The sequence below is a fragment of the Bifidobacterium sp. ESL0784 genome (assembly GCF_029433295.1).
GTDB lineage: Bacteria > Actinomycetota > Actinomycetes > Actinomycetales > Bifidobacteriaceae > Bifidobacterium.
On sequence record NZ_JAQTHV010000004.1, the window covers coordinates 115,343 to 173,013 of the forward strand.

The 57,671-nt window shown below is 55.6% G+C and carries 50 protein-coding genes and 1 tRNA gene (1 of these 51 cut by a window edge); 40 read left to right on the forward strand and 11 right to left on the reverse strand.

Annotation, left to right across the window (positions count from 1 at the left end):
* Positions 1–149 precede the first annotated feature (149 nt).
* A complete protein-coding gene (locus tag PT279_RS07085; RefSeq protein WP_277166715.1) occupies positions 150–1,445 on the forward strand; it encodes a citrate synthase in 1,296 nt (431 codons plus the stop codon).
* A gap of 102 nt (positions 1,446–1,547) precedes the next feature.
* On the opposite strand, the gene dapD is transcribed toward PT279_RS07085, so the two are convergent.
* On the reverse strand, positions 1,548–2,552 hold the full coding sequence (gene dapD, locus PT279_RS07090; RefSeq protein WP_277166716.1) for a 2,3,4,5-tetrahydropyridine-2,6-dicarboxylate N-succinyltransferase: 1,005 nt from the start codon (positions 2,550–2,552) through the stop codon (positions 1,548–1,550).
* 133 nt (positions 2,553–2,685) lie between these two features.
* On the opposite strand from dapD, the gene PT279_RS07095 reads away from it, so the two are divergent.
* The 11 genes from PT279_RS07095 to PT279_RS07145 all read left to right on the forward strand — a co-directional run bounded on the left by PT279_RS07095 (position 2,686) and on the right by PT279_RS07145 (position 14,723).
* A complete protein-coding gene (locus PT279_RS07095) occupies positions 2,686–2,817 on the forward strand; it encodes a hypothetical protein (protein WP_277166717.1) in 132 nt (43 codons plus the stop codon).
* 201 nt (positions 2,818–3,018) lie between these two features.
* Positions 3,019–4,161: a peptide chain release factor 2 gene (prfB, locus tag PT279_RS07100; protein WP_277166718.1), complete on the forward strand. Its 1,143-nt coding sequence runs from the start codon at positions 3,019–3,021 to the stop codon at positions 4,159–4,161.
* A gap of 93 nt (positions 4,162–4,254) precedes the next feature.
* Positions 4,255–5,757, forward strand: a complete 1,503-nt coding sequence (gene ftsE, locus PT279_RS07105; RefSeq protein WP_277166719.1) for a cell division ATP-binding protein FtsE — start codon at positions 4,255–4,257, stop codon at positions 5,755–5,757.
* Complete coding sequence (gene ftsX, locus PT279_RS07110; RefSeq protein ID WP_277166720.1) at positions 5,754–6,677, forward strand: permease-like cell division protein FtsX; 924 nt, start codon at positions 5,754–5,756, stop codon at positions 6,675–6,677. The genes ftsE and ftsX overlap by 4 nt, the downstream gene beginning before the upstream one ends.
* Positions 6,678–6,779: 102 nt before the next feature.
* Positions 6,780–8,153: a CHAP domain-containing protein gene (locus PT279_RS07115; protein ID WP_277166721.1), complete on the forward strand. Its 1,374-nt coding sequence runs from the start codon at positions 6,780–6,782 to the stop codon at positions 8,151–8,153.
* Positions 8,154–8,289: 136 nt separating this feature from the next.
* Entirely contained in the window at positions 8,290–8,769 is a 480-nt protein-coding gene (smpB, locus tag PT279_RS07120; protein ID WP_277144161.1) for an SsrA-binding protein SmpB, read from the forward strand.
* A gap of 153 nt (positions 8,770–8,922) precedes the next feature.
* Positions 8,923–9,852, forward strand: a complete 930-nt coding sequence (locus tag PT279_RS07125; RefSeq protein ID WP_277167046.1) for an ABC transporter substrate-binding protein — start codon at positions 8,923–8,925, stop codon at positions 9,850–9,852.
* Between the two features lie 284 nt (positions 9,853–10,136).
* On the forward strand, positions 10,137–11,126 hold the full coding sequence (locus PT279_RS07130) for an amino acid ABC transporter permease (RefSeq protein ID WP_277166722.1): 990 nt from the start codon (positions 10,137–10,139) through the stop codon (positions 11,124–11,126).
* A gap of 17 nt (positions 11,127–11,143) precedes the next feature.
* Positions 11,144–12,025 carry an amino acid ABC transporter ATP-binding protein gene (locus PT279_RS07135; protein ID WP_277166723.1) on the forward strand — a complete coding sequence of 294 codons (882 nt, stop codon included), beginning with the start codon at positions 11,144–11,146 and terminating at the stop codon, positions 12,023–12,025.
* Positions 12,026–12,095: 70 nt separating this feature from the next.
* Positions 12,096–13,985, forward strand: a complete 1,890-nt coding sequence (glmS, locus tag PT279_RS07140) for a glutamine--fructose-6-phosphate transaminase (isomerizing) (RefSeq protein WP_277166725.1) — start codon at positions 12,096–12,098, stop codon at positions 13,983–13,985.
* A gap of 6 nt (positions 13,986–13,991) precedes the next feature.
* Complete coding sequence (locus tag PT279_RS07145; RefSeq protein WP_277166726.1) at positions 13,992–14,723, forward strand: pseudouridine synthase; 732 nt, start codon at positions 13,992–13,994, stop codon at positions 14,721–14,723.
* 94 nt (positions 14,724–14,817) lie between these two features.
* Here PT279_RS07145 and PT279_RS07150 read toward each other — a convergent pair whose 3' ends face one another.
* Positions 14,818–16,032: an MFS transporter gene (locus tag PT279_RS07150; RefSeq protein WP_277166728.1), complete on the reverse strand. Its 1,215-nt coding sequence runs from the start codon at positions 16,030–16,032 to the stop codon at positions 14,818–14,820.
* Positions 16,033–16,034: 2 nt separating this feature from the next.
* Positions 16,035–16,388: a Rid family detoxifying hydrolase gene (locus PT279_RS07155; RefSeq protein WP_277166729.1), complete on the reverse strand. Its 354-nt coding sequence runs from the start codon at positions 16,386–16,388 to the stop codon at positions 16,035–16,037.
* A gap of 241 nt (positions 16,389–16,629) precedes the next feature.
* On the opposite strand from PT279_RS07155, the gene PT279_RS07160 reads away from it, so the two are divergent.
* Entirely contained in the window at positions 16,630–17,802 is a 1,173-nt protein-coding gene (locus tag PT279_RS07160; RefSeq protein ID WP_277166730.1) for a PatB family C-S lyase, read from the forward strand.
* A gap of 179 nt (positions 17,803–17,981) precedes the next feature.
* Here PT279_RS07160 and PT279_RS07165 read toward each other — a convergent pair whose 3' ends face one another.
* Entirely contained in the window at positions 17,982–18,632 is a 651-nt protein-coding gene (locus PT279_RS07165) for a PAS domain-containing protein (RefSeq protein ID WP_277166731.1), read from the reverse strand.
* A gap of 155 nt (positions 18,633–18,787) precedes the next feature.
* Between PT279_RS07165 and PT279_RS07170 the strand changes: the two genes are divergently transcribed.
* Entirely contained in the window at positions 18,788–20,188 is a 1,401-nt protein-coding gene (locus PT279_RS07170; protein ID WP_277166732.1) for a sugar ABC transporter substrate-binding protein, read from the forward strand.
* A 171-nt stretch (positions 20,189–20,359) separates the two neighbouring features.
* Here PT279_RS07170 and PT279_RS07175 read toward each other — a convergent pair whose 3' ends face one another.
* Entirely contained in the window at positions 20,360–21,136 is a 777-nt protein-coding gene (locus PT279_RS07175; protein WP_277167047.1) for a type III pantothenate kinase, read from the reverse strand.
* Positions 21,137–21,324: 188 nt separating this feature from the next.
* Between PT279_RS07175 and PT279_RS07180 the strand changes: the two genes are divergently transcribed.
* The 5 genes from PT279_RS07180 to PT279_RS07200 all read left to right on the forward strand — a co-directional run bounded on the left by PT279_RS07180 (position 21,325) and on the right by PT279_RS07200 (position 26,848).
* Positions 21,325–23,121: an ABC transporter substrate-binding protein gene (locus tag PT279_RS07180; RefSeq protein ID WP_277166733.1), complete on the forward strand. Its 1,797-nt coding sequence runs from the start codon at positions 21,325–21,327 to the stop codon at positions 23,119–23,121.
* Positions 23,122–23,306: 185 nt separating this feature from the next.
* Positions 23,307–24,278: an ABC transporter permease gene (locus tag PT279_RS07185; protein WP_277166735.1), complete on the forward strand. Its 972-nt coding sequence runs from the start codon at positions 23,307–23,309 to the stop codon at positions 24,276–24,278.
* Positions 24,275–25,276, forward strand: a complete 1,002-nt coding sequence (locus PT279_RS07190; protein ID WP_277166737.1) for an ABC transporter permease — start codon at positions 24,275–24,277, stop codon at positions 25,274–25,276. The genes PT279_RS07185 and PT279_RS07190 overlap by 4 nt, the downstream gene beginning before the upstream one ends.
* 2 nt (positions 25,277–25,278) lie before the next feature.
* A complete protein-coding gene (locus PT279_RS07195; RefSeq protein WP_277166738.1) occupies positions 25,279–26,067 on the forward strand; it encodes an ABC transporter ATP-binding protein in 789 nt (262 codons plus the stop codon).
* A complete protein-coding gene (locus PT279_RS07200) occupies positions 26,060–26,848 on the forward strand; it encodes a dipeptide/oligopeptide/nickel ABC transporter ATP-binding protein (protein ID WP_277166739.1) in 789 nt (262 codons plus the stop codon). The genes PT279_RS07195 and PT279_RS07200 overlap by 8 nt, the downstream gene beginning before the upstream one ends.
* Before the next feature lie 193 nt (positions 26,849–27,041).
* On the opposite strand, the gene PT279_RS07205 is transcribed toward PT279_RS07200, so the two are convergent.
* On the reverse strand, positions 27,042–28,034 hold the full coding sequence (locus PT279_RS07205) for an NAD(P)-dependent oxidoreductase (RefSeq protein WP_277166740.1): 993 nt from the start codon (positions 28,032–28,034) through the stop codon (positions 27,042–27,044).
* Positions 28,035–28,327: 293 nt separating this feature from the next.
* On the opposite strand from PT279_RS07205, the gene PT279_RS07210 reads away from it, so the two are divergent.
* The 19 genes from PT279_RS07210 (at position 28,328) to PT279_RS07300 (ending at position 49,146) form a co-directional block, all read left to right on the forward strand.
* A complete protein-coding gene (locus tag PT279_RS07210) occupies positions 28,328–28,693 on the forward strand; it encodes a damage-inducible protein J (protein WP_277166741.1) in 366 nt (121 codons plus the stop codon).
* Positions 28,690–29,193, forward strand: coding sequence for a PIN domain-containing protein (locus tag PT279_RS07215; protein ID WP_277166742.1), 504 nt, complete (start codon positions 28,690–28,692; stop codon positions 29,191–29,193). Before PT279_RS07210 ends, PT279_RS07215 begins: the two co-directional genes overlap by 4 nt.
* Before the next feature lie 128 nt (positions 29,194–29,321).
* Entirely contained in the window at positions 29,322–31,322 is a 2,001-nt protein-coding gene (gene recQ, locus PT279_RS07220; RefSeq protein WP_277166743.1) for a DNA helicase RecQ, read from the forward strand.
* Between the two features lie 88 nt (positions 31,323–31,410).
* Positions 31,411–31,881, forward strand: a complete 471-nt coding sequence (locus tag PT279_RS07225; protein ID WP_277166744.1) for an ASCH domain-containing protein — start codon at positions 31,411–31,413, stop codon at positions 31,879–31,881.
* A 183-nt stretch (positions 31,882–32,064) separates the two neighbouring features.
* On the forward strand, positions 32,065–33,348 hold the full coding sequence (locus PT279_RS07230; protein WP_277166745.1) for an HRDC domain-containing protein: 1,284 nt from the start codon (positions 32,065–32,067) through the stop codon (positions 33,346–33,348).
* Between the two features lie 49 nt (positions 33,349–33,397).
* Complete coding sequence (gene tig / locus PT279_RS07235) at positions 33,398–34,777, forward strand: trigger factor (RefSeq protein ID WP_277166746.1); 1,380 nt, start codon at positions 33,398–33,400, stop codon at positions 34,775–34,777.
* Between the two features lie 229 nt (positions 34,778–35,006).
* A complete protein-coding gene (locus PT279_RS07240; protein ID WP_277167048.1) occupies positions 35,007–36,269 on the forward strand; it encodes a chloride channel protein in 1,263 nt (420 codons plus the stop codon).
* A gap of 51 nt (positions 36,270–36,320) precedes the next feature.
* Positions 36,321–36,947: an ATP-dependent Clp protease proteolytic subunit gene (locus PT279_RS07245; protein ID WP_277167049.1), complete on the forward strand. Its 627-nt coding sequence runs from the start codon at positions 36,321–36,323 to the stop codon at positions 36,945–36,947.
* Positions 36,948–36,949: 2 nt separating this feature from the next.
* Complete coding sequence (locus PT279_RS07250) at positions 36,950–37,621, forward strand: ATP-dependent Clp protease proteolytic subunit (protein WP_277166747.1); 672 nt, start codon at positions 36,950–36,952, stop codon at positions 37,619–37,621.
* A gap of 193 nt (positions 37,622–37,814) precedes the next feature.
* On the forward strand, positions 37,815–39,236 hold the full coding sequence (gene clpX, locus PT279_RS07255) for an ATP-dependent Clp protease ATP-binding subunit ClpX (RefSeq protein WP_277166748.1): 1,422 nt from the start codon (positions 37,815–37,817) through the stop codon (positions 39,234–39,236).
* A 228-nt stretch (positions 39,237–39,464) separates the two neighbouring features.
* Positions 39,465–39,538: transfer RNA gene (locus PT279_RS07260), tRNA-Arg, on the forward strand.
* Between the two features lie 209 nt (positions 39,539–39,747).
* A complete protein-coding gene (locus tag PT279_RS07265) occupies positions 39,748–40,887 on the forward strand; it encodes an ABC transporter ATP-binding protein (RefSeq protein ID WP_277166750.1) in 1,140 nt (379 codons plus the stop codon).
* Positions 40,884–41,762: an ABC transporter permease gene (locus PT279_RS07270; RefSeq protein WP_277166751.1), complete on the forward strand. Its 879-nt coding sequence runs from the start codon at positions 40,884–40,886 to the stop codon at positions 41,760–41,762. Before PT279_RS07265 ends, PT279_RS07270 begins: the two co-directional genes overlap by 4 nt.
* Positions 41,763–41,824: 62 nt before the next feature.
* On the forward strand, positions 41,825–42,688 hold the full coding sequence (locus PT279_RS07275) for an ABC transporter permease (RefSeq protein ID WP_277166753.1): 864 nt from the start codon (positions 41,825–41,827) through the stop codon (positions 42,686–42,688).
* Positions 42,689–42,755: 67 nt separating this feature from the next.
* A complete protein-coding gene (locus tag PT279_RS07280; RefSeq protein ID WP_277166755.1) occupies positions 42,756–44,180 on the forward strand; it encodes a histidine kinase in 1,425 nt (474 codons plus the stop codon).
* Positions 44,177–44,854 (forward strand): response regulator transcription factor, encoded by a 678-nt coding sequence (locus PT279_RS07285; RefSeq protein ID WP_277166756.1) that lies wholly within the window; start codon positions 44,177–44,179, stop codon positions 44,852–44,854. The genes PT279_RS07280 and PT279_RS07285 overlap by 4 nt, the downstream gene beginning before the upstream one ends.
* Before the next feature lie 354 nt (positions 44,855–45,208).
* On the forward strand, positions 45,209–46,345 hold the full coding sequence (locus PT279_RS07290) for a macrolide family glycosyltransferase (RefSeq protein WP_277167050.1): 1,137 nt from the start codon (positions 45,209–45,211) through the stop codon (positions 46,343–46,345).
* Positions 46,346–46,622: 277 nt separating this feature from the next.
* Positions 46,623–47,468 (forward strand): ABC transporter ATP-binding protein, encoded by an 846-nt coding sequence (locus PT279_RS07295; RefSeq protein WP_277167051.1) that lies wholly within the window; start codon positions 46,623–46,625, stop codon positions 47,466–47,468.
* Between the two features lies 1 nt (position 47,469).
* Positions 47,470–49,146 carry an ABC transporter permease gene (locus tag PT279_RS07300; protein ID WP_277166757.1) on the forward strand — a complete coding sequence of 559 codons (1,677 nt, stop codon included), beginning with the start codon at positions 47,470–47,472 and terminating at the stop codon, positions 49,144–49,146.
* 214 nt (positions 49,147–49,360) lie between these two features.
* Here PT279_RS07300 and PT279_RS07305 read toward each other — a convergent pair whose 3' ends face one another.
* On the reverse strand, positions 49,361–50,836 hold the full coding sequence (locus tag PT279_RS07305) for a DUF6287 domain-containing protein (RefSeq protein ID WP_277166758.1): 1,476 nt from the start codon (positions 50,834–50,836) through the stop codon (positions 49,361–49,363).
* A 364-nt stretch (positions 50,837–51,200) separates the two neighbouring features.
* Between PT279_RS07305 and PT279_RS07310 the strand changes: the two genes are divergently transcribed.
* Positions 51,201–52,013, forward strand: coding sequence for a TIGR00730 family Rossman fold protein (locus tag PT279_RS07310; RefSeq protein ID WP_277167052.1), 813 nt, complete (start codon positions 51,201–51,203; stop codon positions 52,011–52,013).
* A gap of 175 nt (positions 52,014–52,188) precedes the next feature.
* Here the strand turns inward: PT279_RS07310 and PT279_RS07315 are convergent, their stop codons facing one another.
* The 3 genes from PT279_RS07315 to PT279_RS07325 all read right to left on the reverse strand — a co-directional run bounded on the left by PT279_RS07315 (position 52,189) and on the right by PT279_RS07325 (position 56,227).
* A complete protein-coding gene (locus PT279_RS07315; protein WP_277166759.1) occupies positions 52,189–52,833 on the reverse strand; it encodes a methyltransferase in 645 nt (214 codons plus the stop codon).
* A gap of 201 nt (positions 52,834–53,034) precedes the next feature.
* Positions 53,035–54,063, reverse strand: a complete 1,029-nt coding sequence (locus tag PT279_RS07320) for a 2Fe-2S iron-sulfur cluster-binding protein (RefSeq protein ID WP_277166760.1) — start codon at positions 54,061–54,063, stop codon at positions 53,035–53,037.
* A gap of 193 nt (positions 54,064–54,256) precedes the next feature.
* Positions 54,257–56,227 carry an FAD-binding protein gene (locus PT279_RS07325; RefSeq protein WP_277166761.1) on the reverse strand — a complete coding sequence of 657 codons (1,971 nt, stop codon included), beginning with the start codon at positions 56,225–56,227 and terminating at the stop codon, positions 54,257–54,259.
* Between the two features lie 94 nt (positions 56,228–56,321).
* Between PT279_RS07325 and PT279_RS07330 the strand changes: the two genes are divergently transcribed.
* Entirely contained in the window at positions 56,322–56,663 is a 342-nt protein-coding gene (locus PT279_RS07330; RefSeq protein WP_277166763.1) for an MGMT family protein, read from the forward strand.
* A 42-nt stretch (positions 56,664–56,705) separates the two neighbouring features.
* Here PT279_RS07330 and PT279_RS07335 read toward each other — a convergent pair whose 3' ends face one another.
* Positions 56,706–57,671 carry the 3' portion of a DNA-processing protein DprA gene (locus tag PT279_RS07335; RefSeq protein WP_277166764.1) on the reverse strand. The gene runs 825 nt beyond the window's last position, so the window shows 966 of its 1,791 coding nt (coding positions 826–1,791); its start codon lies off the right edge, out of view; its stop codon occupies positions 56,706–56,708.

Consider the following 57,671-nt stretch of genomic DNA (forward strand, 5'->3'; position numbering starts at 1 on the left):
GCAACGTGGACATCGGTTGCGTCAGTTTACATTTATGCAATAAGGTGTGTTCAATCCCTGATTGGTTGCGGCAATGCTTTCGGTTTTGTCCGTTTGCACAGGTAAGTAAAACGAGCAAATAATCTGGGCCGTAAAGGAAGGCGAAGGCGATGGTAGAGGCAAAACTCAATGTGGACGCGAACAGGTTCGATCTGCCCGTAGTCAAAGCCACGGAAGGGGCTGATGGCATTGCCGTGTCCAGCCTCAAAAACGACGGGTTCGTCACCCTCGATCCCGGTTTTCTGACCACTGCCCAGTGCGAATCGAAAATCACCTTCATCGACGGTCAGAAGTCGATTCTGCGCTACCGTGGATATCCGATCGAGCAGCTTTGCGAGCAATCCGATTTCCTTGAAGTGGCATGGCTTCTGCAGCATGGCGAGTTGCCGACGAAGGCCGAATATGACCAGTTCTGCGCCGATCTGAACCACCGCACGATGGTAGGCGAGGATTTCCGCAGCTTCATGGCCTCGTTCCCGCGTGCCGCACAGCCGATGAGCGTGCTTGCCTCGGCGATCAACGCCCTCGCGGCTTTTTATCCCGACACTACTGATATCAGCGATCCCGATCAGCTGGACGAATCGGCGCGCATCATCATGGCCAAGACCCGCACCATCGTCAGTTATATCTATCGCCGCCGCCGCGACGAACCGATGCTTTACCCGGATATCGCCCGTGGTTACGTCGACGATTTCCTGCGTATGTGCTTTGCGGTGCCCTATGAGCCGTATGAGTCGGATGAGCTTTCCATTCACGCGCTTGGCCGTCTGCTCATCATCCACGCCGACCACGAGCAGAATTGCTCGACCTCCGTGGTGCGTATCGCCGGCAGCGCCCATGCCAACCTGTATTCCGCGGTGGCGGCCGGAGTCAATGCGCTTTCCGGCCCTCTGCACGGTGGTGCCAACGAAGCGGTGCTGAAACAGCTTGAGGTCATCCGTGATTCCGGGGAAAACGTGCGCCAATTCGTCGAAAATGCCAAGAAGAACGGCACCCGCATTTCCGGTTTCGGCCATCGCGTCTATAAGTGCTACGACCCGCGCGCTGTGGTCGCCAAACATTATCTCGAGCAGCTCATGGCACGAGGAGACGTTGACAATCATCTCCCTGCCGATGAGCGCGTGCTGTTCGATATCGCCACGGAACTTGAGGACATCGCCACGCACGACGATTATTTCGTCTCACGTCATCTTTACCCGAATGTCGATTTCTACACCGGCTTGCTGTATCGGATCATCGGCTTTGATGCCCCGATGTTCACCCCGCTGTTCGCACTTGGCCGCATTCCCGGCTGGATCGCACAGTATCGCGAGATGCTGGCGGACCCTGGAACCAAGATCGGCCGTCCACGTCAGGTCTACATTGGCGAGACCGAACGGGATTACGTGCCGATGGACCAGCGCTGAATAGAGCAACAAAAAGGTCGGTCGATAGCTTCGTGACATCGTTGGAATACCAACGTTTCTAAATGTTATCGACCGACCTTTATGCTACCGATCCGCAAAGCCTTAGTTCTTGTGGAGCTTTTCGTTCAGAGCGATGCCGACCTTGCGGTAGCGTGCCTCGATGGCCCCGGTCACCGAATTGCGGATGAAGAGGATGTTGTCTTTGCCTGAAAGCTCGGAACCCTTGACGACTTCCAGCGGCTCGCCTGCGGCGATTTTGGCCTTGTCGTGGATGGTGATTTTCGTGCCGGCGGTGACGTAAAGTCCCGCTTCCACCACGCAGTTGTCACCCAAAGAAATGCCGATGCCGGCGTTCGCGCCGAGCAGACTGTGCTCACCGATGGAGTTGCGCAGCTTGCCACCGCCGGAAAGCGTGCCCATAATCGACGAGCCGCCCCCGACGTCCGAGCCGTTGCCGACGGTGACGCCTTGCGAGACCCGACCTTCGATCATGCAGGTGCCGAGCGTGCCGGCGTTGAAGTTGACGAATCCGGCATGCATCACTGTTGTGCCGGCTGCGAGGTGGGCGCCGAGACGTACGCGGTCCGCGTCGCCGATACGCACGCCTTCCGGCACTACATAGTCGACCATGCGCGGGAATTTGTCGACACCGAGCACGTTGACATCGACGCGGGGAGCGGGCATGCCGCCAGCAATGGCACCGGTCTTGGCAACGGCGTTCATCACGTCCATCTTGCGCAGCGCGAAGTCATCGACGGCGAACGGTCCGTAATTGGTCCACACCACGTTGGCGAGTTTGGCGAAGATGCCGTCGAGATTGATGGTGTTCGGCTCGACCATGCACATGCTCAGCAGATGCAGGCGCAGGTAGGCGTCGGCAGCATCTGTAATAGGGGAGTCGAGAGCGGAGACGGTGAATACGGGCACACGTCGTACGCCGCGAGCATCGGCCTGATCATAGGCCAAAGCACCGAATCCGTGCTTCGGTCGCGAGGCTTCATCGGGTGCTGCACCTATTTCCAGCTGCGGATACCATACATCCAGTGTGTTGCCCGCCTCATCGATCGAGGCCAGGCCCCAGCCCCAAGCCGTCCGTTCGTCACTCATACCTGCTCCTTCTAGCTACATTGTTGAAATGAATATGTCTCCAATCTAGCGCAAACCTGTATTTTTGTCCGCGTAAAGCTCAGAAGCCGAGGCTCAAGAACTAAATCCCACATGCTCGATACAATGAAACATTGTGAGTGATTACAGGAAAGAACGCGAACGCCGCGAAGGCCGTCGCCGCAATATCGTGCGGGTGATTTGCATCGTCGTGGCCGCAGCCATGCTGCTCGCGCTGGTGATTCCTGCGATTTATGCGGGTCTTTGACGATTTTGCATTGATGATCACGGTGAGGTCTCGACAGTCAAAAGCGACTGATTCCGCGGCGTACTATCGATTGGAAACAATGAATATGCGCCTTGGCAAGCAGACAAGATACAGGGACTGGAAATCGGAATGGAATATACGGCGGCCTTGCGGTGACGAGTGTCAGAGAATTTTCAGTGAGCAAATATAAGGTGGAGTGCAATGGCAGAGTTTGATTTTTCCCAAGCGCTGGGTGAAGCGCGCAGCAAATACGAGACGATTGAAAAGGCGTTGGATGTCGATCGGCTCAAGTCTGAAATCGACGAATTGGAGAAAGAGGCATCGGCGCCGAATCTTTGGGATGATGTCGAAAATGCGCAGAAGATCACCAGCAGGCTTTCCAACAAGCAGGGCTTGATCAAGAAGCTTGATTCGCTTTCGAGCAGGCTTGACGACATCGAGACGCTTTATGAGCTGGGTCAGGAGGAAGATGATCCCGATTCGATGAAAGAAGCACAGAACGGCGTCGACGGTCTGCAGAAGGATCTCGACGAAATGGAGATCCAGACCCTGCTCGATGGCGAATACGACGAGCGCAGCGCGGTGGTCACGATCCGAAGTGGCGCAGGCGGTGTAGATGCCGCCGATTTCGCGCAGATGCTGTTGCGTATGTACCTGCGCTGGGCCGAGCGCAACGGTTACAAGGCCAAGGTCATGGACACTTCCTACGCCGAAGAGGCCGGCATCAAGTCGGCGACGTTCGAGGTCGACGCGCCTTACGCTTACGGCCGTCTTTCCGTTGAAGGTGGCACCCACCGTCTGGTCCGCATATCACCTTTCGATAACCAAGGCCGCCGCCAGACCAGCTTCGCCGCGGTCGAGGTGGTGCCGTTGGTCGAGGAAACCGACCACATCGATATTCCCGATTCCGACATCCGTGTGGACACCTACTGCTCGTCGGGTCCTGGCGGTCAGGGCGTCAACACCACGTATTCCGCAGTGCGCATCACCCATTTGCCCACAGGCATCGTGGTGACCATGCAGGACGAGCGCAGCCAGATACAGAACCGCGCTGCCGCCATGGCTGTGCTTCAGTCTCGCCTTCTCGTCCTCCGTCACGAAGAGGAAGCGAAGAAGAAGAAGGAACTGGCAGGCGACATCAAGGCCAGTTGGGGCGATCAGATGCGCTCGTATGTATTGCACCCCTATCAGATGGTCAAGGATTTGCGCACCGGCTACGAAACCAGCCAGACGCAGGCCGTTTTCGACGGCGATATCAACGGGTTCATCGATGCAGGCATCCGCTGGCGTCACGAGCAGCGTCGTCAGGCGGCGCTTGAGGCCGAAGAAAACGATAAAAAGTAAAGACTTTCAGCTATTTCGGTTGGTTCGGGATAATCTGCGAGGCTTGAGTTCGTAGACTTGAACTTGAGCGACAAACAGTAAGGAAACGGCATTATGGCGTTGATCACACTGGACAAGGTCTCCAAGATCTATCCGAAGGGCACGCGTCCGGCCCTTGATCATATCAACCTCAATATCGAGCGTGGCGATTTCGTCTTTTTGGTGGGTGCTTCGGGCTCTGGCAAAACGACGTTGCTGAGTCTGCTGTTGCGTGAGGAAGAGGCGACGGACGGCGAAATCCGTGTGGCCGGCAACGACCTGCGCCGTTTGAGTGCTCGTCAGATTCCGCAATACCGCCGTTCCATAGGTTTCATTTTCCAGGACTACAAGCTGCTGAACAACAAAACCGTCTGGCAGAACGTTGCGTTTGCGTTGGAGGTCATCGGCACCCGTCGTTCGACCATCAAGTCGTTGGTCCCCAAAGTCCTTGAGACAGTAGGGCTTACGGGCAAGGAAAAGAACTACCCGCACGAGCTTTCCGGCGGTGAGGCCCAGCGTGTGGCCATCGCCCGCGCCTACGTCAACCACCCGCAGATTCTCCTGGCCGACGAACCCACCGGCAACCTCGACCCGACCACGTCGCTCGGCATTATGGAAGTCCTGGACGCCATCAACCGCACCGGCACCACCATCGTGATGGCGACCCACAACGAGGAGATCGTCAATTCCATGCGCAAGCGCGTCGTTGAGCTGCACGCCGGCAAGATCGTGCGTGACGAAGCCAAGGGCAGCTACGATTCGGCCCGATACTTCCCGGACGCCGAGGTGGAATCCAAGGCGAAACAGGTCATCGATCCGGCCGCCGGCAAATTCAAGCGCCCGCAGACTCGTGTCAACGCCATTTCGGCGACGTCAGGGCAAACCGTCGATGCGCAACCCGTCGATGACCGTTCCATGGTCGCCACGCAGGCCATGGATGCCGTCGCCGACGCCGTCGCCAACGGAACCGGAGAGAACGAAGGCATCGCCCGCCTTGCCAATGCCATGCATTCAGGCAGAACGGGACGATATGGTGAGGCGTTCCAATCGGCTGAAACCACAATGACTTGGGGCAAGGGCCTGACGCCTGAGGAAATGACCAACGCGCACCAACCGGTGTCCGATTCGAAGCAGGACGGGCAAGCCGGAAAATCCGGACAGTCGAAACGTTCGGGGCAGAGCAATGGCCTTTCGCCTTCATCGGCTGGGGAAAATACGCAGTCTAAGTCCTCGGCCTCGCGGATTTCGAAAACCTCGGGCATCGCGAAAACCGGCAATGCGGCACGCACTACGGGCAGTGCGTCCACTGCAGAACGGCATGGCAGACAATCGAAAGCCAATGCCACCAATACACAGACGGCTGGAATTGCGAAAGGCTCGCAGAATATCAAAAACTCGGAAAATGCCGTAAAAGACACGAAGGCAAAGGCCAAGGCGCCGTCTCTGCCTGCGCCCCCGGTTCCGCCATCGCAGGCAAAATCGAAAGCGAAACCCACCGCAGGCAAAAGCGGGCAAACAACACAGGTTCAGGACACACAAGGTCGTAACAACAGCAGGATTGCGGGGGAGCGGAAATGAGAGCGCGGTTTATCCTTTCTGAAACATGGACGAGCTTGAGGCAGAACGTCTCGATGATTCTTTCCGTGCTTCTGGTCACGTTCATCTCCTTCCTTTTCATCGGCGCTTCCGGCCTGATGCAGGCGCAGATCACCAAGGCCAAGGGGGATTGGTACAAAGAGGTGGAAGTTGTGGTTTGGCTTTGCCCCGACGGCACCAGCCAGGTCGCCAATTGCTCTGCAGGCAAGGCTCCCACCCAGCAGGAGATCATCCAGCTGCAGGACAAGATCCACGACGAGCTCGGCAACGTGGTCTCGCATATTACCTACGAAAGCCGTGAGGACTTCTACAAGAACACCTTCCTCAAGCAATACCCCAACGGTATCTATCAAGGCCGCACCCTGACAGCCGCAGATATGCAGGATTCGCTGAGGCTCAAGCTCAAAGACCCGACCAAGTATCAGGAGGTCTCTGAAACGCTTTCGGGCAGTCAGGGGGTCGAGGAGGTCCTTGACCAGCGGCAGATCTTCGATCCGGTCTTCGCGGTGCTCAACAAAGGGACGGCCGTTACGCTGGTCCTGGCGGCGGTGATGGTCGTCGTGGCGGTCCTGCTTACGGCGATCACCATACGTATGAGCGCGGCCAGCAGAAAAAACGAGACCGAAATCATGCGTTTGGTCGGAGCCTCGAATTGGACGATACGATTGCCGTTCGTGCTCGAAGGGGTCCTGGCCTCGCTTCTGGGCTCGTTGCTCTCTTGTGCGGCATTGAGCGCCATCGTCAAGCTGTTCATCACTGATTGGCTCGCGAAGACGGTGCAATGGATGCCGTTCGTCAATCAGGCTACCGTCTGGCTGATGGCACCTGCGTTGATTGTCGGTGCGATGCTGCTTTCGGCGATTGTCTCGACGATATCCCTACGGCGATATCTCCAGGTCTAGAATCCGTCGCTTTACTATTATGATGTAATAGACTCACTATATGTTTCAATAACATGGGTTTGTTACAATGGGAACATTGCATTACTTAAGAAAGGTGTTGTCGTGCTGAAAGTCACTCAACGTTTGCGTATGTTTGTGGGGATGGTGCTTGCCGTCGCTACGCTGTTGACTTGCGCCGCTGCGGTGTTTACCGTCAATCCGGAACAGGCTGAGGCCGCCACTTGGGGGGATTATCAGCAGAAGCAGCAGGAGACCAACAGCCTGCGCAGCCAGCTCGCAGGGGTCAATTCCGATTTGGCGAACAAGATCATTGAACTCAACGATCTGACAGACAACCAGATTCCTGCGGCCCAGCAGGCCGCCGATGATGCGCAGGGCAGCGCCACGCAGGCCCAGACCGCGGCGCAGTCCGCAACCGATCGCCTGAATGCCGCCATCAAAGACAAGGAAGACCTCGAAGCCAAGATCAAGCAGACAGGCATCGATTACGATGACGCGAAGGCCGGCGTCGCCCAGGTGGCGCGCGACAGCTTCCATGCCACGCAGGCCACCCAGGTCATGGATGTGGTCACCAAGTCCTCCACTACCCAGGATTTTGTCGACAAGATGCAGTCCCAGGCGGCAGTCAAGCGCAGTGAGGCCAACGCCGCGGATGAAGACGCCAACACCTTGAACTCCTCCATGAACCGCAAGCAGCGTCTTGATGCCATCGAGGAGCAGATTTCCAAGCTCAAGGTTCAGGCCGACAGCGATGCCGCCACGGCCCAGCAGGCGGCCCAGACCGCGCAGGCCAAGCAGAGCAGCCTGCAGGCCCTGCTCAACCAGGGTATGAGCCAGCGCGATTATCTGCAAAGCCAATCGAGCCAGCTGACCACCGACTCCGCAAGAGCAGCGGCGCAGATGGTCTCCTTGAAGGCCCAGATCGATGCGCAGTCCCAGTCTGCGATTAATTCCTACAACAACAACTACAACGCCCATTCCAGCGGTCAGACCTGGAGCAGGCCAACCGGTGGCTCGTCTTCACGTCCTTCCGGTGGCAACAGCGGCGGTTCCCGTCCAACGCCAGCGCCAGCTCCGTCGAGGCCTTCCAACGGTGGCGGCGGCTGGAGCGGTGGCAGCGCCCCGTATCCGCCGCGTCAGTGCACACTCTGGGCATGGATTCGCCGCAACCAGTTTGGCAAGCCGGTCACGGGCTCCATGGGCAACGGTGGCCAGTGGGCCGCAACCGCCCGTAGCATGGGCTGGCCGGTCGACAATTCCCCGCGCGTCGGTGATGCCATGGTCTTCACTCCTGGTTCGATCATCACCGGTTCCATGGGCTATCGCCCGGTCAGCGCGGCTTACGGCCACGTGGCCATTGTGGAGCGTGTGAACGGCGACGGTTCCGTATTCATTTCGGAAGGCGGCACCGGATTCGCGACATTCCCCGCATACGAGACGGTATACGGAGCGAGCAAATACCAGTTCATCCACTGATCGGTGAGCGATGGAAGATTGAACCATTCCATCGTTTATAGAGCATTCAAGCGCGCTGCCCTTGGCGGGTGGCGCGTTTGTGCTATGGTCGGGGCATATCGAGCGTGAGCAAGGAACTGGGATAAAAGGCAGAGGTATGGTAAAGGAACAAGGTACAAAGCTTATTGCGCAGAACCGCAAGGCGCGGCATAACTATACAATCGAAGACCATTATGAGGCCGGCCTGGTGCTTACCGGAACCGAGGTCAAGTCCCTGCGCGAAGGCCGCGCTTCGCTGGCGGAATCGTTCGTCTCCATTGACCGCAACGGGGAGATGTGGCTGGAAGGCGCGAACATCCCCGAATATCTCAACGGCACATGGAACAACCATGCCCCCAAACGCAAGCGCAAGCTGCTCCTGCATGCCTCGCAGATCGCCAAACTCAGCCGCCAGACCGAAGCCAAAGGCTACACGATTGTGCCGTTGAGCCTCTATTTCAAGGACGGTCGGGTGAAGGCCGAAATCGCCTTGGCCCGAGGCAAGAAGGAATACGACAAGCGTCAGTCCCTGCGCGAGGCCGAAGACAAGCGCGAGGCCTTGCGCGCGATGCGCTACAAGAACAAACTTGTGCGCTGAGATTTGGCTGGGATTTAGCCGGCATTTACTTTCATTCTGGATGTCCACTTATTGAGACGAGTTTTTTGCATAAATACGTAGGTGAGTATATTATGCATTTATACGAAGAAGGCGGAACATGTTAATCCGCCCCAGAGAGGATTCAACATGTCGCTGAAAATTTCCAAGTCCATCAAGGTCGTTTTGGCTAGTGTTTGCGCCACCGCGATGCTGGCCAGTGTCGCCGCGTGCGGTACCACGGACGAAAGCGATCAGAGTGCAACGCCGAAGAGCAGTAACTCCAACACCAGCTCGGTGAAGAAGGACGACAAGATCGCCGCGATGCTGCCGGATTCAATCAAGAAGGACGGCAAGTTCACCGTCGGTACGTCGCCCGATTATGCGCCCGCCGAGTTCCTTGACAAGGACGGCAAGACCCCGATCGGCTATGAAATGGACATGGCCAAGGCGATTTCCGCGGTCTTTGGTCTCAAATTCGACCCGACCTCCGCCGAGTTCGACTCGATCATGCCCGGCGTGGGTTCGAAATACGATGTTGGCATCTCCGGCTTCACCATGGACCCCGCCCGTAAGGATGCCGGCGAGTTCGTCTCCTTCATGAACGAAGGCGCCACCTTCGTGGTGCAGAAGGGTAACCCGAAGAAGCTTTCGACCGATGATCTCTGTGGGCACAGCATCGCAGTCCAGACCGGAACCGTGCATGAGGATACGGTCAAGAAACTGAATCAGCAGTGCACGGCGGCAGGCAAGAAGGCCATCGACATCCAATCGATGAAAGAACAGACGGTGGTGGCCACGAACGTCTCAACCGGCAAAGCCGATGCGTTCCTCGCCGATTCGCCGGTTTCCGGCTACGCCGTCAAGAAGAGCGACGGCGGGCTTGAATTCCTTGGCAAGACTTTCAACCAGACTCCCGAGGCCGTGGTGGTCAAGAAGGGCGACATGCAGACCGCAAAGGCCGTTCAGGCCGCGGTTCAGAAGCTGATCGATGACGGCACATATATGAAGATCCTCAAGTCCTGGGGCAGCGAATCCGGGGCTGTCAAAGAGGCCAAGATCAACAACTACGACGACATCAAGTAGTTTTAAGCTGGGCCTATGCAATCCGACCGATGCTTGTATTGGGCATCGGTCGGATTGCTGTATCGGTATTCCGAAGTCGACGGTTACCGGCGGACGGTGGTCGACAACGACAAAATCGCCATTGGTTCGCCGGTCGGAATGGCTTTCGAGTTTTTAGAATATGAGACAACCGTACGTTTATGCGTAGTATCGTATATTATACATATAGGTTTGTTGACGTTCTGTAGTGGTAGTTGATGTCGGTTTGCCGGTGAAAAGGCAGTTACGGGAGAGGTGGAAACGTTATGGCACATAAGAATGAATCGGATGGGCTGGATATTCCCAATCGGATCCATGCAAAGCCGGTGCATCGTCCCGGTTCGTTGATTGCAGGTATCATCGTCGCTTTCTTCGCGGTGATGCTCGTGCACGGCATGGTGACGAACGGCAACTTCGAATGGCCGATTGTCTGGAAATACCTGTTCAACGAGCATGTGCTCAACGGCATCGGCTGGACACTTGTGCTCACGGTGACCTCCATGCTTATCGCCATCGTGCTGGCCGTGCTGCTGGCGGTTATGCGCAAATCGGTCAATCCGGTGCTGCGCGGGGTCAGCTGGTTCTGGATCTGGTTCTTCCGTGGCACGCCTATTTATACGCAGCTGGTGTTCTGGGGGCTCTTATCGGTGCTGATTCCCACGATTACGCTGGGAATTCCCTTCACCCATCTCAACCTCTTGTCGATGAAAACCGAAACGCTCAACAAACTCATTTCCCCGGGGTTCCTGGCCGCGATGCTCGGCCTGGCATTGAACGAATCCGCTTATCTCGCCGAAATCGTACGTGCCGGTCTTGAAGCTGTCGATCCCGGTCAAAGTGAAGCCGCCAAAGCGCTTGGTATGCCGCGTACGATGATCATGCGCCGTGTCGTGCTTCCGCAGGCCATGCGTATCATCGTCCCGCCGACAGGTAACGAGGTCATCAGCATGCTCAAAACCACCTCTTTGGTTTCTGCGGTGCCGTTCAGTCTGGAGATCCAGTTTGCCACCAATGCCATCGCCGCGCGTATCTACAAGCCCATTCCGTTGCTCGTCGTGGCCTGCTTCTGGTATTTGGTGATCACCTCAGTGCTTATGGTGGCACAATCGTGGATCGAACGCTACTTCGGCAAAGGCTTCAACGAAGGTTCCAACGGACCCAGTGAGGGCGACAGCGATGTCAAAGACGAGAAGCCGTCTGCAAAGGTTGCCGAAGGCCGTGAGGGTGACACCACATTCCTCGGACTGAACGCGTGAAGGAAGACGAGACGGAGATGAACGATATGACAAAGAATGATCTGACCGCACAAACCACGGCAAAGGAGCAGGAAGCCGACAGCCTGAACAGTAGCGACAGCGCGACGCAGACCTCTGCCGACGCCGCGACAGTACCTGCCGTCAAAGCGACTCAGGTGCACAAGGCATTCGGCAGCCTGCACGTGCTCAAAGGGATCGACATGACGGTGATGTCTGGCACGGTGACGGTGATTCTGGGACCTTCAGGCTCCGGAAAATCCACGTTCCTGAGGCTTATCAATCAGCTTGAGACCCTGACCGGCGGCAGTATCGAGGTTGATGGCGAGCTCATCGGTTATAAGCATGTCAACCACGGCGGCAAGGCCGAACTGCAGACGCTGAACGACAAGGAGATCGCCAGGCAACGCGAAAAGCTCGGGATGGTCTTCCAGCGTTTCAACCTCTTCCCGCACCGCACCGTGCTCGAAAACGTGATGGAGGCGCCGGTGCATGTCGCCAAGGTGCCCAAGGATAAGGCGAAGGAAGAAGCGATGAAAGAGCTGGAACGTGTCGGTATGGCCGACCGTGCCGACTACTATCCGATGCAGCTTTCCGGTGGTCAGCAGCAGCGCGTCGCCATCGCACGCGCCTTGGCGATGAATCCCAAGATTATGCTTTTCGACGAGCCGACTTCGGCGCTGGATCCGGAGCTTGTAGGGGAGGTGCTCGGCGTGATGCGCTCGCTGGCCGACGCCGGTATGACGATGATCGTGGTGACTCATGAAATCGGATTCGCCCGTGAAGTGGCCGATCAGATCGTCTTCATGGACGGAGGCGTCGTCGTCGAACATGGCGGCCCCGAAATCATCGACAACCCTCAGGAGCCCCGCTTCAAAGACTTCCTCAGTCATGTGCTGTAAGCGTTAAAGATAGTGAAACTTTCGCGGGGGTGGTGTTGCGTTTCAGGGTTGTCACGTAGACTGGATTGCTATGTGTGGAATCGTTGGATTTGCTGGAAACAAGACCGCGTGCGGGAAGCCGCTGGAAGTGTGCATGCAGGGGCTCAAGCGTCTCGAATACCGCGGATATGATTCCGCCGGTGTGGCGCTGGCCGCTGCCGGGATGGATACCGTCGCCGTACGCAAGAAGTCAGGCCGTCTGGCCAATTTGGCCGCTGACATCGAACGCAGCCCCATGCCGGACGCGACCGTAGGTATCGGGCACACCCGTTGGGCCACCAATGGTGAGCCGAGCGATGTCAACGCGCACCCGCATACCAGCCAGGACGGCAAGATTGCCATCATTCACAACGGCATCATCGAGAACGCGGAGACTTTGCGTCTCGATCTGCAGACCGAGGGCTACACCTTCCTTTCGGCTACCGATACCGAAGTGGCCGCGAAACTGCTTGGCAAAATCGCCAACACCATCATCGAGGAAACCGGCAAGCCTGATCTGTTCGAAGCGTTGCGGCGTATGGCACGCATGCTGACCGGCGCGTTCACCATTCTGGCGGTGGACGTTCGTCAGCCCGATATCGTGGTGGGCGCGCGTCATGATTCTCCGCTTGTCGTCGGCCTCGGCGACGGCGAGAACTTTCTGGGCTCCGACGTGGCGGCCTTCGTCGCCTACACCAAGGAGGCGATGGAACTTGACCAGGACCAGGCGGTCTGCATTTCCGGCGATACCGTCACCGTAACGGACTTCGACGGCAACCCCGTCACCGATTCCAAGCGTTTCACCGTTGACTGGGATGCCAGCGCCTCGGAAAAAGGCGGCTGGGACTCGTTTATGGACAAGGAGATCCACGAGGAACCTGCGGCGGTGCACAATACGCTCCTCGGCCGTTTCAATGAAGACGGCGAGATCAAACTCGATGAGCTGCATATCGACCCGGAAGTCTTCAAACAGATCGACAAGATCATCGTCGTGGCCTGCGGAACCGCGAGTTACGCTGGCATGGTGGCCAAATACGCCATCGAGCACTGGGTACGCATCCCCGTCGAAGTCGAGTTGGCGCACGAATTCCGTTATCGTGATCCGATTCTGACGCCACGTACGTTGGTGGTTGCCATCTCGCAGTCCGGCGAGACCATGGACACGCTGATGGCCGTGCGCCATGCCCGTGAGCAGGGATCGCGTGTGCTCGCCATCTGCAACACGCAGGGTTCCACGATTCCTCGTGAATCTGATGCCGTGCTCTATACGCACGCCGGACCCGAGATCGCGGTGGCCTCCACCAAGGCCTTCGTCGCCCAGATCGTCGCAGCCTATCTGCTCGGTCTTTACTTCGCCCAGGTCAAGAACACGCTCTATCGTGATGAAATCCATCAGATTCTGGATCAGCTCAAGGCCATGCCGGAAAAGATTCAGTGGGTGCTCGACAACGACGTGGAACCGATAGAAGAAGCGGCCAAGAAGCTGCTGGACGCCAAATCGTTCCTCTTCCTCGGGCGCCATGTCGGCTATCCCGTTGCGATGGAAGGTGCACTCAAACTCAAGGAAATCGCCTATACCTTCACCGAAGGCTTTGCTGCCGGAGAGCTCAAGCACGGTCCCATCGCGCTGGTCGAGCCTGGCGAGCCGGTGGTGATTATCGTCCCGTCTTCACGCGGCCGCAATGTTCTGCATAACAAGGTCATTTCCGCCATCGAAGAGGTCAAGGCGCGCGGCGCGTTTACCGTCGTCGTGGCCGAGGTGGGAGACCCGGATGCCGAAAAATACGCGGATGTCGTCTTTTGGCGGCCCGAGTGCGCCACACTTCTGAGCCCGTTGGTCGACGTGGTGCCGTTGCATCTCTTTGCTTTCGATTTGGCCAAGCTCAAAGGCTACGACGTCGACAAGCCGCGCAATCTCGCGAAATCCGTGACGGTCGAGTAATACATTGTGGCGGGAAAGCATCGTTTCGTCACCGATGAGCCGGAAGTGCCGTTTGAACTGACGGTTCTTTACGGGGATGAAAATATCATCGTGGTGGATAAACCGCATTTTCTGGCGACCACGCCGCGAGGGATGTGGTATCGGCAGACGGCGCTTGTTCGCCTGCGCAAGCATTTCAAGGAACCGCAGATCACGCCTGCGCACCGACTTGACCGGCTCACCGCCGGTGTGGTGTTGTTCGTGCGCAATCCCGAACGGCGACGGGACTATCAGATGCTGTTTCAGGAGCATCGGGTCGAAAAGACTTACGAATGCCTCGCGCCGGCCTTGCCGATCGTGCGGCCCGAAACAGGGACCACCGAAAGGCTCAATCCGCCCGCACCATTCCCGCTGAAACGGCGCTCGCATATCGTCAAGGAGCGTGGCCGGCTGCAGGCTTACGAGATTCCAGGCGAGGTCAACGCCGAAACGGTTATCGAATTGGGAAAAACGGACGGCAACGTTGTCACCCAGGGGTATCGACATTACGTGCTTCATCCGAAAACCGGCAAAACCCATCAGCTGCGCGTCCATATGAATTCGCTTGGTCTGCCGATCAAGGGCGATGATTTGTACCCACAAATCTTGGAACCGGACTACGCCGACTTCTCAAGCCCGCTTCAACTGGTGGCCCGTTCCATGAGTTTTATCGATCCGGTCAGCCATCGCCCCATGCTGTTTACTTCGCGCCTTCAGTGATTGAGAAGGCAACTGCCACAAGTTTCAGGGCAATAACACACTCGCTCTGAAACTCGTGGCAGCAATATGAACTATCGTTTCCTTATCTTAAAGGTCACTCATAGATGTAATGAGATTCGATTCTCTTCTGGAACTTGAAGACGATAAGTACGACAACCATAACTACGGAAATGGCAAGCATGCACCAGAAGGTTCCGATCAGCGGGTCGAGTCCGAAAGCCTCGGAAACGAGCTTGAAGAACCAGGTGGAAATGGTGAAGCCAAGGCTGGTGATTGCGGAGAACAGACCCATTACGAACGGGTAGTGCTTCTTCTCGGTGATGTTGGAGAGCATGAAGGGCGTCCTGGTCATGATGATGGCGCTTCCGGAACCGATGAGGAAAGCAGCGAGGCAGACCAACGGGAAGAAACGCGTGAAGATGAAGAGGATTGCGCCGATACCCATCAGAGTAAAAGCGAATGGAATGGTGAAGTTCTTGAACAGCTTCTGGATTCGGTTGATCAACAGGCCGATGACCACGGATGAACCTGTATTGAACATGAGTGCCATGCCTGCCGAATCTGAGCCCCCGAGGTGATAGGTGCTCACGTAAATCGAAAGTTTGTTATACATCACCGCTACTAGGAAGATGCTCAGGAAGCCCAGAATTTCGCAAGCGACGATAGCCGGAATGCTTTGCTTGGCTCCTTCTTTAAGATGGGCTTCGTCTTGGTCGTCCTCCACTTCATCACTGACGGAATCGCTTGGGACGAAGACAACAACGAAGACAAGAGCGATGAGCGCTATGCCATAAAGCCAGTAATTGTGAACCCATCCCGACATTGCGAGTAATCCGCCGAGATACATGATGATCATTGAGGAGCCATCCTGCATGGCGACGATTTTGCCCATCAGCCCGGAAAGCTGTTCTCCATGGAAGAAGTGTGAGGATAAGCTGGGCAATATTGTAGTGATAATGCCCGTTCCAAAACCAGCGACGATAGCGCAAATCAGCAGTTGATTGACGCTGCCATGCAGGAATATCGGAGTTAGACCACCGACGGCAACGAACAGGCAGCCCGTTATTCCTACGGTTTTAAAGGAAAGTTTTTCCATCAGTTTGCCGAAAATGATGGCTGAAACCATTGCCGCGGAAGCACCGATGGAAACAACCGATTCGACTTTCGAAGGATCATCGTGGGGGAAACTTCTTTGGATATCCGCCACAGAAGGGGAAATGATCGAATCGAACCTGGAAATGATGGCAAGGAACAGAATACCGATCAAAATACCCGCTGTTTTTTTATTCAGAATTGATTTCTTCGCCATGATTATGACTCCTTTTGTGCGATGGCTTCGATTTCTATGTTCGCGCCTTGGGCCAAGCCTGCCACTTGGAAGGCGCTACGAGCCGGATAGGGAGCGGCGAAGAAATTGGAATAAACCTTGTTGAATCGAGCGAAATCGGCGAAATCCCGCAGGAATACAGTTGTTTTGATAATGTCCGACCGCGTGCAACCGAAATCGGCAAGAGTCGTTTCCAGGTTGTTCAGTGCCTTAGTGGTCTGATCTTCGATGCTTGCCGGGTATTCGCCAGTTGCCGGATCCAGCGGAAGCTGTCCGGAAATATAGTACGTGTCGCCGGCCTTGCGCCAAGATGAATACGGAGTTGTTTGCGATGTCATATATATGCCTTTCGTTGTACGGGCAAGATGCTCTTAGCTGCGGACAAAGCATCTTTGCCACTGCCCTGTTCTAGTGTAAGGACAATAAAATAATAATAACTTATTATTAAAAAAACACAAAATCGGCATTTTTCCTTCAAAAAACAAGAATATTTGCTTTTTTTGAAGAAAAAATTATCATCATGATAATTTTATGTTATGCTTAAACTGCAATGAAGCATCAATTGAAAGGATGTAAGTTATGAACTCTCTCGATACGGTAATCGATCGGAAGAATACCTATAGCATCAAATGGGATGGTATAGGGCTCGACTACAAGAATCTTGACCTCACTCCCATGTCCATCGCGGACATGGATTTCAAGGTCCCTCAGGAGGTCATAGACGCTGTTGTAGCTCAGGCCAAGGTCGGCATTTATGGGTATGCAATGCCTGCCGAAAGCTATACCAGTGTTTTCACCGGTTGGATCAAGGAACGCAATGATTGGCAATTGCAAGAAGATAATATCGGATTTGTCATTCGTGTCGTCGACGCAATTTCTATGGCCATTCGTTCGATGAGCAACGAGGGCGATGCAGTCATCGTCTTCACCCCGCTTTACGGCTTCTTCGAATCGGCCGTTGTTGGTGCGCGTCGCAAGTTGGTTGCCAATCGTATCAATTACACCGACCATGGCTATGAAGTCGATTTTGACGAGTTTGAACGGCAGATCGAGTCCGAGCATGTCCGTATGTTCATTCTCTGCAATCCTCACAACCCGACGGGAAGGGTGTGGACGCGAGAGGAATTGACGCGTATGGTGGAAATCTGCAAAGCGCACGATGTCATTATCATCTCTGATGACATTCATAGCGATTTGATTATGCCGGGATATCACTACACCCCGATTGCGAAGATTGCCAAGGAAATGGATTTCGACAAGGTCATCACCATGAAATCCGCTTCGAAGACGTTCAACGTGGCGGGGTTGCAGCTCGGCTATTATATTTCCGAGAATCCTGACATCATGAAGCATATGCAGGATGAGAAGGATTACACGACCTATCCTGATCTTCCCAATAACTTTGTGATTGCGGCAATAACCGCAGCCTATAAGCATGGTGTTCCGTGGCTTGAGAATGTCCTGCAGTATATCGAGGGAAATTATCAAATGCAGAAGAAGCTGATCGAGGAGAAATTCCCGAAGGCTCATCTCGCTGAATTGCAAGGCACCTATCTGACGTGGCTGGATGTCAGCTATTTGGGAATCGATGAGAAGACTTTGATGGACAGGCTTGACAAGTGTGGTGTCGGTGCTGAAACCACGTCAAGTTTTGGCATCAAAGACGGTTTGTATATTCGTATGAACATCGCCTGCCCGAAGGCTACCATGCAAAAAGGGCTTGACGCGTTGGAAAAGGCGTTGTCGATGTAACTGGCAATTGAGAGGTTTGCCGCAAAATGATATATAACGCGACAAACTTGATTTTACTTTTCCTCTTATTTTCAGTGTTTTAAGGCACTGACTTTCACGATGGTTGATGTCAGATTCGAAAGAAGTTTTCTGAGATCAACCATCGTGAAAGCTTTTTGTGGGACGTTGTTTGGCTGCTTCTAGTTGACATTTTGCAGATATCTATACAGCGTCGATACGGAGCATCCCAATTCCGGTGCCACTACGTTGACCGCGCTTTTCATGAGGAAAACACCGTTGTTTTTCAGGTCACGAACGATATTGATTCGTTCATCGGAAGTCATGCGGGTGGGGGAAACGCCATATTGTGCCACGGTATCTCTGGTTATCCTGCGGATGGTCTCACTCCAGTTGCCCTGCAGGTTCTCGCCATGCCCGATGGCGGGAAGCATGTCGTGCAGATTCGAATCAGGAACCAATTTGGATAGCAGGGAGAGAGTGTCTTTGAATCCTGTGATATCCACGTTGATGCAAAGTAGGCCTATGAGCTCGCCTTTGCTGTTTTTTATGAACAATGTCGATGACCTGAACTCTTGGTTGTACGCCGCACCTTTATAGCCTGACACGTAGTCCCTGACGTTGGATTCACCTGTTTGAATCAGTTTCAATGCTTGGTCGGTAACTCCGTCACCAACTTTTCTGCCAGATAGATTGCCGTTCCTGATAAAGATGATTGATTTTTTGGGATCATTGACATCATGTATCAGAACTTCGGCTATTTCACCAAGGGCGTCTGCGATAAAATTCGCTAGCGGGAATGTGTCTTCCAAATGTTCGAATGATAATGTCATATGTATTTTCCTTGTTTTCCGAGATGATATCTATACTACTCGGTACTTGGCATGTGAGAAAAAAATATCTGTTTTTGAATGGGGATGGCGGATGGCTTCCCAAGGTGAGGATAGACTTGTCTTGAACGAAACGGTGGATTGGCGACAGGGGTAGCATGAGCAAGGTTCGACGGCTGCTTGCAACAGTTTGCGCTTGTTTGCTGCTTGCTTCCACGGTTGCCTGCGGGACGCAGGACAGCCGTACCGTCATCACGGTCTGGTCGTGGGAGCCCAGCATGCAGGCCGAGGCCCGGGATTTCGAAAAAGCCAATCCCGACATCCGCGTCGATATCAAATCGACCAGCGGTTACGACAATCTCAACTCCGCCATCCAGGACGGCTATAATATGCCTGACGTGGTGCAGCTCGAGTATTTCGCGCTCCCGCAATATGCCGTGAGCGGCCAGCTGCGCGACATCACCGATCAGACGCAGGGTTACGGTGAGAACTACACGCCCGGTACATGGTCGAGCGTGCACACCAACGGTCAGGTCTACGGGGTGCCGATGGATTCGGGGCCGATGGCATTCTTTTATAACGATGACGTCTTCCGCCAGGCCGGCGTCGACGCCTCACAGATCCATACATGGAACGACTACTACGAAGCGGCCAAAAAACTCAAGGCGATAGGCGTCTATATCGCCGCCGATGCGGGCGACGCAAGCTTTTACAATGCGATGATCTGGCTTAACGGCGGCCGCCCGTTCCACACCACCGGTGACGGCAAAACCGTTACCGTCGACCTCACCAATGACGCCGGAACGCAGAATTTCAGCGCGTTCTGGCAGAAAATGATTGATGAGGGGCTGATCAACACACAGCTCAACACTTGGTCGGACGGGTGGAAGAATGCACTGGCTGTGGGAAATGTCGCTTCTGTGTTCACCGGAGCGTGGATGCCGTCGTTGCTGCTTTCCGACGTGCCGGGCAGCGCGGGGCTTTGGCGTGTTGCCCCTATGCCAACAGCCGATGGAACACAAACCAATTCGGAGAATGGTGGTTCGGCCCTTACCGTTCTGAACCTGACACGCAAGCCAGAAGCCGCAATGCGTTTCATCCGTTACGTCTGTCTCGACCGCTCGGGAATTGCCAAGCGTGTCGACGGCGGTGCGTTCCCGGCAGACAAGGCGACGTTGAACAGCCGTGATTTTCTGACGAAGACCACGATTCGGGATTCGCGAGGCATCGATGTGCCATATTTTGGTGGCCAGCAATTTAACCGAGTGCTCTCGAGCGCGGCCGAGAACGTGTCGCTTGGCTACCAATACCTGCCCTTTGAAGTCTATGCTCGGGGTGATTTCAAGGCGACGGTCGGGCAGTCCTATAAATGGGCGAACGGTGAGCGTGCCTTGCAGAAGGTCCAGGAACGTATCGATGCCGGGCAAACCAACCCGGACGGCAGCCCGTTGACGTTGCCCCAGGACCCTGGTCCCAAGATCAGCCTGTTGCAGGGAATCGCGCTGTGGCAGAAGGACATCAAGGAGTACGGCACCAATCAGGGCTTTACGCTGCAGTAAGGCCGTTATGCCTATCAATATATGCTAAACGCGACGTTGAGAAAAGCGGAGTGTCGTTATTTAGCGCAAATTGGCACGAGAAAGCAATAAAGCGGACGCTGAGTCGTGATGAGCGTCGTGTTTAGCGCAATTCGATGCTGTGCGATGTGATTCGGCTCCGTCTGAAACGTTTCAGGCGTTGAGACGGTAGATGACGGACATACCCTTGAAAATGAGGTCCGGGTCGTAGACGTCGATGGTATCGGTATCGTCTTTGAAGACCGAACCGAGACCACCGGTGGCGACCACCTTGAAATCTTCCTCTATTTCGCGGTGGAATTGCTCGATCGTGCGTTCGATGCCACCAAGGAAGTTATAATACAGTCCTGCCTGCATGGCCGTTTTCGTGCCTTTGGCCAAGATGGAATCCGGTCGTGTGATCTCCACTTCGGGAAGCTGGGCGGTGCCGGATACCAAAGAACTGATGGAGGTCCGTAGACCCGGGCTGATTAGCCCTGCAGTGATGGCCTTGTTGCCATCGACGTAATTGAAGGTAGTGGCCGTGCCGAAATCCGCCACCAGCACTGGACCGCCGTACGTCGCGTACGCGCCTACGCAATCCGCCAGGCAGTCGGCACCCAGGGATTTCGGATCATCCATACGGATGGATAGTCCAGATTTCACTCCGGGGCCGACGATGATCGGGTCGATATCAAGGAATTTGACGATGCTGGAACGGAAGGAATGCATGATTTGGGGAACGACCGAGGCGACGATGACATCATCGACGTCATCGGGGTTGTATCCGCCGGATTCGAGGAATTGAAGCAGCAGCAGACCGTATTCGTCGCTGGTCCTGAAGGTTTTGGTGGTGATGCGCCAGGTGTCGGTGATGGCGGTGGTGGGGGAGCTGTCGTCCACCACGCCGATTTCGATGTTCGTGTTGCCGATATCAATCGCGAGTAGCATTTTGCCCGCCTTCCCGGTGGTTTCCGACATGTATTCCAGCACTTTCAATCGTGCCGTATTCTCGTTCCTATTGCGTTTCCATCATACGCTGTCGGTGGCGTAAATCTATCGGTATTCGTATGATGGAAACCGCAGACGACCCGTAAGGGCGGATAGCGAAGTCAATAATTTCTATCAAAGAGGAAAGTATGCCTACCAATTCAGGTGCGTACGGAGAAAACGACGCAACCGACAGCAAAGCAACGGGCAACAACGAAAACGAGACTGCGGCGAACGTCGCCGGTTCTTCGGCGAATGTGAGCGATAACGCCACCAACACGGGTAGCACTGGCGCCAACGCGAACCATGATGCTGAGGCGAAAAACACAGGCAGCACCGACGAAACACTGAATGCACACGTCAAAGGCACGTCCGTCGGCAACGTTTCCGGTGGCACTGGCGGACACGGCAAGAAAAAAGGCTGGACCTGGGCGATTGTCGCTGCTGTCGTGGTGGTAGCACTTATCGCCGCTTTCGTGGTGATTCGCAACAACCGGAAGGCCAGTATTGCGCCCGCCCAAGTCCATACGGCCGATTCCGTAACCATCGGGCTCAAGCTCGCCCCCACCAACCTCGACATCCGCAACCAGTCTGGCTCCTCGCTCGACCAGGTGCTCGTCGGCAACGTCTACGAAGGGCTTGTCGCACGCGATTCGCAGAACAAGGTCGTGCCAGGACTGGCCAAAAGCTGGGAGAAAAGCGCCGACGGTATGAGCTACACGTTCCATCTGAATCGTGGCATGAACTTCTCGAATGGCGACAAACTCGACGCCAGCGATGTGGCGTGGTCCATCAATGAGCTGGTGGCCAAGCATTATCACGATTCCGAAGCGCTGATGAACTTCAAATCTGTGACGGCCACGGATGCCGATACCGTCAAACTTGACCTGACCGCGCCTTATGCCAACCTCTTATGGGAGCTTGCCTGCCGTCCGGGGCTGGTGTTCGACAAGAACGCCAACTACGACATGAAGACGCAGGCGGTGGGCTCGGGGCCGTACACCGTCGCCAAATTCGTGCCGAATGATTCCATTACGTTGAAGGCCAATCCGAAGTATTGGGGAACGCACAAGGCTGCAACTTCGACCATCGTGCTGCGCTATTTCGGCGATGACAATGCTGCCGTCAACGCGCTGAAATCCGGGGATGTTCAGGTTCTTGCGCCCGTGACCGAGAATCTTGCGGAGCCCTTTGTGAAAGACAACGCCAATTATCGCGTCGCGGCCGGCGACGACACCGACAAGTTCGTGCTCGCTATGAATTCCAAGGGTGCCAAGACCTCAGACCTGCGCGTGCGACAGGCCATTCGCTACGCGATCGACCACAAGCAGCTCATCGCCTCGCGCGGCGGTGCCGACAAGCCGCTGGGCGGGCCGATTCCTTCGCTCGACCCGGGTTATCAGGACTTAACCGGTCTCTATCCCCACAATGTCGAGAAGGCCAAGGCGCTGATGAAGGAGGCCGGCTACACGCCCGACCACCCGCTCGAGCTGCGGCTGACCTACGCCAACACCTACGGCACCGAGCTCGGCGACCAGTTGCGCAGTCAGTTGAAGCCCATCGGCATCGACCTCAAAGTAAACGTGGTCGAGTTCTCCACATGGCTCCAGGACGTGCTGAAAAACAAGGATTATGACCTCTCCATGGTCGACCACAACGAAAGTCACGACTTCTCGCAGTGGACGCAAGATTCGTATTACTACAACTACAGCAACCAGAAGGTCAAGGATTACTACAATCAGGCGATGGCCGCTTCCAGCGACTCCCAGCGCGACGCGTTGCTGGCCAAGGCCGCACGGGTTGTCAGTGAGGACGCGCCCGCCGACTGGCTCTTCAACTACCGCATCACCACGGCGATGAAGAGCGGCGTATCGGGTTTCCCGCTCAACCTGAACCAGACGCTGCTGCCGCTCTACAACGTGAGGTATATGACGCAGGTCAAGTAGTGGGTTGCGCTAAGGGCGTGTGATTAAGGATTGTGGCGAAGATGCGATGAAAATTAAGAAAAAGCGTGCGGAAGCCTGATTTTGCTCGCATGTTCAATCTAGCATGCGTTGAAAATCAGGGAATCCGAGGCAAAAGGCTGATTTTGCTCGCATCTTCGGTATGGATTTGATAGGTAAGGTGGCTTATGCGATTCGTCATTCGACGTTTCCTGCTATTTGTGGCGGCACTGCTCGCCATTTCGGTGGTGATTTTCGCGGCGCTGCGCATTCTGCCGGGCGACGTGGCCAGCGTGATGGCCGGGCTCAACGCACCTCCGGAGCGCGTGGCCCAGTTGCGTTCACAGATGGGGCTTGACCGTCCGCTGATTGTGCAGTATTTCAGCTGGATGGGCGGATTGCTGCACGGCGATTTTGGCACCTCGCTTCTGACCGGTCGCTCGATCAGCTCGATGGTCGCCATGCGCGCTTCCGTTACCTTCCCGCTTATTGTATTGGGGCTTGTCGTGGCACTCGCCATCGGCCTGACACTTGGGGTTGTAGCTACCTTGGCCACGCGTCCGGCGGTGCGTTCTGCGTTCCATTTCGTCGCCATCGTCGGCGGTGCCATTCCTGCGTTGTGGGGAGGGCTGCTGCTGATTCTGCTCTTCGGACGCGGAACCGGATTGCTAGGAATTCTGCCCTCGCAGGGATTTCCTGAGGCTGGTTGGTCTAGCTTCGGTTCGGCCTTGGCCTCGTTGGTGCTGCCCGCTTTGACGGTCGGCATCATCGACGGTGCAAGCCTCATGCGCTATACACGTTCGGCGTTGGGTGACGTGATGAACAGCGGCTATATAGATCAGGCGATGGCCTGCGGCTATACACGTCGTCAGGCCGCGCTCAAAGTCGGGTTGAGGCTGGCGACACCGCAACTGGTGAGTGTGGTCGGGCTGATGTTCGCCGGCATGATTACCGGCGTCATGGTCATCGAAAGCCTCTTCGCACTGCCCGGCATAGGAGCGGGGTTGATCACCGACCTTGGCAACCGCGACCTCATCGCGGTGCAAAGCGAACTCTTCATGCTGGCCGCCTTCTTCCTTTTCGTCGGCTTCCTCGTTGACTTGTTGCACCGCTTCCTCGACCCGCGTCTGAAGCACGCCGTGCAGGGAGGTGCGCAATGACGAGTAAGGATGAATGCAGTACGACAGATACGAATCAAGCCAGCCGTGAATCGACGAATATGTCACAAGACATTGTCTCTTCTGTTGGGAACAGCGTAATCCAGCCGTCAGGGAAAGTATTCAAAAGTACGAAGGCCAGATCTTCAAATAAGCTCACGGTTGTATTACGTTCAATATGGCAGCGTGGCGAAGGCAAGTTCGCGCTGATTGTGTTGGCACTGTGGGTTGCGGTCTCTTTGGTTTCGCTCGTTTGGACACCGCAATCGCTATGGGCTACCGACGGCTATCACGTCTGGGCTAAACCGTCCGCTGCGCACTGGCTCGGCACCGACGGCACCGGGGCAGATGTGTTCAGCTGGTTGATGGCCGGGGCGCGGACGAACCTTTTCATCGCCATCCTGGCTGTCGTTTTCGCCGGGGCGTTGGGCATATTGCTGATGGGTGCGATGGTCTCGCGCAATTCGGCGCTGTCAAACGTTTCGGTGGTTGCGGTGGACGCGTTGATCTCCATCCCGACCGCGCTGATCGCCTTGATTCTGGCAGTCCCCATGGGTGCCTCGGTTGCGGTCATCATCATCGCCTGCGGTATCGGATACGGGCTCAACCTGGCGCGTATAGCACGGCCTCAGGCGCTGCTTGCGGCCAATTCCGACTATGTCGCTTCCTCGCTTTCCTATGGCGCTTCGGGCTTTTCCGTGATGCTGCACCATATCCTGCCCAACGCGATGCCGACCATCATGGTTCAGCTTTCGCTGTCCGCCGGCACTGCGGTACTTGCCGAATCCGGCCTGACCTATCTCGGTGTCGGAGTCCCGAGCGGCGTGCCGAGCTGGGGCCATTCGCTGGCTACGTCGGTCAAGTTCATCAACGTCTATCCGTTGACCGTGCTCTGGCCTGGCCTCATCGTTACCGTTGTGGTGGTGGCGCTGAACGTCTTCGGCGATGTGCTGCGTGATGCCATCGACCCGGTGACGAATCCGGAATTACGGGAGGTGTGATCATGAGTGTTGAAGTGAAACAACTTGGCGTTTCCATTGCCGATAAGCGGATAGTTCAAAATGTCGATTTGCATATCGGCGACGGCGAGCGGGTCGGTCTTATTGGCTCGTCCGGTTCCGGCAAGTCCATGATTTCCAAGGCGATGTTCGGTCTGCTGCCGACGAATGCGCAAATTTCAGGTTCCGTTATGCTCGGCGATACGCAGATTATCGGGGCGGACGAAACCGTTCTCGCGAGCCTGCGTGGGCGCTATGTCGGCGCGGTGTTCCAGAATCCTGCGTCATCTCTGAACCCGGTTCTTGCTGTCGGCAAACAGATCGAATTGCCGTTGAAACTCCATTATGACTTGGATAAGGCGGATCGGCAGGCGCGGGTCGCCGCGATGCTCGAAAAGGTCGGGCTTGACGAGACCACGGCGCAAAAATACCCCAGCGAGCTTTCCGGCGGCCAGCAGCAGCGTGTCGGCATCGCCACTGCTTTGATTACTTCGCCGCGTCTTATTATCGCCGACGAACCGACGACCGCGCTCGATTCGATTACCCAGCGGCAAATCGTCGATCTGCTGGTCTCGTTGGTCGATAAGGCCGGTGCCTCGATGCTGTTCATCACACACGATTTCTCGGTGCTCGCCCGAGCCACGACGCGATGCTATGTGCTGGATAACGGTCAGATCATCGAATTCGGAGATACTTCTGATTTGCTGAATAATCCGCAAAATGGACAGACGAAGAAGCTGGTCGGGGCGGCAAGAGAGCTGACGTTGCAAAGGAAACGGGATAGCGATGACTGAACGACAGACGCTGCTGACCGGCAGAGGAATCAGCCGAGTTTTTGGAAAAGGCAAGGAACGGCAAACCGCTCTCGATGGCGTAGACGTCGAGGTGTGCGCAGGGGAGTGCCTTGCGCTGATTGGCGGTTCCGGTTCGGGAAAGTCCACGTTGATGCGCATTTTGCTGGGACTTGACCAACCGACTTCGGGAACGGTGACGTTCGAAGGTGAACCTGTCGATGGCAAAAAATCTGCTGGATACCAAGCCTTGCGACGCGAATCAAGCTTGGTGTTCCAGAGCCCGTTTACATCGCTCGATCCTCGTTGGACGGTGGTGAAGTCGGTCTCAGAACCCTTGGAAATCCAGCGGAAGCGACATTCAAAAACCGATGGCTTGGATATCGGCCAGAAAGTGCGTGAGGCCCTGTCTCTTGTCGGACTCAACCCCGACGAGTTTCTGAATCGTTATCCTGCCGACCTTTCGGGTGGACAGGCGCAGCGTGTCGCCATCGCTCGTGCGCTGGTCACCGATCCAAAGCTTATTGTCGCCGATGAGCCGATGAGCGCCATTGACGTGGCAGCACGTCTGCAGATTCTTGAGGCATTCGCCGCCATTCGCAAATCCCGCCCGGAAACGGCCATCATCATGATTTCGCACGATTTGGGCGTGGTGCAGCACATCGCGGATCGTATCGTCGTGCTTCACGATGGCAAGGTGGTGGAAAGCGGTAGCACCGATGACGTGCTGAATCGTCCGAAAGCCGCCTATACCCGCGAACTGGTTGAGGCTGCTTCGTTGTAGCCCGATGGGTTGTTTCGCTATCGAATGCGATGACGCTGGTGTGTGCTTTTCGTCGCGTTGATTCAACTAATGCGACATAAAGCATGAAGAAACGCGCTTTATGTCGCGTCGACTATGGTTATTTGCTTCTAAACGCTGAAATCGAAAGCGAGCGTTTCGCGAAGCCGCACTTTAAGGTGCTGATACGGTCCGCCTATTCCACCACGTTGAAGCGCTCGCCGTTGCAGAAGGCGTGAATGGAGCGTGCAAGTTGGCGCGAAAGATCACGGTAAGCGTCATCGGCACGCCAGGCGACGTGTGGGGTAAGAATGGTACCTGGAACCGAACGCAGCGGGTCGTCGGCGGGCAACGGTTCCTTGTCGTAAACATCGATGGCGGCCTTGATATCGCCTCGCTTGAGCCTCTGGACCAGAGCGCCCGGCTCGATGAGTTCAGCGCGTGCCGTGTTGATGAAACAGCTTCCTGGCTTGAGCTGATCGAGGTCGGCGGCGGTGACAGCCCCTCGCGTCTCTTCGTTCAACGGGAGGTGCAGACTTACGATATCTGAATGGGCCATAATCTCGTCGATATGCTCAACGCGCGTCGCGCCAAGCGAGCGTGCAGTGGCTGCGTTGACGTGTGAATTCCACACTAGCGTATGCATGCCGAATCCGTCGGCGATGCGGGCAACGGTCTGGCCAATGCCCCCAAAACCGATGAGTCCCAGCGTTTTGTCTTTAAGCGATGTGCCTTCGAGTCCGTTCCAATTGCCCTCCCGGATGCTGCGGTCCATCGCGCCGACAGCGCGTGCAAGCTCGAAAATCAGTGCGAATGTATACTCCGCAACGGTTTCATCGCCGTAATGGACCGTGTTGCACACGCGAATGCCCATCTCCTTCGTACGCTTGAGGTCGATGAAATTGGCGACGCCGGTGCCTCCGAAGACAAAGCAGCGGACATGGCTACCGAGTTCCTCAAGCAGCGTTCCGGTGACATGGAAGCCGATGACCACAACGATATCGGCGTCTTTGCAACGTTCGAGGATAGTGTCGGGTTCGATGTTGAAATCCTTGTACATCCGTACGCGCGCGACGTTGCGCAGCATCCGCATGCTCGTGGCGATCGGCTGATACATGGCCTCGAACATTGAGGGGATGACCACCAGCGGCAGTTCAGTGTGTTCGGATTGCGTTTCGATATACTCCATATTTTTAAGGATAATTCCGCCTCTGGCCTATGTATGGGGATGAATGCCTCCGCTGGCTTGCGTTATAGGTTAGGGTGCCCGTCTCCAGTCGGATCGCGCTTTGCTTTCCTTTGTTTCAGTAATATATGATTCTTTCATAAGCTATCTTGTATAGCAGAGATTTTATTCATATTGAGAATTCTCTGAAAACGTTATGCCGCAACGCTTTCTGCAGCATTTGACTTTTGTTTTGCTATACAGTAAGCTATATTGTATAGCAGTTAGAGTTGATGGGTGTGCGGTTAGGAGAAATTATGTCGATGGTGCAGATGAACGTCCGTATCGATGCCGACGTGAAGGACGACGTCGACGAGATACTCAAACGTAAGGGAAAGAACCCGAGTTCCGTGATTCGCGAGCTGTGGGACTTCATCCAAGATTCTGGCGAGATTCCTGATTTGGACACGTCAGTTGAGAAAAAGAATCAGGAGCTCGAAAAGCGCAAAAAACTTGAGAAGATCGACAATATGAGTGGAATAGTCCCGCGGACCTTGAGCGATATGGGGCTTATCGGGCGTGGCGACGATCCGTTCAAATCGATATCTGCCAAAGAGCTTCATGATTATGCGAATGAACAACGATATGAGGATTACATTCAGGAAAGCGGGGCAGCGCGATGAAGGAAACCAAGCGCAATATCGTTTTTGATACCAATATTCTTATCGATATCGTTATGCACCGTTCATTGCGGGAGTCTGCGGCGTTGAAGCTCATGGACGCATGTGCCGATTTGAATTTGAACCCTATGTGCGTGTCATTGTCGCTTAAAGATGTTGATTACATTGTGAAGGTGAACACCAAACGGGATTTCAAAGACGCCATGGCCGGTGTTGAACAGGCTACGGTGCAGCAGCTTGTCACTCAGATTGGTTGGACCAGTGTTGAATCAATCATGGAGGTTTGTCAGGTCGCTGCCGTTGATGGCGAGGTTTGCAAAAAAGCGCTGAAATTGCGTTCTGCGCATCCAGATTTTGAGGACGACCTCATTGTCGCCGCGTCGCGCCAGGCCAACGCCGACATGGTGGTGACCGACGACCAGGATCTGATCAAGCATTTCCCGGATTTGTGCATCAGCGTTGAGGATGCGCTGAAGCAGATTGATGGAACGGACCAAGATTAGGCATAAAGTCGAATGGCATTCCGAAAGTTGTTAATCGGTGTTTCAGACTGCATGATCTGAGCCGTGTTATTCGAGCGATTTTTGATTGGATTTTGTAGAGAGAGTACGTGAAAGCGGTCTTATAGACGATGAACCAAGATGACGATTACCCAATCGATGAAAAGCCCTCTGCTCACACAGACTTTCATGGTGGCGCGCTCGCAGCTCTGAAGCAGTACTTCGGCTACGATTCGTTCCGCGAAGGTCAGGAGGATTTGGTCAATGCCATTCTTGCCGGCCATGACGTGCTGGGAGTGATGCCGACCGGTGCCGGCAAATCCATCTGCTATCAGGTGCCGGCTACCATGTTGCCGGGCCTGACCATCGTCATTTCCCCGCTGATCTCGCTGATGCGCGATCAGGTGGACGCCCTGAACGATGCGGGTATCAAGGCCGCATTCATCAACACCACTCAGGAAAGCGATGAGCAATCCATGGTCTTAGCCCAGGCTCGGTGCGGCGATGTGAAAATGCTTTACGTCGCCCCCGAACGTTTGGAGACTGAGCGGTTCCGCAACTTTGCCTCGCAGGTCAAAATATCGCTGATTACGGTAGACGAAGCGCACTGCGTTTCGCAATGGGGACAGGATTTCCGCTCCTCGTATCTGGGTATCGGCGAGTTCATCGGTGGCCTTCCGGTGAGGCCGACCGTCGCCGCGTTCACGGCGACCGCAACCGAAAAAGTACGCCGTGATATCGTCCGCTTGTTGGGTTTGAAGGCGCCCAAGGTCACGGTTACGGGCTTTGACCGGCCGAACTTGTATTTTGACATCATCAACATGCCGACGAAACGCAAGAACATGTGGATTACGGAGTATGCGGCCAAACATTCCGACGAATCGGGTATCGTCTACTGTGCCACGCGCAAGGAGACCGAGGCGCTCGCCGATGAACTGAACCGACATGGCATCGGTGCCGCGGCCTATCACGGTGGTATGTCGGCCGAAGCGCGAGACAAGGCGCAACGAGATTTCGTCACCGACCGGGTGCCGGTCGTTGTGGCCACCAACGCTTTCGGCATGGGCATCGACAAGTCGAACGTCCGTTACGTTATCCATCACAACATGCCGGAAAGTATCGAAGCCTATTATCAGGAAGCCGGTCGGACTGGGAGGGATGGTGAACCCGGGCGTTGCACTCTGCTTTGGAACGAATCGGATATCGTCACTCGTCGCAGGCTTCTGGACATGGATTCCGACAATGACCGCATGAGTCCTGAGGAGCAGGAAGTCGTGCGCCAAAGTCATCGCCGCCTGTTGAATGCGATGATCGGCTACTGTCGCACCACCGAATGTCTGCATCGCTATATCATGCGCTATTTCGCTGATCCTAATGGCGTTGGTTCGGCAGAAAATGGACAAGAGCAAGACGTTTCCACTGATGGTGAAGTCTATAAATGCGGCAACTGCGCCAATTGCGAGAGTACGTTCGAGACCATCGATGTTTCCGACGTGGCCCGTGCCGTCAGCCGTTGTGTTCATGATATCAACCAGAGTTTCGGTATAGGCAAGATTGTTTCGGTGTTGCGGGGTTCGAAAGCGCAGGACTTGATTAATCGGCATCTTGACCAAGTGCCGAGCTACGGGGCGCTGCACGATGTGCCGGACGCGCGAATTCGCGATGTCATCAATCAGATGGCGACCGACGGCTATCTCTTTGTCTCTGAAGGCAGGCTGCCGATCGTGCGTTTCGGCGTGCGGGCGGGGGAGACGGTCAGGCCAGATTTCCATTATGAAATCAAGCGTATCCAGCGCAAGAAGCCGGTTGTCTCGTCTGGTGCCGCTTTTGGCTCCTACGATGAAGATTCTTCAAATGGTGCCAATGGTTCACGCGGGGGTAACAGCGCTTATGGCGATTACGAGCCTAGCGACGAGGATGAGGCACTCTTCCAGAAATTCCGTGAGCTTCGCCGCACCATCGCCCAGGAAATCGGCAAGCCGCCCTACATCGTCTTCTCGGACAAGACCTTGCGCGACATGGCCCGTATCAAGCCGGTCACCGATGCCCAGTTCCTAGCGGTCAACGGTGTGGGCGAAAACAAGCTGCACCTCTACGGCCCCCGTTTCATGGACGTGGTGCGTGCACAATGAAATGGAAACAAATAAATCAGGGAATGAGCCCGTCTATTAAGGATTAATAGCGGATACCATGCCCACCAAGCCAGAGAAATGAGAAGTAATGGCCAACCATACTGAATCAGACGATATCGTGAGTATAGGAAGCGATTCCGTCGATCTGACAAACCTCGAACGTGACGAATACGGCTTTCCTGGCCCAATGCGGGACTGTTTGGTTGAGGCGATCCTTGATGGGCGCAAAACTAGAACAACCTCATTGCTTGCCGAATACCAGCACGACCATGAACCGTTGCCGCAGGTCGGGAAGCTGGCTGTGGTGATTGATTCCGAAGACAAACCGGTGTGCGTTACCCGGCTGATGGAGGTCAAGGTCTGCAACATAAGTGATATCACCGATGAGCATGCCCGCGGCGAAGGCGAGGACTACGACGATGTGGCGGGTTGGCACAAGGCGCATGAGCAATTTTGGGAAAGCCCAGAATTTCTGGAGGAATTGGGCGATTGCAACTTCAAGGTCGATGACGATACCAAGGTCGTCTGTGAACGATTCAGTGTGGTTAAACGGCTTTGAACCATCGTTGGATTAAGGGTTGCGTAGTTGAAAGATGAATCGTTATGGGCGTAGCTGCCCAAGGCTCGCGATATGGTGGACGCCGGATTTAGTGTATAGCAATGTCCGCTGGATATGGGCTCGCAGCGTCTTTTATCGAGAGTGCGGCGAAATGAACCTGCGGTGGACGGATTAGGAGTTCGGTTGAGCAGCGAGCCACGATTGCAAGAGGAGCCGCGAGAGGGCGTCCCCGAAGTGACCGATACGCTCGACGGATTCCGCGAAGCCTGCGACAGATTGGCAGCGGGCAATGGTTCGCTGGCTGCCGACGCCGAACGAGCCTCGGGCTATCGTTACGGTCATGAGGACTGGTTGGTGCAGTTCAAACGCACCGGTTCCGGCATTGTTCTTTTTGACCCGATAGCGCTGAACAAAGCTGGTGCGGATTGGAACGAATTTAACCGTGCCGTCGGCGACGCAACGTGGATTATCCACGATTCTCTGCAGGATTTGCCCGGCTTCACCGATCTGGGGATGAAAGTCCGCAATCTTTTCGATACCGAAATCGCCGCAAGATTGCTGGGACTGAAACGTTTCGGCTTGGCCGCAGTCACCGCACATTACCTTGGTATCACCTTGGCCAAAGAGCATTCCGCAGCTGATTGGTCGTACCGGCCACTACCGCGAGATTGGCGCAATTACGCGGCGCTTGATGTTGAACTGTTGATTGAACTTGAGCAGAAAATGCGTGCAGACTTGAAAAAGGCCGGCAAAATGGAATGGGCCAACGAAGAATTCAGCCACGCGCTCGCCGAAGGTACCGGTCCGCAAACTCCGCACCCGGTTCCGTGGATGCGTATTTCCCATTTCACTGCGCTGGGCCACGACAGACGGGGACAGGCCGTCGCCAAGGCACTCTGGGAGAAACGCGACGAACTTGCCCGTGAGCATGACATTGCCCCGACCCTTCTCCTAAGCGATGCCGCCATCATCGAGGCAGCCCAGAAGAAGCCGCACAATGCCCGTCAGTTCCGCGGTATCCGGAGCCTGAACGAACGGGTACGCATCCACATGGGCAATGAACAGGACAAGATGTTCGAGCGTTACGCTCCTATCCAACGTTCCATCAAGCCGAGCGTATGGAAAGAAGCCATCCAGGAGGCGCTGAAACTGAAACCGAAGGATTGGCCGGAACCGCCGGCTTCGCCGCAGGAGCCACAGGCCAATGCGCCACGTTCGATGAAATACTGGTCTGTTCACCACCCGGACCGCTTCGCCCGCCTCAAGAAGGTCCGTGGCGTTATTGCCCAGATTGCGGAGGATACGAGGACGCCGCCTGATGTTGTCATCAAGCCGCAGATCATCCGCAACCTTTGCTGGCAGGATAATGCAGCGGAGCTTGATATCCCTGAATTTCTGCGCGAGCAAGGGGCACGTCAATGGCAGATTGCCCTTATTTCCGAGTCCGTAAGTCGCGTTATCATATGAGGGTTGCCTAAAGGCAGAAGTAGTTGGAATTATCGTCAGGAGCACTAGCGTGAAAATCAGCGTGAGGAATCTCGAGCCCACCAAGGTGAAGCTCACCGTCACCGTCGACCCGGAAGAGTTCGACCCCTATCTTGATCAGGCCCGCAAGGAAATCGCCAAGCAAATCAGCGTCCCGGGCTTCCGCAAGGGCCACGTGCCCGGCAAGATCATCGACCAGCGCGTCGGTTTCGGTGCCGTCGCAGGCGAGGCTGTCAACAGTGCCGTCCCGGAGCTTTACTCCAAGGCTCTCGAAGAGAAGAAGATTCGCCCGATGGCCCAGCCAGAGCTGGATGTCAAGGAAATGCCGACCAGCGAAAAGGACGACACCAAGGTGAAGTTCATCGCCACTGTCGAACGTCGTCCCGAAATCGAGCTGCCGAAGCTCGATGGCATGACCCTTGAGGTCCCGAAGACCGAAGTCACTGATGAGGACGTTGACAAGCGTCTCGACAACCTGCGCCAGCGTTTCGGCACCCTCGTGGGCGTCGATCGTCCCGCCAAGAAGGGTGATTTCGCCAACATCGACCTTGACGCGCAGATTGACGGCGAGTCCGTCGATTCCCAGGAAGGCGTGAGCTACGAGCTTGGCAGCGGCAAGCTGCTCGACGGCATTGACGAAGCGCTTGACGGTCTGTCCTCCGGCGAAGAGACCACTTTCGAAGGTACGCTGGAAAGCGGCGACCACGAAGGCGAAAAGGCCCAGATCAAGGTCAAGGTGAATTCCGTCAAGGCCGAAGAGCTGCCGAAGCTCGACGACGACTTCGCTCAGGAAGCTTCCGAGTTCGACACCCTTGATGAGCTCAAGGCCGATATCCGCAAGCAGTGCGAGCGTGACAGCGAAGGCCGTCAGGCCAACGAGGCGCGCGATGCGTTCCTTGACGCCCTGAAGAAGAATGTGGAGATTCCGCTGCCCGAAGGCGTGCGCAAGGGAATGATCGAAGACCGCCTGAAGCAGGTCACCGCCGATCCCGAGAAGGCCACCGACGAGCAGAAGAAGGAAGCCGAAGAGGCTACTGACAAGGAGCTGAAGGACCAGATCGTGCTCGACACCCTGGCCGAGCAGCTCGACGTCAAGGTTTCGGAAATGGATGTCACCAACTTCCTCGCCTCCATCGCCCAGCAGTACGGCATGGATCCGAGCGCCTTCATCAACGCGATCGTCCAGAACGGCCAGCTCGGTTCCGCCGTTCAGGAAGTCGGCCGTTCCAAGGGTCTGCTTGCCGGTATGCGTGCCGTCAAGTTCACCTGCGACGGCAAGGACCTGGATTTGACCCCGTTCCTCGGTGAGGACGAGGCCGTTGAAGATGCCGAAGAGAACGAAAGCGTCGAGGCCGCGTCCGCCGCTGCCGCCGTTGCCGACGAACTTTCCGACAAAGACAAGGCCGAGTGATTTCGGACTAATAGTCAATCTCTGATTAAAATCTTAAAAGGGAGCGCGAGGTTTGCCTCGGCTCCCTTTTTGTTCATCTATACTGATTTTCTTGGGGCAGATTATATTGGTTTGAAGAAAATAAACAGATGAATGAAGTCTAGGTGCCCAAAGCGCCTATACGAATCGTTGTAGAAAGCCGGAATCGCTGGTGGAACGAGAGAACGATAGCGGATGGAAACGGTTGGGCATGATTGCCGCCGTCATATTCCTGCTCGGCGGGGTCGTCGGCGTGAGTTCAGGCCTGCTCGGCCTGATGCTGAGCGGTGTCGAACGGCTCATGCTGGGGTATATCGAAAATCCGCAGGATCCCAGCCCCTACCAGGTGGCGGCGTGGCGGCGCATTGCGTCGATTGTCGGCGGATCCGTGTTTGCAGCCGTTGTTTGGTGGCTGTTGCGTACCAAAACCACCAAAGTGCCGTCGGTGAAGATTGCCGTGGCGGGAGAACGGATGCCGGTCTGGCAGACCACAGTCCATGTGCTGCTGCAGATTTTCATTGTGGGTTCCGGTTCGTCCATTGGCCGTGAAGTGGCACCGCGTGAGTTCGGTGCGATGTTGGGCCAACGTTTCTCACAGCTTGTCCATTTAAGCGATGAAAAAGACCGCAGAACCGTTGTGGCCGTAGCCGCAGCAGCCGGTCTTGCCGGTGTCTACAACGCCCCGCTTGCCGGCACGTTCTTTGCCATCGAGATTCTGCTCGCCGACATCAGCATGGAAACCGTCACCATGGCGCTCGGGACTTCGGCGGTATCCGCTTACATTGCGTCGATGATTCGTGGGCGTGGCACGTTCTATGGGATGGCTGCCATGGGCAAATCCGCGATTCCGACGCTGAGCCTGACCTTGTTCGCCGTCATTACCGGAGTGATTTGCGGTGTCGGGGGTGCGTTGTTCCGCAAGGGTTCGCAATGGGCCGAAGGCAACAAGCCCAAGGGGGCGGGCATCCTCTGGATGATGCCGCTGGCGGCGCTGGCGACCGGCATCGTGGCGATTTGGCTGCCGCAGATCATGGGCAACGGCCGTTCCGTGGCGCAATATGCTTTCGCCGCCACCGCCCGTGAAGCCAACGCCGTCGTGCCGATTCTGCTGGCGTTGCTTGTGGCCAAGGCCATATTGACGCTTGCCACCATCCGTTCCGGTGCTTCCGGTGGCGTGCTTCAACCGGGTATTTCGATTGGTGCGACGCTGGGTGCGTTGCTTGGTTTTGTGTGGGTCATCGTTAGCCCTGGTGACACCGTCACTGCGTGCGCGTTGGTGGGGGCTTCGGCGCTGCTTGCCGCTTCACAGCAGGCGCCGCTAATGGCGATGTGCCTGGTGATGGAACTGACGGGTGCCCCGATGGCCTTCTTCGTGCCGGTCGGCATTGGGGTGGCTGTGTCGGCGTTGGTTTCGCATGGTTTCAACGGTCTTCTTTCTCGTTCTCAGCGCAAAAAACAGAAGGCTGTCGTATAAGTCGCGGTACTATTCATAACGGTAATAAAACGTGAATATCAAGGAGATATGGTGGCAGGATTGCTGACATCTACGCCGTCGATGGACGAAGGGGAGGATTCCGCCCCCACCATCACGGATCCGATTTTCAATAGGTTGCTTAAGGAACGCATCATCTGGCTTGGCGATGAGGTCAAGGATCAGAACGCCAACGTCATCTGCGCCCAGATGCTGATGCTCGCGGCCGAAGACCCGAAGAAGGACATCTGGCTGTACATCAATTCGCCCGGTGGCTCCATCACCGCTGGTATGGCCATCTACGACACTATGCAGTTGATTGAACCTGACGTTGCGACCGTCGCTGTCGGCATGGCGGCCTCTATGGGCCAGTTCCTGCTTTCCAGCGGCACCAAGGGCAAGCGTTTCGCTACGTCCCATGCCCGTATCCTGATGCATCAGCCTTCCGGCGGTATCGGCGGCACCGCTACTGACGTGCGCATCAACGCCGAGCTGATCATGGATATGAAGCAGACCCTCTCGCAGCTTACAGCCGAACAGACGGGGCATACGATCGAGGAGATCTATCGCGACAACGAGTATGACCATTGGTTCACTGCACAGCAGGCGCTCGATTACGGTTTCTTCGACAAGATCGTGACCACGCCGGGCACTATGAGCACCAAGAAGGACGGGGAGTGAACATGGCAAGTGAAGAAGCGAAGTTTGTAGCTCGTGCCGAGCGTCTCGCGGGTCCGCGCGGCGTGGCCGGCTTTGCGCCCCAGAATCGTTACGTGATGCCGCAGTTCAGCGAGAAGACGCCGTACGGCATGAAGACGCAGGACGCCTATAGCCGTCTGTTCGAAGATCGCATCATCTTCATGGGCGTGCAGGTGGATGACACCTCAGCCGATGACATCATGGCCCAGCTGCTCGTCTTGGAAAGCCAGGACCCGAACCGCGACGTGATGATGTACATCAACTCTCCCGGCGGTTCGATGACGGCTATGACCGCCATCTATGACACCATGCAATACATCAAGCCTGATGTGCAGACCGTCTGCCTTGGACAGGCCGCTTCGGCTGCCTCCGTCATCCTTGCTGCTGGTACCAAAGGCAAGCGTCTGATGCTCCCGAACGCCCGCGTACTCATCCATCAGCCGGCCATCGACCAGGGCTTCGGCAAGGCCACCGAGATCGAAATTCAGGCCAAGGAAATGCTGCGCATGCGCGAGTGGCTCGAAGAAACCCTTGCCAAGCATACCGGCCAGTCGGTCGAGCGTGTCCGCAAGGACATCGAGGTCGACACTTTCCTGACGGCTGCGGAGGCCAAGGAATACGGCATGGTCGACGAGGTGCTTGCCAATCGCAAGTAGCAGTAGCGGCAATGGCGGCGATTGCGCTGCGAAAGGCCGTGTAGGTTTATAACAAAAACGATTCGATACCCCTTGCGTTCGCGCGTGAGGGGTATCGTCGTACTCAGATGTCACTGCCATCGAAGAGGGCGGTGAGTAAATGGTCATAACGGGCCGAGTTGAAAGAAAGCGTGTGACGCGGTAAGGAGAAGGCATGGGCGACGTGGTGGATTATAACGACTCCGTCCCGCGCTGCGGATTCTGTGGCAAAAGCGAACGTCAGGTGCACAAGCTGGTCACCGGCCAGGGTGCGGCGATATGCGACGAATGCATCGCCCAATGCGTCGATCTCATCAAGGATGACAACGACAAGGATGTCAAGATCAACGCGCTGAACCTGCCCAAGCCCTCCGAGATCTACGCCTATCTCGACCAGTATGTTGTAGGTCAGCCACAGGCCAAGCGCACCCTTTCCGTGGCCGTATACAACCATTACAAGCGCGTCAACATGGAGATGGGCGAGGGCGGTCGTGCAACCGGGGCTGGCATGGGCAAGGCGGCTGCCTCGTCTGGCACGGCACGTAAATCGGGAGCTGTGGAAGACACCAAAGCGGCTTCCGGCAAACGTCCCGACGAGCGCGGTACCGATCCGCTGGCCGATGTGCAAGTGGCCAAATCCAATATTCTGTTACTTGGGCCCACCGGAGTCGGCAAAACCTACTTGGCCCAGACGCTCGCACGCGTGATGAATGTGCCGTTCGTCATCGTCGATGCCACCACGCTGACCGAGGCCGGCTATATCGGCGACGACGTGGAAAGCGTTCTGCAACGCCTTCTGCAGGCTGCCGACGGCGATGTGGACCGGGCCCAGCACGGCATCGTTTACATCGATGAGATTGACAAGATCGCACGCAAAAGCGGCGAAAGCGCGTCGCTGACCCGAGATGTGAGCGGGGAGGGTGTGCAGCAGGCGCTACTCAAGATCCTCGAAGGCACCATCGCCTCGGTGCCGCTGGAAGGCGAGGGCACCCGCAAGCACCGTGACCAGAACACCATCAAAATGGATACGCGCGATATCCTCTTCATCTGCGGCGGTGCGTTCGTCGGCCTCGACGCTATCGTGCGCAAGCGGCTCGGCGCACAGGAAAGCGGCTTCACTGCGACCTTGCGCGAACACGACGAAAGCAAGGCCGATTTGCTGCGGCAGGTCGATGCGGACGATCTGGGAGATTTCGGTTTGCTGCCCGAGTTTATCGGCAGACTGCCGGTGGTCAGTGTGCTCGACGAACTTACAGAGCAGGATCTGCGCGATATTCTCGTGCGTCCGGCCAATGCGCTGGTCAAGCAATACTGCAAGCTTTTCGCCGTCGATGGGGTCAGGCTTTCGTTCACCGATGAGGCGATCGCTGCCATCGCGGCCAAGGCCATTCGGGAAGGCACCGGCGCCCGCGGACTGCGTTCCATCATCGAAAAGACGCTGGAGGAGACCATGTTCCAACTGCCGGAGATGAACGATGTTGAGCGGGTCATCGTCGACGCTTCCGCCGTCAGCGGCGAAGGCGTGCCGAAGATGGTGGTTTCCTCGGCTTCATCCGGTCGTTCCCCGCGTCGCAGCAAGATACATGCGTTCGGGTGAGCAGAACTTGTCATTGTTGTGATTGCAGCATCTTTCTGAAGTTCGATCGATCTTTCAGCAAGGGGCTGATGCAATAGGGCTTGTTTTAGTGGTCTTCTCGACTGTGATGAAAATAGTTCATTCTTGTTTTCGTGGTACTTTTATATGCTTTCGCGACACGCCTAACTTGCGGGAATCGATCCGAAACGTTATATTAGATGAGTTGTCAAAAACAAGGTTCTTGACACTGCGCACGTAGCCCAATGGATTAGAGCAGCTGACTACGGATCAGCAGGTTACAGGTTCGAATCCTGCCGTGCGCACAGATTAAATCCGCGGAATCGCAAGGTTCTGCGGATTTTCGATTTTTAGGTGGCCAATGGGTGTCCAGTCTGGCGCTCGGATATTCTTCTCTATTGCCGTTAGCATTTATCTGTCTACCTAGGGGTACAGTTTTCCGTTTTGCGTTGCCGGCGCGCTTTAGCTCGTCTTGTATAGGAAGTACACGAAGTGCTTACCTTTGAAAGGCGGAATGATGAATGTCAATGGCTATGGAAAATCTGAAACGCAGACGAAATTGGCTGTGGCTACCCAGAACCTCGTCAAAACATACGGTGATTTCCAAGCGGTGGATGGACTGAATCTCAAAGTGCCGATGGGAGGCGTCTACGGTTTGCTTGGTCCCAACGGTGCCGGCAAATCCACCACGATGAAGTTGCTGTTGGGGCTCACGTCGCCGACCTCCGGTCAGATGTGGATGCTGGGGCAGCAGGTTGGTGACAAACGCGGCGCAAACCAGCGTATACAGCCGGGTCGTGTCGGATCGATGATCGAGGGACCAAGCTTCTACCCGGGCCTGTCGGGTTTGGATAATTGCCGGATGGTTGCGGACTATCTTGGGTTACCGACCTCTGCTGCAACGCAAGTGTTGGCTCAGGTCGGTCTGAAGGGGCATGAGGGCAAGAAGGCCAAGGGCTATTCGCTGGGTATGAAGCAACGCTTGGGCGTTGCCATGGCTTTGATTTCGAGGCCGGAGTTGCTGTTGCTTGATGAACCCACGAACGGCTTGGATGCCGAGGCCGTGGTCGAGGTCCGCGAGATGATCATGAATCTGGCGGCTTCAGCAGGGGTCACTGTCATCATCAGTAGCCATATCCTCTCCGAAATTGAGAAGATGGCGCCGGTGGTCGGCATCATCGCTTCCGGTCGTCTGCTGTATCAGGGGTCTCTGGATAATCTGCGCGAACAGGGACATATTAATATCCGCGTTTCAGATTCGAAAAGTGCTGCTGATGTGCTCAGCCAAAACGGCATGGCCTATCGGTTCATACCGCAGACGGATGAGTTGCAGATTTCGGAATGTGCGGATTGCCGGATTGCCGGTTTGGTCTCGCAGATGGTCGATAGGAACATCGCGGTTTATCGCGTTGCTTCCGAGCGCAAAAGCCTCGAAGAGGCGTTCCTTGAGCTGGTGGAAAGTCCGGATAGTCAAAAGTCACAAGACGGCCAGGGCGATCCTGTCGATTGTATGAAACAACATTCGATGGCAATGAAATATGGAAGTGTGCCGCCATATAGCGGCAATATGCAAACTGTGGCGAATCAGAGCGTTCCTGGATTCCAATCTAATCTCAATAATGCTCAGATATCGATTGCGGGAGGCGTGCGATGAGATCGAACACCATGTGTTTCAGCCCATATGACAATCCGTATTGCAATCAACCGATTCAAAACCTACAAGTAAACGCAACTGGTAACGCAATCGACAGGAGAGCTGGCCTGTTCACAGCGATTCGGATGGAATTGCGCAAGCTTAAGGGCTCATCGTTCTGGTGGATGGCGGCAGGTATGGCGTTGTTGACCTCTGCGTGGTCGGGTGCGGCGTTCATGAAACGTGCCGGAGGCAACCCCGCGTTTCGTACCGTTCTGCTTGCTGACAACGAGCCATACACCTTCATTAGTCTGATGGCTTCGATTCTGGCCGCGTTGCTGACCAGTCGCCTGGCGGTGATGGAAACGGGTGGGCGGATGAACCTCAAATGGCTATCGCTTGGGCAATCAGAGGTGATGAGGTTCCTCGCCAAGTTCGTGGTTGCGGGGTTGGCGCTCGCGGTGTGCTTCATCATTCCTTTGGTCTGGATTCCAATGATTGCGAAGGCGAAAGGTTTCAGTTTTACCGGAAACTTTACGACGTTGTTGGTGGCGCCGTCGTTGATTGCATTGTTCGCGGCACTGGCAGTCACGGCCGTCCAGTTGCTGATTTCCATGGTTACCAATAAACAGGCCGTGGGGCTTGGTATTGCTGTGATTGCCGGCTTGATTGGTTCAGGCTTGATCCCGATGGGCAAGCCGCAGTTCGGTTGGCTGTTTCCTGCAGGCATCAGTTCAGCCGCCAATCCCTTCGTGAGCAAGGCCATGGCAAATGGATACGCGAGCGTAACGATGGTCGGCAACCCGTGGATTCGCGTGGTGGCAAGTCTTATCGCTTGTGCGGTTTGGACGGTTGTTTCTGTACTCATTATCAAGGCAAAGGAATCAAGACGATGAGAAGAAGCGGAATGGCAAATAGATCAGCAACGCCGCAATGGCAAAAGACAATGAACGGAAACATGATGGTGAACAGACAAGCGGCAATGAACGCACCGATGGGTAACGCCCAAAATACACCCGACTTGGCCTCTCCGGGGTTCACCAACGGCGATGAGGAAACCATAAGGCGTCTATCCAAACCTTCTGTAACCGCGGCACTTCGCTGGGAGATGCGCAAGGCGGGCAACTTATGGTATTGGGTTGCAACGGTGCTCTTTGACCTCATCGGCATGTTCAACGGATGGAGCCAGTATGTCGACTATCGCAAGGATTTTGAAGCTCAAGGCGTGACGTGGGCGGCGGTCTGGGGCCAGGCCATCCTGTTGCCGAGCATGGTGTTCATGCCGATTTTGGTTGCGGCGTTCGCCTCGCAGATCGAATCCAACGAGCATGTCGGACGCAACTGGCAGCGCCTCAACGCCAGTGGTACAGCGTCGGCGGCGGTTGCGGGCAAGATGCTGCATGGCCTGTTGGCCTCGCTGCTGACCGTAGTGGTTTTCGAAGCTGAATTCCTTGTGGTTGGGAAGGTGATACTCGGCTTCAGCTTGGGTGAGGTCGGTCCGTTCCTGCTTCGCGGTGTTCCGATGGCCTTGGCGATCTGGGCGATTATGACCCTGACCCAAGCGATTTCTGCGAAATTCGAATCATTCGCGGGCACCATGAGCGTAATTTTGGTGTTTACTTTGCTCGGATGCGTGCTGTCGCTTATCGTTCCGTCGCTGGCACTGGCCTATCCTTTCTCGCTGATTACCGGTGCTTCGGCTGCGCACGATCTTGGTAATATCGCTTCGGCCAGCTCCATAATGATGGCAACGTTGATGGCCGCATTCTGGGCCATCGTCGGTGGATTGATGTTCCGCAGGCTCACTCGCAAGGCCGTGTGACAATGCCCGAAGTTATACGCCAAAACCGCCATAATGGAATGGGACAGCAAGCGACAAGGGGAGTGGCATGAGTGTAGCGAAGCTGATAGATCGGATAGCTCAAACCGGAAGTCGGATGAACGGTGCTCACACTCTTGCCGTAGTGTGTGCCCTGTATGAAACCATGATTGTGACACGTCTACTGTTCGTTCCCGTTGTTGCGAATTCGACGTTACGGGCGGCGATGATTGGTAACTCCTGGGCAATGCCGGTGTTTGTTCTTATTGTCATCGTGGCGGTTGCGGGAATATGGTTTTGCCGGCGTTGGCCGCTAAGAATGTTGCTGCTGGAAATGGTTTTGCTCTTAATTGCCTCAATCCTCTATGGTTCCGCGTTCAGCTATCTGTCACTGCCGTGGGCGATTGCCTTGTATTTTGCCGCTGCAGGAATCGAAAATCTGTTATTGCGGATATGTGGGCTTGTTGCGGCCGGTCTGCTGGGATTAGGCAGCGTGGGTTTGGCAACGATATGGCATCATGATGCGGGATTTACGAACTTTCTGTACCCGTTTGTTCTGCTTTATGTGGTATTCGTTGCTGCCGGTGTGCTGGTGCGGAGCTACAGAAAGCGTCTGCAATCTTTACAGGCTTTGTATGATGAGCAGAAACGTGGAGAAAAACTTACCCGGGAGCGTGACAAAGCCATGAGCCAGTCACGTATAGCAGCAGAACTTCACGACAGCGTCGGTCATGACCTGACCGCTATCATCGCCCTTTCTGAAGGATTGGATGGTGCTGGGGACAATCCAGAAACGAATGATGCCATAAGCATGATTAACGATTTGGCGCGGCAAGGGCTTGCGGATACGAGGACTGCGGTAAAGGCGTTGCAACCAGGCGGATCTGTTGACGGTGATAAGAATGCGAATCAGGGGAATAATCATGGCTCTGAGCAAAAGGCTAGCGGCGTGGCCGAAAATGGCATGCAGGACTGCAATGCCCCTGTGTTGTCTGCAAAGGTCGAGTTGCATGACTGGGACGATATCAATCCCATTCTCGATCATTCTCGGCGAATCGGCATCATCACGGCTTTGACGGAAACCGGACGTCGGCCGCAAGATCCTCAGCAGGCGGATTTGAATTTCACTGTAACTCGAGAGGCCATTACCAACGCCATTCGGCATGGGCAAGGAGTCAATAGAATCGTCGTTGCCTGGGACCATGACGGGCAAGGTGGCATTGCCGTTACCATCCGTGACAATGGAAAATCAGTTGATGAATCCGGTCAAGATGGAAGAGATTCATCCACGTCTGATACGGAAAACGGCAAAAATGAGGCGAAGCCAGGTGAATACGGCGATGGCACTGGGTTAGCTCGGCTTAAGGAAAGCGTCGAACAAATAGGAGGTACGTTTGCCGCTGGGCCGGATGGCGATGGCTGGACGGTAAAGGCGTATCTTCCTTCGTTGATTGATTTGGTCAGCAAGCAATCGCAAGGTGGTGAGCGGGCATGATTCACGTCATGATTGTCGACGACCAGCGTCCGGCGAGAATGGGATTCGCACTGATGGTTGCCAAGGACCGCGAGCTTGAAGTAGTCGGGCAGGTGGAAAATGGGCAGATGGCGCTTGATATGCTCGCTTCATTGAGCGGTGCGAATAAGCCGATGCCTGATGTCATGCTAATGGATGTGCGGATGCCCGTCATGGACGGCATAGACGCGACCGCCGCCATAAAGCAACGTTATCCGAATATCAAAATCCTGATGCTGACCACCTATGACCAGGATGATTACGCGTTTGGGGCACTGGGCGCAGGCGCTTCCGGTTTCCTTTTAAAGGATGTTCGCACGGCCGACCTGTGTCGCGCGATTCACTCAGTGTATGAAGGCGACGCGATTCTGACACCCCGCATCACCGGTGAAGTAATCAAACGAGGGATTCCGAATGCGAATGCTGAAGCCGAGCAATCCGGACTTCGTGTCCAATTTGCGACGCTCGGCAGACGTGAACTTGAAGTCGCTTCGCTAGTGAGCGAAGGGTTGACGAACGCTGAGATTGCCGAACGTCTGGGCATTCAGCCAGATTCCGTCAAAAAGACGGTCAGCCGCATCCTTGCCAAGCTTGATGCCCGAGAGCGCGTCAACATAGCCGTTCTCTGGTACAAAGCCGACATGGATAAATCGTAAGAGATAAAAATAGGCAAAATTCAATATTTAGAAATCTTGGTTTTTCAATGTAGCGATGAATGTTTCAACATAGCAAAACAGCTGATTGGCACAATGTTGTTGACTGGAATCTATAATCAGTATTGAAAAGTGATGTAAGCGGTAAAATTCATTTTTCTTGATACTGGGTAATATCATTTATTCAACCCGATAATGCTACGATGAAGAAGTTATTGCCGACAATGAGTGGGTCTTTAGAGAAAGAAAATACGCATGAACGCATCGGAAAAACCTGTCGAAAAAGATGGGGAAGTGGAAGCGAAGCAGCGTACTCGTGGCAGACTGCTGATGGTGTGCATGCCATATTAGGGGCATATCAACCCGACGCTGGCAACGGTCCGCGCGCTGGTCGTCGGCGGGTGGGATGTCACGTATATCTGTGATCCGCGCTGGGAGCGGCAGGTTCGGCAATCGGGAGCGACATTTGTCCCTTACGACGATTATTCCGCCAATCCCTGCAAATTTGAGCGCACGATTCAGGCGCCCGAAAAGGCTGATAATACCGTGTTGCGAGTTGGCCGTGAGTCGCATTTCGACGCGTTCCTGTATGAGGGCCTGCTGGTTGCAGGCAAGGCGTTGGCAGATAAACTGGGGCTTCCGTCAATCCGTCTGTATTCGACATTCTGCTACAACCGTGACATCCTCAATCGGCTCGCTGGTGCCAGCAAAGGGTTCCACCTTACGTCGGTGTTGCGCAGCAAAAGGTTTCTGCGTCTGATGTCGTCAAGCACGCGGCGCAGGGGATTGATGAAGACCCAGGATTTCGTCAGCGAGATGGTTGATAACCCGCCGACGCTGACCTACACGTACACCTCGCGTTCCTTCCAGATCGACGGCGATTCCTTTCCGGAGGAACGGTACCGGTTCATCGGTCCCTCATTGGATGGCAGAGAGGATCAGAAGCCGAGTGCCGATTTGGCATCGGTAATGGAGAAGAGCGCCGACAAGCCAATCATCTATGCTTCACTTGGCACCATTTTCAATACGTTCCTGCCATTCTATCGTGCGGTTGTCGGCGCATTCGGAGGTAAGGGCGTGACGGTGATTTTGTCCGTCGGCCATAATTTCAAGCGCGACAAACTCGGTGAGATTCCGGACAACATCCATATCTACGAATCGGTGGATCAGCTTTCCGTGTTGCGCAGGGCTTCTCTGTTCCTGACCCACGGTGGCATGAACAGTGTCAACGAAGCACTGTATTACAGTGTCCCGTTGGTTGCAGTGCCGATGGCAGACGACCAACCGGCCGTTGCCGCAAGACTTGCCCAACTTGGTCTTGGCGTGAACCTCGATAAGAAGTCGATCTCCGCGCAGTCGTTGTATGAAGCCGCGACGAAAGTCATGGACGACAAAGAAACCGCCGAACGTGTCAAGACGATGAGCCGTGATATGCATGAGGCCGGAGGCAACGCGCAAATCGTCAACGATCTGGATGGGTTATTGGCTGGATGATTCGGTTGAAGATACACGATTCGTCATGTGTCGGTATCCATCACCATGCTTCATTCATGAATGAACATTACTGATGCGGTTCTGTCATGATTTGAGCTGCAACAGACGATCCGATCAGTGTTTTATCTTTTAAAATGTCGGAATTCTGAATTTATATTATTCAAGGATTCCAGCGAAGCAATGATGGCTAGACATATTTATTTATTATCCCTAGTATGTAGGGCGTCCTGTATCCTGAAAGTACGAAGAACTCGCGACGGACGAAGGGCAAGAGATGATGAATGAGGCTGCGCCGGATACGGCCTATCGCCAGGCTTTCGGCGATGTGTCAACGGCACATATCGCGGTGTCGATACGGGGGCTTGCAAAGCGATTCGGCGACAAGACCGCCGTCGACAACTTTTCGCTGGATATCCCCGTCGGCTCGTTCTACGGGTTGGTTGGCCCCAACGGTGCGGGCAAGACCACGACGCTCAACATGGTCACCGGGCTTTTGATACCCGACAGCGGCGCGATCAGCGTTCTCGGGGCCGACGTGTGGAGTGATGTCAACCGTGCCAAGCGCTCCATCGGTGTGATGCCACAAGCCGACCAGATCTTCAACCGGCTTACCGGCCGTCAGCTGCTCCTGTATTCGGGGATGCTGCGCGGTATGAAACGTGCCGAAGCCGCCAAACGCGCCGATGACCTGCTGAAAGCTTTTGATCTGGCCGAAGCCGGCGACAAGATGGTCTCGGACTATTCAGCCGGCATGACCAAAAAAATCTGCCTTGGGACGGCGATGATCGCCAGTCCCCGCATCCTGGTGCTTGACGAGCCGTTCGAGTCCGTCGACCCCGTTTCCAGTGCGAATCTGAAAGACGTCTTGGCCGAGTACGCAGCCACGGGCGGCACGGTCATCATCTCCTCGCACGTTATGGCGCTGGTCGAGAAGATGTGCACGCACGTTGCTGTCATCGATCATGGGCAGGTTCGCGCGGCGGGCACCATCGCGCAGGTCGCGGCAGGGGAAGACTTGGAAGACCGCTTTCTTGATTTGGTTGGCGGTCGTCACAGTGCTGCACATCTCGATTGGCTCAACGGCGGCGGAAGTGACGCTGCAACTTCCAATCCGGAGGCGTGAGATGGCGGAGATGGCAACCATAGTGCGCCTGAAATGGGCGCTGATGTGGGCGACGATGCGCAAATCGGTGTGGCAGACGGTGAATTTCGTTTTAACTGGCTTGATTGGTCTTGCGGTCGTTATTGGCATCGGCGTTTTCGCATGGAAATTCGGGCCTGCCCCGCATATGCCCAAAGGTGTCGATCTCACAGATGGAATGCGTTTCACCATGGTGCTGCTGGGTTCGTTTCTGACGCTTTTTGTGATTATCATCCAAATGATGCTGGTCGGCGGCGGAACGTCGATAAGTGCCAAGCGTTTTGTACTTTTCGGCATCGAAGACAAGACGTTGCAGGCGGGTCTTATCGCCGCGAGCATGGCCGGTGTCCCCGCAATCGTCGGTATTGTCTCGCTTGTCGAATGGTCGATGGCCTACCGCAAGCTCGGAGCCGGAGTCGTTGTCGCTGAGGTCGTGGCAGCTCCTTTGGCCATTCTTACCATCTGCATGCTCGGCCGAATGGTCACTTCGTTGCTCGACACATTGGTACGCACAAAGCACGGTCAGACGGTGCTCTACATCGTCATGTTCCTGATTTTCCTCGCCATCATCGAAATACCGGCCATGTTCGGCGGTGCCATCGGCGGCAGCGTAGCGGTGGATGGAAGTGCCGCCATCGTGGCTTCCGGAGCACAGATCTCCAACGTGATGCATTCGATGTCCGGCGTAGTGACGGTGCTTTCCTTTACGCCTCTGGCCGCGGCTTTCGCTTTGCCCTTCGATGTCGTGGGCGGGGCGTGGGGCGCGCTGCTTATTCGTTTGCTTGTGCTCGTGGCGACTTGGGCGCTTTGTTTCGCGATCGGCTTGTGGTGTCTCAAACGTGAGCGGCTGTTGACCGGCAGCGAAGAAAACCGCGCCGTGAAAGTCAAAGGCATCGGTGCGTTCGGCTGGATGCCGGATTCGCCATCGGGCGCGATATCGGCACGCTTGGTCACTTATCTGAGGCACGACCCCCGCCAGTTCTTCACGTTGCTTATGCCGTTGCTGTTCATGGTCATCGAGTTGCTTGGGGCTGGAGGCGAAGCTGATTTCGCATTCTCCTCCCTGATTTTGGGCGCGTTGTTCATGAACCTCGTCGAAAGCAATGGTCTGGCGTACGACGGACGAGGGTTTACGATGCAGGTGTTTGCAGGGCTTCGAGGCCGAGATGACAGGCTTGGGCGGGTTCATGTCTATGCCGTGTTTTCGCTGGCATACCTGGCCGTCATGGCCTTGGTGCTGATGGCGTTCACCTCCGGCTGGGGCAACGAATCTCATTGGATGCATTTATTCGCTTTCTTTGGCGCCGCCGTCGCGTTCGATCTCGTCGGATTGGGCATTGCCGAGTCCATGTCGTGTGTGGCCATTTACCCGGTGCCGTCCATCGACAAACCGTTCGCCACGCCGCAAGGCCGCGGGCTGGCGCAAGCGGTGATGCCGTTGGCCTATTTCGCGCTGATGCTTGTGTTGGTACTGCCCTTGGGTCTGGTGACAACGCTGGTAGCATTCAATCATTGGCCGTCTTGGTTTATCGGTCTGGGCGGCATCGTCAACGGTGTCGTCGTATTGATCCTCGGCACATGGATAGGCGGCAAGTTGCTTGACAAACGCCAGCTAAGGATATTGGCGGCGCTTGATTCCATGGCTGAGCTCCAGCAGTAGCGATATTTGTCAATGAGACCAAGCGACGAAGAGTAATGTATTGCTATTCAATGATTCGCTGGTAGTATCGGCTATTCTGTCGCAATTTTCTTTCTCAAGAAACCGAAAAGCCGCTCTTTCCGCATTTGTATTGGAAAGAACGGCTTTAAACAGTGTGAATTGGTTGATAACGCTGAAATTAGCCTTGTAGCGCTTAAATCAACGAATCAACAAATCAGCGTGAGAAGCTTACGGCCTGATGATTCGAATCCCGGTTTTCTGGATTGCTCACACTCACGGATGTTGGAGTAAGGCTGCTGCCTGAACTCGGCTCGACATAGGTGCTGGCTTTGGTATCGCCGGATTTTCCGGAGTTATCCTTGCCTTTGTCGGAGTCGCCGATGGCCGAGCAGGTTTTCTGTGCACCATTGACCACGTCAACACGGCATTGGAAGTTGGCTTTGGCCTCTTCCTCCCACGCGTCATCCATTTTGGCGATGTCGTCGTTGGCTGCATTGACTTTGCTCTTGAGCTTTTGTTTCGAGGCGTCAGAAGCCTCACCGCCGCCACTACGGTAATAGGCGCAGCCGGAATCGCTGCAGAACGGGGTCTGGCCCTGGTTGGTTCCTATCCAGATCGGGATGATGCGGTCCTTTGACTGGTCGGTGGGGTCGGGAATGGTCGTGTAGCTGGAAGGGGCCACATCGTTGAGTGCGGAATTCTTTTGCGCGACGATGAGTATCTCCTGCACACTCGGTGAATCCTCGTTGTATTGGTAAGCGCCGCCCTGCACCAGTTGGTCCTCTGTGGAGGGGATGTCGCCATAGCTCATGCACTGGCTGTCCAAGCCTCCGCATTCTCGCAATGTGTACGGGGGAGTGGTGCCGGAAAATGGATTTTGCGGTGTCAGCTGGCCGTTTGAGATGTTCATCCAGGCTCCGCCGGGGTTGGTCCAGGTGCCGTCCAAGCTGGAGTAATCGCCTCGTTTGATTTGTGTCATGTCGATGCCGCTGTTGGCCGCCTCTTCGTCATTGGCCTTTTTCTGCTTTTCTGCGGCGGCTACCTCACGCTCGATCGGTTTGAGCACATCATCGGCATCGCTTTTGGAATCGACCAGTTTTTTGGCTACCTTGCTCATGCTGCTGGCGCTGCCGTTGACTTTGCCGATGAGGTTGTTCAGGGACTGCGTCGCCTGCTTTAGGTCTTTGGTGGATGCACTGGAAGTGTCGGCGATGGTGTCGGCGGCTTTGGCATCGGAAAGTTTCCTAGCCGTTTTCAGCGTTTTCTGGTAATCACCGAACAGGTCGGGATCCTTGACTTGGCCCTTGTGGATGTCTTCGGTGTCGCTGTTCGCCCGTTTGATGGCGGTCTTCAGATCCGATTTGGCGTCGGCAAGATTGTTGACGGCCTTACCATACTGTGAAACCGCAGAATTATGGGAATTCGAGGAATAATAATAGAAACCGCCAGCAGCGGCGGCCGTGAGCACGACGACCACGGCTGCAATGATGACAATCATCCTGGTTTTGCTTTTGTGGGGCTTCGCCGGTGTCGCCGCACCGTTCTGCTGCGGCTGCATGCCACCGGGCAGCGGAACGTTGGTCGGAACGGGCGGAATGTTGCTGGTTGCTGCGTTGTATGTTCCGTTATTGGCTTGCGAGGGATATGCTGCGTTTGCACCCGGTTGATTCCAAGGCTGATTGCCACTCATTTGGCGTCCCTTCCTGCTTCAATGACAGTATTGAAGGCTTCTCCTGCTTAGGACAATAGCATATGGTCGGAATCATATTTGTGTTGCGTTCGGCAGGTACGAGAGTAGGAATCAGATATAGGAATAGGGAGGCAGTATGACAACGGAAGAAACAGATGACACTATGGGCTTGAATGACGGACGGAAAGCGGCGAATGGTGACGGCAAGAGCAATGGGAATGGCAATAGCAATAGCGATCGTAACAGCGATGGCGCTCGTAACAGCAACGGCAATGGCTTGATTGGAGCCGATGATACGCACGGCACGGCGGATTTGGCAGATGACGTGCGCTCGTGGGAGACGCACCGCAGTGGGTCGGTGCTGATGCGCGGGTCAATGATTCCCGAGCAGACGCCAGACCAGGCGCTGCTTGCATTCCCCGATGAGGATGACGACAATGCTGACAGAGTTGGGAACAACGTTGCACATGGAAACACTGCTGATGCTCAGGCGTCGGAAGCGAGCATCTCTGGAGCTGCTGCACGTATGTCAAAAGCGCATGGTGGCAAGGATTGGCGGCATGGCGACCCTTGGCGTGTGTTGCGTATTCAGTCCGAATTCGTGGAGGGGTTCGACGCGCTCGCGGATCTGGGTCGTGCGTTGTGTGTGTTCGGTTCGGCGCGTGTGAAAGAGGAAGAGCCGGAATACCGTCAGGCCATGCGTATGGGCGAGATGGCGGCGCAAAACGGGATTACGGTTATCACCGGCGGCGGGCCGGGCATCATGGAAGCCGCGAACCGAGGTGCTGCCGAAGCCGGCGGTGTCTCGGTGGGGCTCGGCATCGAGCTGCCGCATGAAGAGGGGCTCAACCAGTGGGTAAACCTCGGGATGAACTTCCGCTACTTCTTCGTACGCAAAATGATGTTCGTCAAGTATTCCTCGGCGCTGATCGTCTGCCCCGGCGGTTTCGGCACGCTCGATGAAATGTTCGAAATCCTAACGCTGGTACAGACCGGCAAGACTTCACCCAAGCCAGTAGTGCTGTTCGATACGCAATATTGGAAAGGCCTTTTTGACTGGGTTCAGGGGCCGATGCTTGATCGCGGACTGATTTCGAAAGAGGATCTGAAGAAGGTTCAGTTCACCGATGATCCCGAGGAAGCGGTGCGGCTGGCAATCGGCGGAATGACGAAATAGCGGAGTAGGGAATGGTGGAATAGCGATATCGTGATTTGATGCCAGAGATAATAATGGGATGCGTTACTCGCTTGAGTAGTGCGTCCCATTATTATTCTTATTATTCCCGAGCGTTTGGAAATTTTCGGATGCGTTTCTTAAATCTTAAAGATGACGACGTTGAAAGGTTCAACAATCAGCGTTTGACGGCAATCAGCATGCCGGTGCCTGTCGGTGTCAACGCCTGTTCGAAACGTTCGTCGTCCTCAACGGTGGCGAGGAGCGCGCGCATGGCGTCTGGCTTGCCGTCAGCCGGGTAGGCGAGGCCTGACATATCAGTGAAGATGATGCGTCCGCCGACTTTCAAGAGGTTTGCCGCTTCAACGAAAGAAGGTGCATAGTTCGAGGCGACACCGGAGACGACGATGAGATCGTATGTCCCAGCGTTCAAACGCGGTAGAAAAACCGTGGGAGAGGTGTTGACGGCACGAAGTGTGGTGCGGTTTTCCACGGAGTCGGAAATATCGGCGAAAAGACTACGAATCATGGTGATGCCGCGGGCTGAGGAATCGACGGCGGTCAGCTGGCCGGCGCCACCCAGGCCTTCCACCAATTGCAGGGCTTCGACGATCGAGCCGGTGCCGACGCTGATGATGGAGGTCGCGTTGAGCGTGCGGGTGATGAAACGCAGCAGATTGGCCTGTGCCGCAGAACCTTGGGAAAGTTTCGCCTTTTCGGCGTCGGCCCGGGCCTTGCGCAATAAGTCACTTTCGAGGCTCAGCGCGTGGGTTTCGGCCATTTCCCAAACCTTGGCCATGTTCGTATATGTCGTCTTATTCATCTTCCACCCTGCAGTTCTGCTGTCTTTGGCGTATAGCAGCCATGATTACTGGTTTTCATGATACGGCTAGCAATCGCCAAAGCCTGACAGCGGTGTTTATTAAACGTTAAAATTTGACATTTTATATTATTGCATTAGGTGAATTTCGGCACGGGTATTTATGACTACAGGTCTTTCGCGACGATACGGTGGCGGACAAAACTAAGCTTGCCTGTTCTTGACACGTTCCGTGAGCTGCCACATCTCTTCTCCAACGTCGATACCACGGGGGCATTCGCGGCTGCACGCACGAACCGACTGGCAGGCCGTGATGCCGTCGGAAGTGGCGATGGCATCGAGTCGTTCGTCGGTCGCCGTGTCCCGGGAATCGTTAATGAAACGGGAAGCGGCGATCAGCGCTGCCGGGCCGATGAAGGCCTCGCCGCCGGCGTAGACCGGGCAGCTGCCTTCGCACACCCCGCAGGAGATGCAGTTGCTCAAGAGCTCGTAGCGCTTGAGTTCTTCGGGCTTTTGCAGGTATTCGAACATGTCGATCTTGCCGTCTTTGGTGGTGGCCAGTTTGCCGTCGGCCTTGAGATACGGTTCGAGTTTCTTGATCTGGTTCATCATCTGGTCGATGTCGACGATGAGGTCGCGCAATACGGGGAAACCGGGTAGTGGTGCGATTTCAATGACGGCGAGGCTTGATGGACTTGACTGATTAGTCAGCGAGCCGTTTGATTCTCCGGCGTTGTCGGAACCGTTGGAATTGCGGGAATTGGTGCTTGAAATGTTGTTGTTTACGGCGTTTTCTGCAGATTCGGTCAGGCGAAATCCTTTGTTGGCCATAGCGCTGGCGTCACCGTTTTGGCTTGATTCTGACTTCGCATAGTCTTCAATCTTGGCGGTGCATAGCAGTGTGGGCGTGCCGTTGATGGACACCGCGTCGGAACCGCAGATGCCATGGCCGCAGGAATAGCGGAACGCCAACGTCGGGTCGATGTTGCGTTTGATGTCGAGCAGGCAGTCGAGTACGGTCTGGCCGGGCTGGGCGATGATGGCGTAGTCCTGTGTGAAATGCTTGCCGCGGATACGACGGCGTGACGGCGACGAACCGAACGGGCTGCCGCCCCGGGCCTTGCCGCCAAACGGACTTGAGGAATGGCGACGGGCGCGGTCTGGTTCCGCTTTCGGGGTGAACCGATGGATCCGGATGGTCACATTCATACCATGCATTGCATCTTCACTCATTGCCACTGCCTTCGCTATGTTCTTTCGTCTGCAAGTCTGCCACAAACCGTGGCCCGTTTATCGTCTATTCGCTACGAGTCTGCTTATCCGAATTGTCGGAATCGGCTGATCTTGGCTGGATATTCAAGCCTTTACGTATCTGTTCCTGTTGGATTGTTTACTTGTTGCCGAACCACGGCTTGCCAAATCGGCTTTAATATGCGCGCGATTTCGGCGGCATGTCAACGATATGAACCGGCTGCCATCCGATGTTGCCGTTTGCGTCGGCCATCGAATGGGTCAGGAAATGCTTGTCATCGCGTTGCGGGAAATCAGTACGGGCGAAAGCACCGCGCGACTCGTGCCTTGCGGCCGAAGCATTGAGCATCGCTTGGGCGAGTTCGATGAGATTGTTGACTTCCCATATCGCCGTGAGCTCCTGATTGAAGGCGGTCGTCTCCGAATGGGTTCGCAGGGCTTTGGCGCGGGGAAGCAGTTCGTCGGTGATGGTCTGCTGTGCCTTGGCGATGCTGTCGGCGTCGCATCTCACGGCAACTGCATGCTCCATGGTGGTCCCGAGGTCGGCCAACAGCTGGTAGGGGTTGTCTTTGGCGGCATCCGTATTACTTTCGGTTGTGCTCTCAAGAGACGATGAATCGTCTTTACTGGCGGGTTGCTCGGAAGATGCCGCAGCGTTTCTGTCACTGTCGGAGGTTTCGGCCGTCACGTTATCATCTTTGGATGATGCCAATAAGGTTTTGATTGATTCTTTGCGTTTGTCCGCTGCCAGTTGCGTGGCGCTCTGATTTTGGGCATCAGATGATTGCTCGTCGGCATTGCCGGTATCGTTCTCTTCATTGGCCATCCGTTGCGCCATGGCTTCGCCGGCTCGTGTGCCAAACAAGCAAGCGTCGAGCAGGCTGTTGCCACCCAGACGGTTCGCACCGTGGACGCTGACGCAAGAACATTCGCCGGCCGCGTAAAGGCTATCAACGATATGGCGTTTGCCGTCTTGCCAATGATAGACCTGGCCCTCGGTGGTGATGGGGATGCCGCCCATCGTGTAATGGGCCGTCGGTTTGACGGCCACCCAATCTTTGCTCGGATCGAGTCCCGCATAATCGTGGATGGTTTCGACGACTTGGGGAAGTACTTCTTGCATGTGCGCCTTGTCGATTCCGGTCATATCCAGCCATACGCAATCCTTCGGGCCGTTCGGGTCTTTCGGATCAGCCACCCCGCGCCCTGCGTCGACTTCGGCCACGATGGACCGGCTGACCACATCGCGTGCCGCCAGGTCCTTGTGTTCCGGAGCATAGCGGGCCATGAACGCCTCCCCGTCGGCGTTACGCAGGATGCCGCCTTCGCCGCGAGATGCCTCGGAAAGCAGGATTCCGGTGTGCGCGAGCCCTGTGGGATGGAACTGCACGAATTCTGAATCCTCAAGCTGTAGGCCGGCCTTCAATGCCAACGCCATGCCGTCGCCGGTCAGATCCCAAGAGTTCGAGGTCGTATGGAACAGCCGTCCGGCGCCGCCTGTGGCCATCAGGACATTGCGTGCCGCAATGGCGTGCGTTTTGCCGGTGTGGGTGTCGAAGGCGACCACGCCGCAGGCCTTGTCTTTCGCATCATTCAAGACCAAGTCGGTGACGTACCATTCCTCCGCGAATTGCACTCCTGCGCCGATGCACTGCTGCCACAGTGCGTAAAGGATCTGATGGCCGATGCGGTCGGCCGCGTAGGCCGCTCGTCGCACAGGTGCCTTGCCGTAGTCCTTGGTATGCCCGCCGAACTTGCGCTGGGCGATATGTCCGTCTTCGGTGCGTGAGAAGGCCACGCCGCTGCGCTCGAGGTTGACCACGGTCTGCGGGGCGTATTGTGCCAGTATCTTGACCGCGTCCTGATCGGAGAGCCAATCGCCGCCTTTGACGGTGTCGTAATAATGCCAGCGCCAGTCGTCATGTTCGATGTTGCCCAGGCTCGCCGCGATACCGCCTTCGGCAGACCCGGTGTGCGATCGCAGCGCCTGCAGTTTCGAAATAACCAAAAGCTTCGGGTCATGGCCTTCCGCCTTCATTCCTTTGACTTCATCGCTTCGCAGGATTCCCAATGCCGCCGACAACCCCGCTGCTCCCGCGCCGATAATCACCGCATCATATATGTCTTCAACTTGCTCTGGACTCATACCCCCGATTATGGCACAAGGCCAGCAAGAGCATGTGCAGGAACGGGATCGGTTGGCTCTTCCCTTGTGGGTGGGGCACTCGTACCATGGGGGTATGGGAACATTCAATGCGCGTGTCTACGATGTCGTGAAGAAAATACCGGAGGGCAAAGTGGCCACGTACGGCCAGGTGGCGGCGCTCGCGGGCAACCCGCGTAACGCGAGGTTCGTTGGCTATGCGTTGCATGCCAATCCCGAACCGGGCGTGATTCCGTGCCATCGTGTCGTTTTCCGTGATGGCTCTCTGGCTCCAGGTTTCGCGTTTGGTGGTCCTGACCGTCAGCGTGCGTTGCTTGAGGATGAAGGCGTGTCATTTCTGCCTCCCGCGCCCAAGCATGAGAACGCCGGCGAAGAGGGGTGGATCGTCGATATGAAGCGTTGCCAATGGCAGTGCTGAGGCGGCTTTGTCGGTCGTTCGGTTCGATTTTCATATAGCTTCCTAGCGGTTCTTGCGATTCATCGCGTGGTCGCCGACAATCTGAACGGTGCCTGATTTCGTTCGAATGATGCCATAAAGCTCCATTTCGCCGAGCTCGCTTTCCAATTTGCCGATATTCCATGATTCGCCTCTTTGTTTTGCGGCGTCATTCGGATTCTGTGTTTCTGATTGACGCTTTCCGGAAGAACGCGGTGTGCTAAGCATCGAGAGGATGGCCTCATGGGTGGCCGCATTGCCCCGCCTTCGGCAGCGGCGAATCGCGGTCAGCACCTTCTGTTGCTTGGCGGTGGGTTTGCTCTTGGATGTTGATGGTTGCGGCAGCGGTTGCACGGACGCACGGCGTTGGGTTGCCGTATCTCCTTGGGAATGTTGCGAAGCCGCGGTGTTGCCAGGCAGGGGGACTTGTAAGGTGGTATCGGTTCGTTCGGCATTTGAATCATCAGGTTGCCGTTGCGGATGATCAAAGGATTCATCGTTTTCCTTTCTCGTGCTTATGGGCCGATGTGCAATCATCGGTTTCGTTTGGTTTTCTGCCGTTCCGCTATCTGGTTTCGATAATGCTTTATTGTCAATATGCATTACTTTTGGTGCATGTCTCTCATGGCAGATCTCGCTTATGGCGTTGACCGAAGTGAGGATGCTGGCGCGGTGGTCGCGGATAAGCCAGTTGCACCCTGTGTTCCCGGGTATGTTGATGTTGCCGGGGGCGGCGTAGACCTCTCGGCCCAGCTCCGCCGCCCAATTGGCCGTGTTGAGCGCGCCCGAGCGGCTTCTCGCTTGAGCTACGACGACGGTGGAGGCCAAAGCCGCGATGATGCGGTTGCGCAGAAGGAAGCGTCTCGCTTCGGGGATGGTATTCGGACACAGCTCGCTGATCAGGGCCCCGCCATTGGCCTTGATACGGTCGAATAAGGGCTGGTTGCGCTCGGGGCCGATGTGGTTGAGCCCGCCAGCGAACACCGCGAC

What these genes read in the sequence shown, in the direction of transcription:
- PT279_RS07310 (WP_277167052.1), top strand. Translation starts at nt 51,201, where the DNA reads ATGCGCGGGTCAATGATTCCCGAGCAGACGCCAGACCAGGCGCTGCTT.
- smpB (WP_277144161.1), top strand. Translation starts at nt 8,290, where the DNA reads ATGGTAAAGGAACAAGGTACAAAGCTTATTGCGCAGAACCGCAAGGCG.
- PT279_RS07280 (WP_277166755.1), top strand. Translation starts at nt 42,756, where the DNA reads ATGAGTGTAGCGAAGCTGATAGATCGGATAGCTCAAACCGGAAGTCGG.
- PT279_RS07305 (WP_277166758.1), bottom strand. Translation starts at nt 50,836, where the DNA reads ATGAGTGGCAATCAGCCTTGGAATCAACCGGGTGCAAACGCAGCATAT.
- PT279_RS07150 (WP_277166728.1), bottom strand. Translation starts at nt 16,032, where the DNA reads ATGGCGAAGAAATCAATTCTGAATAAAAAAACAGCGGGTATTTTGATC.
- PT279_RS07195 (WP_277166738.1), top strand. Translation starts at nt 25,279, where the DNA reads ATGAGTGTTGAAGTGAAACAACTTGGCGTTTCCATTGCCGATAAGCGG.
- PT279_RS07285 (WP_277166756.1), top strand. Translation starts at nt 44,177, where the DNA reads ATGATTCACGTCATGATTGTCGACGACCAGCGTCCGGCGAGAATGGGA.
- clpX (WP_277166748.1), top strand. Translation starts at nt 37,815, where the DNA reads ATGGGCGACGTGGTGGATTATAACGACTCCGTCCCGCGCTGCGGATTC.
- PT279_RS07275 (WP_277166753.1), top strand. Translation starts at nt 41,825, where the DNA reads ATGATGGTGAACAGACAAGCGGCAATGAACGCACCGATGGGTAACGCC.
- prfB (WP_277166718.1), top strand. Translation starts at nt 3,019, where the DNA reads ATGGCAGAGTTTGATTTTTCCCAAGCGCTGGGTGAAGCGCGCAGCAAA.
- ftsX (WP_277166720.1), top strand. Translation starts at nt 5,754, where the DNA reads ATGAGAGCGCGGTTTATCCTTTCTGAAACATGGACGAGCTTGAGGCAG.
- PT279_RS07315 (WP_277166759.1), bottom strand. Translation starts at nt 52,833, where the DNA reads ATGAATAAGACGACATATACGAACATGGCCAAGGTTTGGGAAATGGCC.
- PT279_RS07215 (WP_277166742.1), top strand. Translation starts at nt 28,690, where the DNA reads ATGAAGGAAACCAAGCGCAATATCGTTTTTGATACCAATATTCTTATC.
- PT279_RS07190 (WP_277166737.1), top strand. Translation starts at nt 24,275, where the DNA reads ATGACGAGTAAGGATGAATGCAGTACGACAGATACGAATCAAGCCAGC.
- PT279_RS07250 (WP_277166747.1), top strand. Translation starts at nt 36,950, where the DNA reads ATGGCAAGTGAAGAAGCGAAGTTTGTAGCTCGTGCCGAGCGTCTCGCG.
- PT279_RS07135 (WP_277166723.1), top strand. Translation starts at nt 11,144, where the DNA reads ATGAACGATATGACAAAGAATGATCTGACCGCACAAACCACGGCAAAG.
- dapD (WP_277166716.1), bottom strand. Translation starts at nt 2,552, where the DNA reads ATGAGTGACGAACGGACGGCTTGGGGCTGGGGCCTGGCCTCGATCGAT.
- PT279_RS07210 (WP_277166741.1), top strand. Translation starts at nt 28,328, where the DNA reads ATGTCGATGGTGCAGATGAACGTCCGTATCGATGCCGACGTGAAGGAC.
- PT279_RS07185 (WP_277166735.1), top strand. Translation starts at nt 23,307, where the DNA reads ATGCGATTCGTCATTCGACGTTTCCTGCTATTTGTGGCGGCACTGCTC.
- PT279_RS07225 (WP_277166744.1), top strand. Translation starts at nt 31,411, where the DNA reads ATGGCCAACCATACTGAATCAGACGATATCGTGAGTATAGGAAGCGAT.
- PT279_RS07160 (WP_277166730.1), top strand. Translation starts at nt 16,630, where the DNA reads ATGAACTCTCTCGATACGGTAATCGATCGGAAGAATACCTATAGCATC.
- PT279_RS07170 (WP_277166732.1), top strand. Translation starts at nt 18,788, where the DNA reads ATGAGCAAGGTTCGACGGCTGCTTGCAACAGTTTGCGCTTGTTTGCTG.
- PT279_RS07085 (WP_277166715.1), top strand. Translation starts at nt 150, where the DNA reads ATGGTAGAGGCAAAACTCAATGTGGACGCGAACAGGTTCGATCTGCCC.
- ftsE (WP_277166719.1), top strand. Translation starts at nt 4,255, where the DNA reads ATGGCGTTGATCACACTGGACAAGGTCTCCAAGATCTATCCGAAGGGC.
- PT279_RS07330 (WP_277166763.1), top strand. Translation starts at nt 56,322, where the DNA reads ATGGGAACATTCAATGCGCGTGTCTACGATGTCGTGAAGAAAATACCG.
- PT279_RS07155 (WP_277166729.1), bottom strand. Translation starts at nt 16,388, where the DNA reads ATGACATCGCAAACAACTCCGTATTCATCTTGGCGCAAGGCCGGCGAC.
- PT279_RS07320 (WP_277166760.1), bottom strand. Translation starts at nt 54,063, where the DNA reads ATGAGTGAAGATGCAATGCATGGTATGAATGTGACCATCCGGATCCAT.
- PT279_RS07180 (WP_277166733.1), top strand. Translation starts at nt 21,325, where the DNA reads ATGCCTACCAATTCAGGTGCGTACGGAGAAAACGACGCAACCGACAGC.
- PT279_RS07295 (WP_277167051.1), top strand. Translation starts at nt 46,623, where the DNA reads ATGAATGAGGCTGCGCCGGATACGGCCTATCGCCAGGCTTTCGGCGAT.
- PT279_RS07240 (WP_277167048.1), top strand. Translation starts at nt 35,007, where the DNA reads ATGATTGCCGCCGTCATATTCCTGCTCGGCGGGGTCGTCGGCGTGAGT.
- PT279_RS07175 (WP_277167047.1), bottom strand. Translation starts at nt 21,136, where the DNA reads ATGCTACTCGCGATTGATATCGGCAACACGAACATCGAAATCGGCGTG.
- PT279_RS07205 (WP_277166740.1), bottom strand. Translation starts at nt 28,034, where the DNA reads ATGGAGTATATCGAAACGCAATCCGAACACACTGAACTGCCGCTGGTG.
- recQ (WP_277166743.1), top strand. Translation starts at nt 29,322, where the DNA reads ATGAACCAAGATGACGATTACCCAATCGATGAAAAGCCCTCTGCTCAC.
- PT279_RS07165 (WP_277166731.1), bottom strand. Translation starts at nt 18,632, where the DNA reads ATGACATTATCATTCGAACATTTGGAAGACACATTCCCGCTAGCGAAT.
- glmS (WP_277166725.1), top strand. Translation starts at nt 12,096, where the DNA reads ATGTGTGGAATCGTTGGATTTGCTGGAAACAAGACCGCGTGCGGGAAG.
- PT279_RS07270 (WP_277166751.1), top strand. Translation starts at nt 40,884, where the DNA reads ATGAGATCGAACACCATGTGTTTCAGCCCATATGACAATCCGTATTGC.
- PT279_RS07300 (WP_277166757.1), top strand. Translation starts at nt 47,470, where the DNA reads ATGGCGGAGATGGCAACCATAGTGCGCCTGAAATGGGCGCTGATGTGG.
- PT279_RS07325 (WP_277166761.1), bottom strand. Translation starts at nt 56,227, where the DNA reads ATGAGTCCAGAGCAAGTTGAAGACATATATGATGCGGTGATTATCGGC.
- PT279_RS07200 (WP_277166739.1), top strand. Translation starts at nt 26,060, where the DNA reads ATGACTGAACGACAGACGCTGCTGACCGGCAGAGGAATCAGCCGAGTT.
- PT279_RS07130 (WP_277166722.1), top strand. Translation starts at nt 10,137, where the DNA reads ATGGCACATAAGAATGAATCGGATGGGCTGGATATTCCCAATCGGATC.
- PT279_RS07265 (WP_277166750.1), top strand. Translation starts at nt 39,748, where the DNA reads ATGATGAATGTCAATGGCTATGGAAAATCTGAAACGCAGACGAAATTG.